At 37.7% G+C, this 57671-nt stretch carries 46 protein-coding genes (2 of these 46 running past the window's edge); 32 read left to right on the top strand and 14 right to left on the bottom strand.

The features are described from left to right. Together O4O04_RS12370 and O4O04_RS12365 are read left to right on the top strand one after the other, a co-directional pair. Positions 1 to 5012, top strand: the 3' portion of a protein-coding gene (locus O4O04_RS12370; RefSeq protein WP_272532034.1) for an RHS repeat-associated core domain-containing protein. Its footprint begins 2029 nt before the window's first position; 5012 of the gene's 7041 nt are visible here — the last part of the coding sequence; its start codon lies off the left edge, out of view; the stop codon is at positions 5010 to 5012. Continuing rightward, the gene (locus tag O4O04_RS12365; protein WP_272532033.1) at positions 5009 to 5530 is read left to right on the top strand and encodes a hypothetical protein; all 522 of its coding nucleotides are present in this window, start codon (positions 5009 to 5011) and stop codon (positions 5528 to 5530) included. Before O4O04_RS12370 ends, O4O04_RS12365 begins: the two co-directional genes overlap by 4 nt. 365 nt (positions 5531 to 5895) lie before the next feature. Here the strand turns inward: O4O04_RS12365 and O4O04_RS12360 are convergent, their stop codons facing one another. After that, positions 5896 to 6963: an integrase core domain-containing protein gene (locus O4O04_RS12360; RefSeq protein ID WP_272532032.1), complete on the bottom strand. Its 1068-nt coding sequence runs from the start codon at positions 6961 to 6963 to the stop codon at positions 5896 to 5898. A 143-nt stretch (positions 6964 to 7106) separates the two neighbouring features. Here O4O04_RS12360 and O4O04_RS12355 point away from each other — a divergent pair, with 143 nt between their 5' ends. From O4O04_RS12355 to O4O04_RS12300, 11 genes are all read left to right on the top strand, one after another. After that, positions 7107 to 8159: a DUF1016 N-terminal domain-containing protein gene (locus tag O4O04_RS12355; protein WP_272532031.1), complete on the top strand. Its 1053-nt coding sequence runs from the start codon at positions 7107 to 7109 to the stop codon at positions 8157 to 8159. A 306-nt stretch (positions 8160 to 8465) separates the two neighbouring features. Beyond that, on the top strand, positions 8466 to 12296 hold the full coding sequence (locus tag O4O04_RS12350) for an RHS repeat-associated core domain-containing protein (RefSeq protein ID WP_272532030.1): 3831 nt from the start codon (positions 8466 to 8468) through the stop codon (positions 12294 to 12296). A gap of 285 nt (positions 12297 to 12581) precedes the next feature. Beyond that, a complete protein-coding gene (locus tag O4O04_RS12345) occupies positions 12582 to 12932 on the top strand; it encodes a hypothetical protein (RefSeq protein WP_272532028.1) in 351 nt (116 codons plus the stop codon). A gap of 726 nt (positions 12933 to 13658) precedes the next feature. Next, a complete protein-coding gene (locus tag O4O04_RS12340) occupies positions 13659 to 15872 on the top strand; it encodes an RHS repeat-associated core domain-containing protein (RefSeq protein ID WP_272532027.1) in 2214 nt (737 codons plus the stop codon). Between the two features lie 62 nt (positions 15873 to 15934). Beyond that, positions 15935 to 17083, top strand: coding sequence for a Kelch repeat-containing protein (locus O4O04_RS12335; RefSeq protein ID WP_272532026.1), 1149 nt, complete (start codon positions 15935 to 15937; stop codon positions 17081 to 17083). An 850-nt stretch (positions 17084 to 17933) separates the two neighbouring features. Next, complete coding sequence (locus O4O04_RS12325) at positions 17934 to 19970, top strand: RHS repeat domain-containing protein (protein WP_272532025.1); 2037 nt, start codon at positions 17934 to 17936, stop codon at positions 19968 to 19970. Between the two features lie 23 nt (positions 19971 to 19993). Then, the gene (locus tag O4O04_RS12320) at positions 19994 to 20386 is read left to right on the top strand and encodes a hypothetical protein (protein WP_272532024.1); all 393 of its coding nucleotides are present in this window, start codon (positions 19994 to 19996) and stop codon (positions 20384 to 20386) included. 689 nt (positions 20387 to 21075) lie between these two features. Continuing rightward, positions 21076 to 21486, top strand: a complete 411-nt coding sequence (locus O4O04_RS12315) for a hypothetical protein (protein ID WP_272532023.1) — start codon at positions 21076 to 21078, stop codon at positions 21484 to 21486. 35 nt (positions 21487 to 21521) lie between these two features. Then, a complete protein-coding gene (locus tag O4O04_RS12310; protein ID WP_272532021.1) occupies positions 21522 to 22064 on the top strand; it encodes a hypothetical protein in 543 nt (180 codons plus the stop codon). Next, entirely contained in the window at positions 22061 to 22786 is a 726-nt protein-coding gene (locus tag O4O04_RS12305; RefSeq protein ID WP_272532019.1) for a polyphosphate kinase 2 family protein, read from the top strand. The genes O4O04_RS12310 and O4O04_RS12305 overlap by 4 nt, the downstream gene beginning before the upstream one ends. Continuing rightward, the gene (locus O4O04_RS12300; RefSeq protein WP_272532018.1) at positions 22783 to 23499 is read left to right on the top strand and encodes a UDP-galactose-lipid carrier transferase; all 717 of its coding nucleotides are present in this window, start codon (positions 22783 to 22785) and stop codon (positions 23497 to 23499) included. Before O4O04_RS12305 ends, O4O04_RS12300 begins: the two co-directional genes overlap by 4 nt. 643 nt (positions 23500 to 24142) lie before the next feature. On the opposite strand, the gene O4O04_RS12295 is transcribed toward O4O04_RS12300, so the two are convergent. Genes O4O04_RS12295 through O4O04_RS12285 form a run of 3 tightly spaced genes read right to left on the bottom strand, consistent with a single transcriptional unit; the run spans position 24143 to position 27435 of the window. Continuing rightward, complete coding sequence (locus O4O04_RS12295; protein WP_272532016.1) at positions 24143 to 24769, bottom strand: hypothetical protein; 627 nt, start codon at positions 24767 to 24769, stop codon at positions 24143 to 24145. 1 nt (position 24770) lies between these two features. Further along, positions 24771 to 26288 (bottom strand): bifunctional ADP-dependent NAD(P)H-hydrate dehydratase/NAD(P)H-hydrate epimerase, encoded by a 1518-nt coding sequence (locus O4O04_RS12290; RefSeq protein WP_272532014.1) that lies wholly within the window; start codon positions 26286 to 26288, stop codon positions 24771 to 24773. 31 nt (positions 26289 to 26319) lie between these two features. Beyond that, entirely contained in the window at positions 26320 to 27435 is a 1116-nt protein-coding gene (locus O4O04_RS12285; protein ID WP_272532012.1) for an LIC_12708 family protein, read from the bottom strand. A gap of 96 nt (positions 27436 to 27531) precedes the next feature. Here O4O04_RS12285 and rimP point away from each other — a divergent pair, with 96 nt between their 5' ends. The 13 genes from rimP to O4O04_RS12220 all read left to right on the top strand — a co-directional run bounded on the left by rimP (position 27532) and on the right by O4O04_RS12220 (position 41427). Next, positions 27532 to 28023, top strand: coding sequence for a ribosome maturation factor RimP (gene rimP / locus O4O04_RS12280; RefSeq protein ID WP_272532010.1), 492 nt, complete (start codon positions 27532 to 27534; stop codon positions 28021 to 28023). A gap of 4 nt (positions 28024 to 28027) precedes the next feature. Next, positions 28028 to 29398 carry a transcription termination factor NusA gene (gene nusA, locus O4O04_RS12275; RefSeq protein ID WP_272532009.1) on the top strand — a complete coding sequence of 457 codons (1371 nt, stop codon included), beginning with the start codon at positions 28028 to 28030 and terminating at the stop codon, positions 29396 to 29398. Between the two features lie 20 nt (positions 29399 to 29418). Then, on the top strand, positions 29419 to 32016 hold the full coding sequence (gene infB, locus O4O04_RS12270) for a translation initiation factor IF-2 (RefSeq protein ID WP_272532007.1): 2598 nt from the start codon (positions 29419 to 29421) through the stop codon (positions 32014 to 32016). 17 nt (positions 32017 to 32033) lie between these two features. After that, positions 32034 to 32471: a 30S ribosome-binding factor RbfA gene (gene rbfA, locus O4O04_RS12265; protein WP_272532005.1), complete on the top strand. Its 438-nt coding sequence runs from the start codon at positions 32034 to 32036 to the stop codon at positions 32469 to 32471. A gap of 106 nt (positions 32472 to 32577) precedes the next feature. Continuing rightward, positions 32578 to 33459 carry a tRNA pseudouridine(55) synthase TruB gene (gene truB / locus O4O04_RS12260; protein ID WP_272532003.1) on the top strand — a complete coding sequence of 294 codons (882 nt, stop codon included), beginning with the start codon at positions 32578 to 32580 and terminating at the stop codon, positions 33457 to 33459. Between the two features lie 61 nt (positions 33460 to 33520). Continuing rightward, the gene (rpsO, locus tag O4O04_RS12255; RefSeq protein ID WP_272532001.1) at positions 33521 to 33787 is read left to right on the top strand and encodes a 30S ribosomal protein S15; all 267 of its coding nucleotides are present in this window, start codon (positions 33521 to 33523) and stop codon (positions 33785 to 33787) included. Beyond that, positions 33784 to 35874, top strand: a complete 2091-nt coding sequence (gene pnp / locus O4O04_RS12250; protein ID WP_272532000.1) for a polyribonucleotide nucleotidyltransferase — start codon at positions 33784 to 33786, stop codon at positions 35872 to 35874. The genes rpsO and pnp overlap by 4 nt, the downstream gene beginning before the upstream one ends. Before the next feature lie 11 nt (positions 35875 to 35885). Beyond that, positions 35886 to 37235: a M16 family metallopeptidase gene (locus tag O4O04_RS12245; RefSeq protein ID WP_442915962.1), complete on the top strand. Its 1350-nt coding sequence runs from the start codon at positions 35886 to 35888 to the stop codon at positions 37233 to 37235. A gap of 280 nt (positions 37236 to 37515) precedes the next feature. Further along, a complete protein-coding gene (gene dut, locus O4O04_RS12240) occupies positions 37516 to 37977 on the top strand; it encodes a dUTP diphosphatase (protein WP_272531999.1) in 462 nt (153 codons plus the stop codon). A gap of 178 nt (positions 37978 to 38155) precedes the next feature. Beyond that, a complete protein-coding gene (gene flgG / locus O4O04_RS12235; RefSeq protein ID WP_272531998.1) occupies positions 38156 to 38953 on the top strand; it encodes a flagellar basal-body rod protein FlgG in 798 nt (265 codons plus the stop codon). A 43-nt stretch (positions 38954 to 38996) separates the two neighbouring features. Continuing rightward, a complete protein-coding gene (locus O4O04_RS12230) occupies positions 38997 to 39737 on the top strand; it encodes a flagellar basal body L-ring protein FlgH (protein WP_272531997.1) in 741 nt (246 codons plus the stop codon). Beyond that, the gene (locus O4O04_RS12225; RefSeq protein WP_272531995.1) at positions 39734 to 40972 is read left to right on the top strand and encodes a flagellar basal body P-ring protein FlgI; all 1239 of its coding nucleotides are present in this window, start codon (positions 39734 to 39736) and stop codon (positions 40970 to 40972) included. The genes O4O04_RS12230 and O4O04_RS12225 overlap by 4 nt, the downstream gene beginning before the upstream one ends. After that, complete coding sequence (locus O4O04_RS12220; RefSeq protein WP_272531993.1) at positions 40969 to 41427, top strand: rod-binding protein; 459 nt, start codon at positions 40969 to 40971, stop codon at positions 41425 to 41427. Before O4O04_RS12225 ends, O4O04_RS12220 begins: the two co-directional genes overlap by 4 nt. Here the strand turns inward: O4O04_RS12220 and O4O04_RS12215 are convergent. Genes O4O04_RS12215 through O4O04_RS12200 form a run of 4 tightly spaced genes read right to left on the bottom strand, consistent with a single transcriptional unit; the run spans position 41385 to position 44536 of the window. Next, positions 41385 to 42326: a class I SAM-dependent methyltransferase gene (locus O4O04_RS12215; protein ID WP_272531992.1), complete on the bottom strand. Its 942-nt coding sequence runs from the start codon at positions 42324 to 42326 to the stop codon at positions 41385 to 41387. The two genes, O4O04_RS12220 and O4O04_RS12215, sit on opposite strands and share 43 nt — an antisense overlap. Then, on the bottom strand, positions 42323 to 42967 hold the full coding sequence (locus tag O4O04_RS12210; protein ID WP_272531991.1) for a class I SAM-dependent methyltransferase: 645 nt from the start codon (positions 42965 to 42967) through the stop codon (positions 42323 to 42325). Before O4O04_RS12210 ends, O4O04_RS12215 begins: the two co-directional genes overlap by 4 nt. Further along, a complete protein-coding gene (locus tag O4O04_RS12205; RefSeq protein WP_272531990.1) occupies positions 42951 to 44162 on the bottom strand; it encodes an ATP-grasp domain-containing protein in 1212 nt (403 codons plus the stop codon). The genes O4O04_RS12210 and O4O04_RS12205 overlap by 17 nt, the downstream gene beginning before the upstream one ends. Positions 44163 to 44167: 5 nt before the next feature. Beyond that, on the bottom strand, positions 44168 to 44536 hold the full coding sequence (locus O4O04_RS12200) for an RNA recognition motif domain-containing protein (RefSeq protein ID WP_272531989.1): 369 nt from the start codon (positions 44534 to 44536) through the stop codon (positions 44168 to 44170). A 113-nt stretch (positions 44537 to 44649) separates the two neighbouring features. Here O4O04_RS12200 and O4O04_RS12195 point away from each other — a divergent pair, with 113 nt between their 5' ends. From O4O04_RS12195 to pepN, 3 genes are all read left to right on the top strand, one after another. Continuing rightward, a complete protein-coding gene (locus tag O4O04_RS12195; RefSeq protein WP_272531988.1) occupies positions 44650 to 45513 on the top strand; it encodes a flagellar hook-basal body protein in 864 nt (287 codons plus the stop codon). A 207-nt stretch (positions 45514 to 45720) separates the two neighbouring features. Continuing rightward, positions 45721 to 45993 (top strand): RNA recognition motif domain-containing protein, encoded by a 273-nt coding sequence (locus O4O04_RS12190; protein ID WP_272531987.1) that lies wholly within the window; start codon positions 45721 to 45723, stop codon positions 45991 to 45993. Further along, complete coding sequence (gene pepN / locus O4O04_RS12185; RefSeq protein ID WP_272531985.1) at positions 45990 to 48605, top strand: aminopeptidase N; 2616 nt, start codon at positions 45990 to 45992, stop codon at positions 48603 to 48605. Before O4O04_RS12190 ends, pepN begins: the two co-directional genes overlap by 4 nt. 70 nt (positions 48606 to 48675) lie before the next feature. On the opposite strand, the gene fliG is transcribed toward pepN, so the two are convergent. Then, a complete protein-coding gene (gene fliG, locus O4O04_RS12180) occupies positions 48676 to 49665 on the bottom strand; it encodes a flagellar motor switch protein FliG (RefSeq protein WP_272531984.1) in 990 nt (329 codons plus the stop codon). Between the two features lie 118 nt (positions 49666 to 49783). On the opposite strand from fliG, the gene O4O04_RS12175 reads away from it, so the two are divergent. After that, positions 49784 to 49993 carry a hypothetical protein gene (locus O4O04_RS12175; protein ID WP_272531983.1) on the top strand — a complete coding sequence of 70 codons (210 nt, stop codon included), beginning with the start codon at positions 49784 to 49786 and terminating at the stop codon, positions 49991 to 49993. A 113-nt stretch (positions 49994 to 50106) separates the two neighbouring features. Here O4O04_RS12175 and O4O04_RS12170 read toward each other — a convergent pair whose 3' ends face one another. Genes O4O04_RS12170 through pdhA form a run of 3 tightly spaced genes read right to left on the bottom strand, consistent with a single transcriptional unit; the run spans position 50107 to position 53390 of the window. Further along, the gene (locus O4O04_RS12170) at positions 50107 to 51465 is read right to left on the bottom strand and encodes a pyruvate dehydrogenase complex dihydrolipoamide acetyltransferase (protein ID WP_272531982.1); all 1359 of its coding nucleotides are present in this window, start codon (positions 51463 to 51465) and stop codon (positions 50107 to 50109) included. Positions 51466 to 51474: 9 nt separating this feature from the next. After that, positions 51475 to 52449, bottom strand: coding sequence for a pyruvate dehydrogenase complex E1 component subunit beta (locus O4O04_RS12165; RefSeq protein ID WP_272531981.1), 975 nt, complete (start codon positions 52447 to 52449; stop codon positions 51475 to 51477). After that, the gene (gene pdhA, locus O4O04_RS12160; RefSeq protein WP_272536090.1) at positions 52449 to 53390 is read right to left on the bottom strand and encodes a pyruvate dehydrogenase (acetyl-transferring) E1 component subunit alpha; all 942 of its coding nucleotides are present in this window, start codon (positions 53388 to 53390) and stop codon (positions 52449 to 52451) included. The genes O4O04_RS12165 and pdhA overlap by 1 nt, the downstream gene beginning before the upstream one ends. 155 nt (positions 53391 to 53545) lie before the next feature. Between pdhA and O4O04_RS12155 the strand changes: the two genes are divergently transcribed. Then, positions 53546 to 54829, top strand: a complete 1284-nt coding sequence (locus O4O04_RS12155; RefSeq protein ID WP_272531980.1) for a hypothetical protein — start codon at positions 53546 to 53548, stop codon at positions 54827 to 54829. A gap of 34 nt (positions 54830 to 54863) precedes the next feature. Here O4O04_RS12155 and O4O04_RS12150 read toward each other — a convergent pair whose 3' ends face one another. Further along, positions 54864 to 55787 carry an LEA/WHy family protein gene (locus O4O04_RS12150; protein WP_272531979.1) on the bottom strand — a complete coding sequence of 308 codons (924 nt, stop codon included), beginning with the start codon at positions 55785 to 55787 and terminating at the stop codon, positions 54864 to 54866. Between the two features lie 36 nt (positions 55788 to 55823). After that, complete coding sequence (locus O4O04_RS12145; RefSeq protein ID WP_272531978.1) at positions 55824 to 56588, bottom strand: exodeoxyribonuclease III; 765 nt, start codon at positions 56586 to 56588, stop codon at positions 55824 to 55826. Positions 56589 to 56658: 70 nt separating this feature from the next. On the opposite strand from O4O04_RS12145, the gene O4O04_RS12140 reads away from it, so the two are divergent. Next, positions 56659 to 57671, top strand: partial view of an adenylate/guanylate cyclase domain-containing protein gene (locus tag O4O04_RS12140; RefSeq protein ID WP_272531977.1) — the 5' portion only. It continues 1993 nt past the right edge of the window; 1013 of the gene's 3006 nt are visible here — the first part of the coding sequence; it begins with the start codon at positions 56659 to 56661; its stop codon lies beyond the right edge, outside the window.

The raw sequence follows: 57671 nt of genomic DNA, 5'->3' as shown, positions 1-57671 counted from the left end.
CACTTCTAGGTGGAGAATTCGATAGCTTTTTAACTAAAATTAAAGAAGAGAATGCCCTAGAACTTGAGCAGAAGAAAGCTGAGTTTGCTCCGCAAAAGAATCAGTTATTGGGAATAATTTCTAACCCATCGGCTTATTCTGGAGGCCAAATTGCTGAGACGAGAGGTCAGTTGCGGGAAGCAGATCGAGAAGACTATGATAAGTTTATTGCAGGTGAAAAAGAAATGGATTCTTCTTTTGAAGCAACTCTGATCGCGTCCTTCGATGAATTCTTTATTGGTCCAAAGATTGGAAATATTGTAACGGAACAAAGTGATCGGATTAAGGACGAAATCAAAAGACTTGCTGACCTAAATTTTAGTTTGAATTCCTTCGAGGTTGCAGTAACTTATTTTGATCCAAATGGCTTGGGCGTGCGACAAGAAAAATCGAATATTCTAGTCGCAGGACTTCCTGGAATGAATTGGCTTGTGGATGTAAATGGGGATGGATTGCCCGATCTAGTGAGTCTCACGAACCAACTAAGTAAAAAAAATCCGTATTCTATGGATGATAAATTCAATGATATTGAGAAAGTCATCGATGTAGAGTTAGTTGTTCGCTTAAACGAAGGAGGGCGATTCTCAAATTCTACCACTGCGACTTCAATAACATCTGGATTCTCAAAAAGTTCTGGAGGCTACCAACTCGGAGATGTGAATCTTGATGGTGAATTAGACTTTCTTGTTCCCACGGGCGAAAACGGAAAAAATTATGCAATCTATCTGGGTGATGGGAAAGGAGGTTTTACTCATTACAATCAAAAAACTATAAATCTACCTATAGAAGAAGAAGTAAAATCCTTTCGCATGGAAGACCGCAATGGTGATGGAGTCCCAGACATATATGTTCAATATGGAAGAAATTTCAAAACAAAAGTTGTACTTTCTCATGGTGATTTTCCTGAAGGTTTGATCACCAACATTTCCGACGGCAATGGCGGTTATACTCAGATCAACTATGCATGGAAAAAAGATATGCCAAGCGCTGTTGTGGAAGCTAATCGAAGTTATGAAAATGGGGTTCCCAATTACAGCCCGCAGGTTCTAGTCTCATCCATTACGTCTAAGTTGTCTGCAGATACGGCTCAATCTACCAAATCCTTCTCCTATTCCAATCAAAGATATAAAATGGGAGATGAGATTACTTCGGCAAATCTGGGATTTGAAACTGTAACAGAAACCCATTCAATCAACGGTATTACAGAAGCAATTGTAACAACCAGATATTCACAGAATCCGCAACTTGCTGGGAGCGTCTCTTGGCAAGAAGTAAGAGATGCAAATTCTGTGATCGTATCCAGAACGGATATGAGCTATGCTATCTACTATCCAACTGCAATTTCTAAGCTGGTTCTTCCCGTATCCACAACATCACTTAGTTATGTGAACGGCCAACTCAAAGATACAAAGACAACCACAACAACCTACAATCCAAGCTATGCATACAGTCCAGCTAGTGTTACAGAAAACTGGAACGGTCGACTCACGACGCAAGAAGCTTTCTATGCGAATGAACCAGGAATTGGAATCCTTGCCGAACCCATTGAAGAAATCACAAGCATCAACGGAGAAATGGTATCGCATGTAAAGAGAACGTACAATAACGGAAATGTGACAAGCGAATCAAAGCTTGTGGATGCAGGAAAATGGTATGCTCAGTATTTTACCTATGACTCAATTGGTAATGTCGTAACTCAAACCGATAGCTTAGGCAGAAGTCTCCAGTACACTTACGGCGGAACCAACGGCAACCTTCCGATCACAGCAACAAATGCAATCGGACAGACTACTAGCAAAGAATATGATCCAATCACAGATCTAGAAACCAAATCTACCGATGCAAATGGAAATATCACTACCATGGACTATGATAAATATGGTAGAACAACTGAAGTTCATTTCAATGGAAACAAAGTTCAGTCTATGTTCTATGAATATGCAGGTAGCCAGATGACGACCACCACCGTATCTCATAGCGTGAGCGGAGATAGCTGGACAAAGACAGTAGCTGACAAAGAAGGTAAGACAAAACGTACAGAAAGCCTCGTGACATCGGGAATTACTTCCACAGAAGAAACGAAATATGATGCTAAAGGACGAGCATTCCAGAAGAGCCATGCCTATCTGACAGGAGAATCACCAACCTGGACAACCACAGAATACTACCCAGTAAACGAAGACAATCAACAAAGACCGAAGCGTATAACAGCGAATACAGGTGAGATTACTGACATAACATATTCTCTAAACTCAACACAGATTACAATATCCAAAGACGGAGAAGTGATTCGTACAGAAACTGCTACATCAGATAACTTTGGACAACTCCAAACCAAAACGGTTCAAGGCAAAACCATCCAGTATACCTACAACACCATAGGACAACTTGTACAGGTAAAAGATCCAGGGAATGCAAACACGTCTATGACGTATGATCTTGGTGGACGCAAGAAGACACAATCAGACCAAAACTCAGGAACTGTGAGCTATACCTACAATCTAGCTGGAGAGATGATAACCCAGACCGATGCAAGAGGAGTGACCCAAAACTTTACTCTAGATGGCTTGGGTAGAATCACAAAAATAGAATCTTCTGGTGGAGGACTGCCGTCTGAGACAGCTACAATCTATACATACGATGCTCCAAACTCAATATCCAACTCTAATACAATTGGAAAACTCACTAAAATCTCCGACGCATCAGGACTCACAGAAATCGCCTACGATGCAAAAGGACAAGCCATCGTCGAGAAACGTTCTATAGACGATCTGACTTTATTCTTCCAAAGAAGTTACGATGAACTGGGACGGATGAAGACATTCACTTATCCGGAAGGAACGAAGATTGAGAATGTCTATCTACCTTCAGGACAGCTTACAACCATCCTTATCCACGCTCATGACGAAAGCTATGCAAACCAACCAGTGGTTCAGTATTATGGACCGATTGAAGAAGACGGAAAGCTCATAGTAAGAAGAAAAACTGGAAATAAGGTTGAAATGGACATCGCCTACGACAGACTCAGACAGAGACCAAATGCAATCACAACAAGACTGGGTGACGGACATATTGAACAGAGAGTCTCATACGAATATGACAAGAAAGGCAATATATCCAAGATATCTGATCTAATGAATGAAACGAGAAATCAAATATTCGAATATGACAGTATCAACCGAGTTACAAAAGCCATTGGCAAATATGGAGAAGAAACATATTCTTACAACACAAACGGAAATCTCACTAAGAGAGGAAAGTTTAGTCTCCAATACAACAATCCAAATCATGTTCATGCTGTGACACAAGCAAACGCAACTGAGACTGGTGCAGTAAACTACAGTTACGACTCAATGGGAAACCTAACCAATCGTAACGGAGACATCTACCGATATGACAGCAGATCTAAACTGAGCGAGATCACTACGGCTGGTGGAGACGTGTTCACATATTCATATGATCATACAGGACATAGAATCAAGAAGTATCTAAAGAATGCGGATACAACAACATATAGCTTTGGAAACTACTACGAAATCTTCCGTTCCCCTGGTGTTCCAGAAAAGCATACAATGTATATAACAGGAATAGAGGGAGATATTGTATCGCAATATACAAGACCTGATGCCAATCTACTGAATGCGGTTGCGATCAACGAAAGTATTACGAAGGAAAATGATCAAGATGTTGCTACCTTGTTTATCACTGGATACAACGAAATCAAAAGAGACTTATCACTCGTGTGGGACGGAATCCCAACAGTATCTATTATCCGAACAGGATATACTGTCCAAGTTCCAGTAAAACTATTTCTCTGGATGGGATTGCTACTTCTTGCAATCTACGCATCTATTCAAATCTCCACTGAGATTCAAGTCTCTGCTAGATTCGCATCAGCACTCGCCTTGATTCCCTTTCTATTCATCAATATCTACAGTTGCTCACCTGCCTTCTATGGTGGAGCATCTAGTGAGGAAGGAGTTCCGCCTTGGCTACTCGGACTTGGTATACCTGCTGATACACCTAGTGTAAACACAGAACCAGCTAGCTTAGGTGGCGGTGGATCTAGTGGAGTCGGAGGACAGAACACAGCTCGCATACCTGGCATGTTCTTCCTACATCCCGATCATCTTGGTAGCATAACCATGGTAACAGATGGGATGGGCAATGTTCTCGCAGGCGGTGAGATGGGTGGAAAGTCACATATCAGCTATAGACCGTATGGTGAGATATTGAGAACTGATTCATTTGGACCAGATGTGAGTAAATACAAATACACAGGACAAGAGGAAGATCGTGAATCAGGATTGATCTATTACAAAGCAAGATACTATGATCCTGCAATGGGAAGGTTTATACAAGCTGATTGTATGACTTTTCCTGGTAAGATTAATGGAATGAATAGAATGATGTATGTTGATGGAAATCCGATTAGTTATACTGATTCTACTGGGAAATCATCAGAAATTAGGGGTAGAGTAAGAAAAATGATTAAACATTTAGTTGGAGGTTTTAAAATTGTTGATTCATTAGCAAGAAGTCTAGGTAGAGGAATTGATCATCATGGAAAAAGCATGGGAAGAGGAATTGATTATGCAGCTAGAAAAGCCGGTCGTGGGATTGATGGAGGTGCGCGATGGCTAATTAGTGGAGGGGAATATTCCCGAAACAGGGGCAACGATATAAGATATTATGCAAACGCCGCAATTAAAAAGAACTATGGACAGTTCATTACCCCGCCACAAAAAAAGACTCAAGAACAAAAAAAGCAATTTATAAATGATCAAATAAAATTTTGGTTTATAGTCCTAGTAACAATTAGGGTATGTTCGCTTAGATGTGGTACAGATGTTAGTGTTCCAGAAGATATTCCTGAAAATGGCCCATGTAATCAGGTGGGGATTTGCACAGATTCGGATGGAAATAAATGTACATATGATATATACGTTGCTAATGGAGGAAATTGTCCATGATTAAAGAGATTAAACAAGAGAAATTAACGATCAAAGATATTAGTAAATACAGTATAGTATTTAGTTTAGCTATAATATTATTTTTCGTAAGTAACTGTAATAAGGATTATGAAGTAAGGGAAGTTAGAGATAGGACAGTTGTTGAAGCAAACAACTATATCTTATCAATTCTAAACTTATACCTACTTAGCTCACTAACATCAGGTTTTGGGTTTGGAAATTATGATTATAATGGTTCTGTGACTAGGACCTTAAATGTTGATGGTATCGAAGAGGAAGTTTGTATTGATATATATAAAATTAACAATTTAGAAGGTACGGATCCAGATAAAATTATTACAGGTTTCGAGAATGATCCTGTAGTTACAAAATGCAGTAAACAAAGATCACAAGATTTTCTATGTCTAACAGATTTGACAATTTACGCAAGTTTTTACTATTTTAAAAAATCTGTCAATGAGAATTCGAGTATTTTTCCATATTGTAAAGATACTTTGAAAGGAATTATGGTGCTATGATCGTGAGGTTTGATCTGAGGCTCGTAAAAACTAATTCATTGGATATATTGTCTGTTATGTTAGACATTTATTCGATTTGAATGGCTTAAAGTATTGGAATTCAAACTAAAATTGAAGAATATATAGAAAAAATCTCGATAATTGCAGAAGTGTGAGGCTCGTAAAAACTAATTCATTGGATATGTTGTCTGTTATGTTAGACAAATATCGGGTTTGCGAGGCTTAAAGAGTTGGATTTAATTTTAAAATAGGGGGATACTTAAGAAAAATACTCGAAAATCACAGATTTCTGAAATAGTTTTTGAGATTTAGATATAGTTCGATCCAGATACAATGAGAAAAAAGATTCAATCTAATTTAAAACCTTACGCAGCTTTTTCGTACGAATAGATATGATAGAGTCCATTCAATACTGGAGTAGCAACTAACTTAGAATCAGGAGGTTTATCTATTACAGAAGGAATTGGAGTTTCTTTGTTGATTGCGATATGAGTTCTATGATTGTTATAGAATATTATGAATTCATCTAGCTTAGTTTCCAGATGGAATTGATTCATTGGAATAAAGTAATCCAAGAATTCTTCTTTGCAGGTTTTTACAAATCTTTCGGCATAACCGTTTTGCCAAGGAGAGCGTATAGAAGTTCTCTTATGTTTGATTTTAGTCTTACCTAGAAATCGAGTGATGCGTTTACCAAACAAAGAATCATTATCGGAAATAACATATTTGATCGATAGATCTGATTTAACAGCTTTTCTAATGGATAGTTTTAAGATTCTTCGAACCCAATAAGTTGTTGGATGAGTATGAATTTCGTAATGTAAGATTCTTCTTGTTCCAAGATGCATACAGAATAGAACACGATAGATTTCTTGAAAATTAACTGAATAGACTGAAAAGAAATCTTTCACAACAATGCAATCAGCATGTAGATTATAGAAGTTCTTCCAAGAGAGCCTTTTCTTAGGATGAATTGGTCGGTTTGGAATGTATTTGGATATGGTTCTCTCGCAAATATCGAAACCTAACTTCAACATTAGCCCATGAAGCTTAGTTGCTCCCCAGATACAGTTCTCTTTGGCTAATCTTCGGATTGTTTTGATTGTATCCCAAGGAGTCATAGGTCTTCCAGATTTCTTTCTTGTACAGATCGAAGTCCAGAACTTCTTAAACCAATCTTTCCTCCAAGATAGAAGAGTCTCAGGTGTGACTAAGATTAGGGATTCTTTCCAGTTGGTTAAAAAAAGTGATAGAGCCAGTATTTGCAATCTCACGATGGGAGTTGTATGGAATTTCTTAAATCTTCTTTTGAATGAAGCGAGTTGAGATTTTAGAAGTAGGTTTTCTAAAATGAGTTGATTCTTGGAGTAGATCTGACTTAGGATAGTAACAAAGATTAGGAAAAATATGAAACAAGAGAATATTGAATCCATTGAAAAGAAATAACATCTGATAAATTTGAGTAAATAAAAATAATATAAAACAAATAAAATAGTGGATTAATATCGAATATGTATTATGATTAGAATAACAATGTGGGCACTGAATATAACAGGAATTTTATCATAGAATAACAATGCCTTCGACACTTGGAAAACAATACCAAACTCTAATTGCCGATATAGCAAATATTCATGAATCAGCATTGAGTGAAGGCAATGAGAACTGGAACAGTGCTGTGTTGGTTTCAAATTGGAGAATCGGTGAGAAGATAGTTAAAGTAGAACAGGGCAATCAGGATCGAGCGAAGTATGGCGAACAGATAATAAAGCAATTGTCTAAAGATCTAAATCGAAAGTATGGCAAAGGATTCTCTGTACGCAATCTTGCATATATGCGAAGTTTCTATCAAGTATACAAACTAAAAAATATACAACCTTTAATATCTTGGACTAACTATCGAATATTACTAGGAATAGATGATAAGAAGATTAGAGATCGATTTGAATCTAAAATTGTAAAAGAAAATCTGACAACCACTGAATTTCAGAAATTGGTAAAAGAGATCAACCAAGCCCAAGAAAATGGTAAATCCACCGATTTAGATCTAAATTCCACCAAAAACCAGCTAAAACGACCTAGTTTAGAGCTATTTAGATACCGTGTATCAGGGAATTTTAGTTTGAATTTTGCACGAGTCGTGCAAAATGTTGACCTTGGATTCAGAGTTAAATATGAGTTAGGTGAGAAATCTAATTTAGAGAAATATAAACCTGGATCAATTGTAACAGCATCAAAGACTAGCCATGGATTCCGATTTGAAAAAACGGATGCTGTTAGAGAATTATTTACATACAAAGCTTACCTTGATCGAGTGATTGATGGAGATAGTATCTTAGTTCACATCGATCTAGGCTTTTCTGTTTTTATTGAACAGAGATTACGTCTTCGTGGACTTGACTCTCCTGAGCTTACAGAGAGAGGTGGACAGAAATCTAAGAAATTCATTGAGTCAGAATTGAAAGATTGTAATTTTCTAATTATCAAAACTTCTGGAACAGATTTGTATGATCGATATTTAGCGGATGTATTTTATATTCCTAGTGAATGGAATGAGAAAAAAGTAATGGAGGAAGGAAACTACTTAAACAATCGATTATTACAGGAAGGTTTGGCGGTAAGAATATAATTTGTAACAATAAAAATATTCGTAAAATATATAAAATGTTTATTATTCCTAGACAGAATATTTGAATAGATAGAGAATAGAATTATTGAAGTTAGCGTAAATTAAAGAAAGTTTAAATTGTAACAATCTTTTCATTTGTTGGATTATTAGCCAACGGTGAAGACTGTAGCTGTTAGCCCCTGGTTTTAACCAGGGGTAAAACAGCAGAGAAGATTAATCCAGCGATAGGGACCCAGCACCAGCTTCACCGCCCTGGATGCTGGGCTTGTCGAAGCGGGGTCAATAAATTGAAGTTAAGGGAAGGTTATGATATTGAAAATAAATAACAATTTATTGACCGTAGCTGAGAGCCCGACCCAGCAGCATTTGTATTGTTTACTCGTAATTTATTTATTACACAAACATTTACAAATGGTGCTGGGATCGCCCAAAAAAAACACATCATCACTTAGTTATGTGAACGGCCAACTCAAAGATACAAAGACAACCACAACAACCTACAATTCAAGCTACGCATATAGCCCAGCAACAATCACAGAAAACTGGAACGGACGACTCACGACGCAAGAAGCTTTCTATGCAAGTGAACCAGGAATTGGAATCCTTGCCGAACCCATCGAAGAAATCACAAGCGTCAACGGAGAAATGGTATCGCATGTAAAGAGAACGTACAATAACGGAAATGTGACAAGCGAATCAAAACTTGTGGATGCAGGAAAATGGTATGCTCAGTATTTTACCTATGACTCAATTGGTAATGTCGTAACTCAAACCGATAGCCTTGGCAGAAGCTTGCAATATACCTACGGCGGAACCAACGGCAACCTTCCGATCACAGCCACAAACGCAATTGGACAGACTACTAGTAAAGAATATGATCCAATCACAGATCTAGAATTGTCCTCGGTGGATGCGAATGGAAATATCACTACTATGAACTATGATAAATATGGTAGAACAACTGAAGTTCATTTCAATGGAAACAAAGTTCAGTCTATGTTCTACGAAAATGCAGGTAGCCAGATGACGACCACCACCGTATCTCATAGCGTGAGCGGAGATAGCTGGACAAAGACAGTAGCTGACAAAGAAGGTAAGACAAAACGTACAGAAAGCCTCGTGACATCGGGAATTACATCCACAGAAGAAACGAAATATGACTCAAAAGGACGAGCATTCCAGAAGAGCCATGCCTATCTGACAGGAGAGACTCCAACCTGGACAACCACAGAATACTATGCATCCAACGAAGACAATCAACAAAGACCGAAGCGTATAACAGCGAATACAGGTGAGATTACTGAAATTGTTTATTCTCTAAACTCAACACAAATCACCATATCCAAAGACGGAGAAGTGATTCGAACAGAAACTGCTACATCAGATAACTTTGGACAACTAATTAGTAAAACTGTTCAAGGCAAAACCATCCAATATACCTACAACACCAAAGGACAACTTGTACAGGTAAAAGATCCAGGGAATGCAAACACGTCGATGACCTATGATCTTGGTGGACGCAAGAAGACACAATCAGACCAAAACTCGGGAACTGTGAGCTATACCTACAATCTAGCTGGAGAGATGACCACACAGACGGATGCAAGAGGCGTGACCCAAAACTTTACACTAGATGGCTTGGGTAGAATCACAAAAATAGAATCTTCTGGTGGAGGACTGCCGTCTGAGACAGCTACAATCTATACATACGATGCTCCAAACTCAATATCCAACTCTAATACAATTGGAAAACTCACTAAAATCTCCGACGCATCAGGACTCACAGAAATCGCCTACGATGCAAAAGGACAAGCCATTGTCGAGAAACGTTCTATAGACGATCTAACTCTATACTTCCAAAGAAGCTACGATGAACTCGGACGAATGAAAACATTTACCTATCCTGAAGGAACAAAGATTGAGAATGTCTATCTACCATCTGGACAGCTTACAACCATCCTTATCCACGCTCATGACGGAAGCTATGCAAACCAACCAGTGGTTCAATATTATGGACCGATTGAAGAAGACGGAAAACTCATAGTGAGAAGAAAAACTGGAAATAAGGTTGAAATGGACATCGCCTACGACAGACTCAGACAGAGACCGAATGCAATCACGACAAGACTAGGTGATGGACATATTGAACAGAGAGTCTCATACGAATATGACAACAAAGGCAATATATCCAAGATATCTGATCTAATGAATGAAACGAGAAATCAAATATTCGAATATGATTCAATCAACCGAGTAACCAAAGCAATCGGAAAATATGGTGAAGAAAACTACAGCTACAACCAGAACGGAAACCTCACTAAACGAGGAAAGTTTAGTCTCCAATACAACAATCCTAGTCATGTTCATGCTGTAACCCAAGCAAACTCAACTGAGACTGGTGCAGTCAACTACAGCTATGACTCGATCGGAAACCTAACGAATCGTAACGGAGACATCTACCGATATGACAGCAGATCAAAACTGAGTGAGATTACAACTGCTGGTGGAGATTTATTCACTTACAGCTACGATCATACAGGACATAGAATCAAGAAGTATCTAAAGAATGCTGATACAACAACATATAGCTTTGGAAACTACTACGAGATCTTCCGTTCGCCTGGTGTTCCAGAAAAGCATACAATGTATATAACCGGAATAGAGGGAGATATTGTATCGCAATATACAAGACCTGATGCGAATCTACTGAATGAGGTTGCGATCAACGATTCTCTTTCCGAACAAAATGAACAAGATATAGCCTTCATCATGATCACAGGCTACAGTGAAATCAAAAGAGACTTATCGTTAGTATGGGATGGTATTCCAAATGTATCTATTCTACGGACAGAATATACTGTCCAAGTTCCAGTAAAACTATTTCTCTGGATAAGTTTGCTACTCCTTGCAATCTACGCAAGTATTCAAATATCTAGTGAAGTGCAAGTCTCTGCAAGATTTGCATCTGCACTCGCATTGATTCCCTTTCTATTCATCAATATCTACAGTTGCTCACCTGCCTTCTATGGTGGAGCATCTAGTGAGGAAGGAGTTCCGCCTTGGCTACTCGGACTTGGTATACCTGCTGATACACCTAGTGTAAACACAGAACCAGCTAGCTTAGGTGGCGGTGGATCTAGTGGAGTCGGAGGACAGAACACAGCTCGCATACCTGGCATGTTCTTCCTACATCCCGATCATCTTGGTAGCATAACCATGGTAACAGATGGGATGGGCAATGTTCTCGCAGGCGGTGAGATGGGTGGAAAGTCACATATCAGCTACAGACCTTATGGTGAGATATTGAGAACTGATTCTTATGGGCCGGATGTATCTAAATACAAATACACAGGACAAGAGGAAGATCGTGAGAGTGGATTGATGTATTATAAAGCAAGATATTATGACCCAGCAATGGGAAGATTTATTCAGGCTGACAGCATGGCGTTCCCAGGGAAAATACAAGGTATGAATCGGATGATGTATGTTGAGGGGAATCCTGTGAGGTATGGCGATAAGAGTGGAAATAAGATTAGTAATAGCTGGGCTTATGCGGCTATTTCATATATTGTTGCGAAACAAGGTGGAGAATCAGATCAAAATGCTATGATGTGGGCAGCTGCTGCTTATGGAGTGGGTCGAGGCAAAGACAAAGCGCGAGGTGGATTCGGTCGAAATAATGATATTTCTAGGATGGGATCAAGGAATGATCATTTAGTACAGGACTACTCCAGAAAGTCAGCTAATAGTGCATCATGGAGATATAGTGCAACTGCGTATTTTGTGGCTAAGGCGGGCGGAGCTACTGATGAGGAAGCAGTTGCATGGGGTGTTGCCGGATTTCAAGTCGGTAGAGGTATTGACAAGAAAAAAGGCGGTTTTCTGAGAAACAATGATTTGTCTGTCGAATTAACTAATTCTGCCAAATATGTTCGGAAAAACTTTGACGATATTGATCTTGCAAGATCGCTTATGGGTTTAATCCCAGATGGGACCATTTATAATATCATCGTCTATGGATTGGACGATTTACTTGGACCAATTGCTTCTGGTATTGCTATAGTTATTATGCCCATCGCCACCTTAGCACAAATATGCTCAAATCCATCGGGAAATGTTCAATGTTTTTCAAGATAAATAATTCAATTATCACATTGCTGTTCTTATTTTGTTCGAAATGCAATACGTTTGAAATAAAAACTGAACATTATCCTGGAAATTTTATTTACTATAAAGGTGTAAGTCTTGAAACTACTGACAAAATTAATATGCAGCGTATAAAAATTGAAAAATGTTATCCTATATATTCAAGTCGAGTAGAGATATCTAGTGACTTAATGATTTATTTGGAAAAAGTTTATTCGAACACTATTTTTCATAATAATTTGATAGAATTTCGTCAATATAGTAGTAGGAATAGGAATGAAGATTGTATTATATTTCAAGGTGAAATTTCGTATGGGAAATAGAATATATTTATTTTTATTATATTTTTTTATGATGATTCTACCAATATATTCTCAAGATAGGTTCTCATTAAAAAAATTCAAACCAAAAAGCGTCAATTGTGAACCAAAGAATTTCAAAAATTGTAAAAGTTCGTTATTAGGTGGAAATTTTGATCTTGAAAATGAAATTGAAAAGTTAGGATTTAATGAAATGGTGTATATTAAATCTGTTTCAAGGGTTGAAACAATCTATTATTCATACAATTTTATTCCCTTTGGAGAATTTTGTATTATGATAGAATATTGTGATATTGAGAAAGATTAGTTAAGTGAGCTTTTGAGGCTCGCCCAGCACCCAGAACCATTTTAAAATTTATTTAATATTATAACGTCAACTAATCAAAAATGGTTGAGCCTCGTAATAACTAATTCATTGGATATATTGTCTGTTATGTTAGACATTTATTCGATTTGAATGACTTAAAGTATTGGAATTGAAACTAAAATTGAAGAATATATCGAAAAAATCTCGATAATTGCAGAAGTGTGTGCATTTTTCAATGATGTAGATATGGGTTCTCTATGATAATGTATAGAAAAAAGATTCAATCTAAATTAAAACCTTAAGCAGCTTTTTCGTACGAATAGATATGATAGAGTCCATTCAATACTGGAGTAGCAACTAACTTAGAATGAGGAGGTTTCTCTATCTCGGAAGGTATGGGAGTTTCTTTATTGATTGCGATATGAGTAAATAATAAAACTAAACATAATAATCCTAGACAGAATATTTGAATCGATCGAGAATTGAATTATTGAAGTTAACCTAAATTAAAGAAAGTTTAAATATTAACAATGTCTTCATTTGTTGGATTATTAGCCAACGGTGAAGAATGTAGCTGTTAGCCCCTGGTTTCAACCAGGGGTAAAACAGCAGAGAAGATTAATCCTGCGATAGGGATCGACCGAGCGCCCTCGTCGAGGGAGAGCCCGGTTCCTATCTATTTCGGAAAATAGTAGACGAATTGTTATACGAGGATAGTTTAAAGAAATGGATAGGAGATCGCCCAGAAGAAATAAGGTTGAAATGGACATCGCCTATGACAGACTCAGACAGAGACCGAATGCAATCACAACAAGACTGGGTGATGGACATATTGAACAGAGAGTCTCATACGAATATGACAACAAAGGCAATATATCTAAGATATCTGATCTAATGAACGAAACCAGAAATCAAGAATTTGAGTATGACGTTATCAACCGTGTAACAAAAGCCATAGGCAAATACGGCGAAGAGAACTACAGCTACAACCAGAACGGAAACCTCACTAAGAGAGGAAAGTTTAGTCTTCAATATAATAATCCAAGTCATGTTCATGCTGTGACACAAGCAAACTCAACTGAGACTGGTGCAGTCAACTACAGCTATGACTCAATCGGAAACCTAACGAATCGTAACGGTGATATATACCGATATGACAGCAGATCGAAACTGAGTGAGATCACAACTGCTGGTGGAGACGTGTTCACTTACAGTTACGATCATACAGGACATAGAATCAAGAAATATCTAAAGAATGCTGATACAACAACGTATAGTTTTGGAAACTACTACGAGATCCACAGATCACCTGGTGTTCCAGAAAAGCATACCATGTATATAACTGGAATAGAGGGAGATATTGTATCGCAATATACAAGACCTGATGCCAATCTACTCAATGGAGTTGCGATCAACGATTCTCTTTCCGCACAAAATGAACAAGATGTTGCCTTTATCATAATCACAGGCTACAACGAAATCAAAAGAGACCTAAGTCTTGTGTGGGAAGGAATCCCAAGCGTTCAGATTCTCCGCTCAGGATATACGGTTGTTGCGCCAGTAAAACTATTTCTCTGGATGGGATTGCTACTCCTTGCAATCTACGCAAGTATTCAAATATCTACAGAGATTCAAGTCTCTGCTAGATTCGCATCTGCACTCGCATTGATTCCCTTTCTCTTCATCAATATCTACAGTTGCTCACCTGCCTTCTATGGTGGAGCATCTAGTGAAGAAGGAGTTCCTCCTTGGCTACTCGGACTTGGTATACCTGCTGATACGCCTAGTGTAAACACTGAACCTGCTAACTTAGGTGGCGGTGGTGGAGGCAGTGCAAGCCAAGCAACTGCGAGAATCCCAGGAATGTTCTTTATGCATCCCGATCATCTCGGTAGCATAACAATGGTAACAGACGGAATGGGCAATGTTCTCGCAGGCGGTGAGATGGGTGGTAAATCTCATATCAGCTACAGACCTTATGGTGAGATACTTCGAACCGATTCTTATGGGCCGGATGTATCTAAATACAAATACACAGGTCAAGAGGAAGATCGTGAATCAGGATTGATGTATTACAAAGCAAGATACTACGATCCTGCTATAGGAAGGTTTATACAGAATGACAGTATTTTATTTACAGACAAAATTCAAGGTATGAATCGGATGATGTATGTGGAAGGGAATCCAACTAAATTTGGGGATTCTTCTGGAAATAGAATTAGTAATAGTTGGGCTTATGCGGCAGTAGCATACTTAGTTTCAAAGCAGGGTGGATCTAGTGACCAAGAAGCCATGACTTGGGCAGCAGCAGCTTATGGTGTCGGTCGAGGTAAGGACAAAGCACGCGGTGGCTTTCAACGAAATAATGATCTATCTAGAGGAATTGGAGGGCTTAAAGAAAGTGCCACAAGATCTCTAAATTATTATTTTCATAATAGTAATGGTCAAGGACAAAGAAGTTTAGCTAGGTTTTTCGCAGGAGCCGTTCTAACAGCTGCCGTGTTACTTTTTATTGATAATAAGTCTATTTCCGATGCAACATTTCTCTTAGCGGTTGCAGCTACTGCGCTCGGTTACTTACAAGATAATGCTAAGCGTAAAAGGGATCGATCAATTCTGCCAGGAAGTAGAAGAAAACATAATGCGATGTATAAAGATTTGCAAGTATATTCTTCTATTGTATCGTCCTATTACATGGCCCTATCAGGTTATCGACCTCCACCAAGTTTCTGTGATGCAAAAGATCCTACGATTTGCAATGATAATAAAGATAATATATATTTAACTAGCAATCCACAAGATCCTATAAGTAGCGGTGCAGGAGCAGACTGTGTTCTCTTAGTTTATACAGTTACCTGTTTTTCTGATAAACCGAGAGATCCGAATGGGACGGCGACTTGCATTACTCTTTTTGGATTTACAGTATGTGGGGCACCTTAGTGTTAGTGTCGAGCATCCTCATAAGTAAATAAATTTTTGAACAAGAAACAGGAGTAAAACAAATGCAAAATTGGCGATTTATAGTATTGATTTTTATTTTAGCAAACTGTAACATAATTAACCCTTCCGATGACGAGGATCCTTTCGATCTTCTATTTCAACTCAGTATTATCGAAATTTATTCAAGACCGGATAGTCGTGAAATTCAAATAGTAGACATTGCAAGCAGATCATACTATCCTATTTCCAAAAGATTAGATGTCGCATTAAGGGGAATGAAATCACTCAAGTTAAAAGATGGAAGTATACTGTCTGTTGGTGGACTGGGTGGTGGCTCAATTCAAAAATCTGTTTTACGAATAAATTCAGATTGGAATGATTTTGCATATTTAAATAATACTTCCGCTCCTCGAGTGAATCATACATTAACAGAAATCGAAAATGGAGATGTTGTAATCATTGGAGGTACTAAAAGAGAAGATGAAGTAGATATGAAAATTGTTGAGAAATTTATCTTTGCAACGAATGAAATTAGATCCATTGGATCGCTTTTATTTGAAAGGTCTCTGCATCAGTCATTCCTTCTGGACGAAAAAAATATACTAATCATTGGTGGCATAGACTCGAAATCTAGAAAACCAATTGCAGAAATAGAGTTATTTAATCTAGACAGTGGGGCTTCAAGTGTAGTAGGAAATATGTTATTTCCAAGATCTCTTGGGAATGCAGTGAGATTGAATGATCAAATATTCTTATTGGGAGGATCTAATGATGATGCGGGAGAAATTGAGATATTTAACAAAGTAGAACAAATATCTATCGGAACATGGGTTTCTGTCGAATTAGCCAGTTTACCACTAAACTTAGATACGCTTAATGGGCAATTGAATGGAAGTAAATTGGAAATGATTGGGGGATTTACGAACGGAAATGTTAGAAATAATCGTATTATTCGATACGATTTAATAACCGGAGAGTCTAGTGTATCGAATCCATTTCTAGCTTATACGAATCCGTCATGTATTTTTCAGTTTGACAATCGTAATTTTTATATATTTGGTGTAAATGGAAATAGGTTATCAAATACAATTCAAGAATATAATACCGAATCAGAATCGGATGTTGAATTTTTAGCTTTAAGAGAAGGACGTCAGTTTAGTAGTTGTGTTTCGCTAGGAAATGGAAAAATTGCAATCATCGGAGGTTGGTGAAATTATCTTATATGTTTTAGACCTATACTGAGCCTCGTCCAGCACCCAGCTCGATTTTAAATTTTATTTTAATTTTTTACATCATTTTATCAAAAATGGTGCTGGGTGACTGGATAATTAATTGGACATATTGTCTGTTATGTTAGATATTATTTTGATTTGAATGATATAAAGTTTTGCAATTTTAACAAAAACAGGAAGATTAATGTGAGCCTCGCATAAATTAATTCATTGGATACGTTGTCCAATATACTGGAAATATATTTATTTTAAATGACTTAAAGTAATGGAATTGAAACCAAAATAAGGTTGATTTATCGCATAAATATTCGAAAATTATGGATTTCTGAAATATTTTTTGAGATTTAAATTTAGTTCGATCCAGATACAATGAGACAAAAGATTCAATCTAAATTAAAACCTTAAGCAGCTTTTTGATAAGAATAGATATGATAGAGTCCATTCAATACTGGAGTAGCAACTAACTTAGAATCAGGAGGTTTTTCTATCTCGGAAGGTATTGGAGTTTCTTTATTGATTGCGATATGAGTAAATAATAAATTAAAGAATATTATTCCTAGACAGAATAGTTGAATAGATAGAGAATTGAATTATTGAAATTAACATAAATAAACGAAAGTGTAAATATTAACAATGTCTTCATTTGTTGGATTATTAGCCAACGGTGTAGAATGTAGCTGTTAGCCCCTGGTTTTAACCAGGGGTAAAACAGCAGAGAAGATTAATCCTGCGATAGGGATCGACCGAGCGCCCTCGTCGAGGGAGAGCCCGGTTCCTATCTATTTCGGAAAATAGTAGACGAATTGTTATACGAGGATAGTTTAAAGAAATGGATAGGAGATCGCCCAGAAGAAATAAGGTTGAAATGGACATCGCCTATGACAGACTCAGACAGAGACCGAATGCAATCACAACAAGACTGGGTGATGGACATATTGAACAGAGAGTCTCATACGAATATGACAAGAAAGGCAATATATCCAAGATATCTGATCTAATGAATGAAACGAGAAATCAAATATTCGAATATGACAGTATCAACCGAGTTACAAAAGCCATTGGCAAATATGGAGAAGAAACATATTCTTACAACACAAATGGAAACCTCACTAAGCGAGGAAAGTTTAGTCTTCAATACAACAATCCAAGTCATGTTCATGCTGTGACACAAGCAAACTCAACAGAGACTGGTGCAGTCAACTATAGCTACGACTCAATCGGAAACCTAACCAATCGTAACGGAGACATCTACCGATATGACAGCAGATCGAAACTGAGTGAGATCACAACTGCTGGTGGAGATGTATTCACATATTCATACGATCATACAGGGCATAGAATCAAGAAGTATCTAAAGAATGCTGATACAACAACATATAGCTTTGGCAACAACTACGAAATCCACCGATCACCTGGTGTTCCAGAAAAGCATACAATGTATATCACAGGAATAGAGGGAGATATCGTATCGCAATATACAAGACCCGATGCCAATCTACTAAACCAAGTTGCGATCAACGATTCTCTTTCCGCACAAAATGAACAAGATGTTGCCTTTATCATAATCACAGGCTACAACGAAATCAAAAGAGACCTAAGTCTTGTGTGGGAAGGAATCCCAAGCGTTCAGATTCTCCGCTCAGGATATACGGTTGTTGCACCAGTAAAACTATTTCTCTGGATAAGTTTGCTACTCCTTGCAATCTACGCAAGTATTCAAATATCTACTGAAGTGCAAGTCTCTTCAAGATTCGCATCCGCACTCGCCTTGATTCCCTTTCTATTCATCAATATCTACAGTTGCTCACCTGCCTTCTATGGTGGAGCATCTAGTGAGGAAGGAGTTCCGCCTTGGCTACTCGGACTTGGTATACCTGCTGATACACCTAGTGTAAACACAGAACCAGCTAGCTTAGGTGGCGGTGGATCTAGTGGAGTCGGAGGACAGAACACAGCTCGCATACCTGGCATGTTCTTCCTACATCCCGATCATCTTGGTAGCATAACCATGGTAACAGATGGGATGGGTAACGTCTTGGCTGGTGGTGAGATGGGTGGTAAATCTCATATCAGCTACAGACCGTACGGTGAGATATTGAGAACGGATTCCTATGGACCAGATGTATCTAAATACAAATACACAGGGCAAGAAGAAGACAGGGAATCAGGCTTGATGTATTATAAAGCAAGATATTATGACCCTGCTATGGGGAGATTTATACAGGCGGACAGTATGGCGTTTCCAGGGAAAGTTCAAGGTATGAACAGGATGATGTATGTTGAGGGGAATCCGTTGCGATATAATGATCCTAGTGGTAAAAATAAATATATTCACATGTTTAATAGGATCATCGGTCATGCGATGGGCAAAAAATTTGGAGCAAAAGGAATTAATAAAATTGGAAAAAATATATCTACTGGTATTAATCGAGCCGTTCTAAAAGGAAGTATGTGGGCTTCGGATAGACTATCAGTCCGTCGTCATGTTAAATATATTGCAAGAGAAGGATCTGAGAAAATTGGAGGAGATCGAAACGATCGGGTTAAAGAATATACTAGAAACTTTTTACAATCAAAATGGAAATCTCTGGAAGAAAAAGTTTTGTTAGGTCAGAAATTTACTGAAGAAGATTTCAAGATAGACTCAGAAGATTTTTTTGAAGGATTGATTATGTCGGAAATTGAATATCAGGGCAATTTAACAATTGGATCTAATATCGCTGGAGATATAATTACTAATATTAAGGATAATCCTTTAGATATATTTGATTATTATCATAGATTTAGAAAAATTGAAAAACAGCAAAAACAAATTAATAATTTCCAAATGCTATCCAGTTCAAATGAATCATCTACAGTAAATTAACAAATATGGTAAAATACTTGGTTATGATAATCCTATTGCATTGTTCCATTGATGGAAGCAAAGTAAAAGATTCACGAAACTTTCAAAAGGAAAAAGAAAATATTATTAATTTTAAGTTTATCGAATGTGGATTAACGGGTACTGATCAGGAAATAGAATTTCAAGATCGATTACTTATACTTGCACTATTTCCAGAGTCTTCTATTTATGAATTGGGATTTTTGAAGTCGCATATCACAAATAAGGATGCGGAATATTGTTATGAATCCCTTTACAGTGCTCCTTGTGGTTCCAGTAATAGAGAAAGTATAAATAATATTTATTCTGTAAATATACTTTATTGCAATCCTAAAAGTGCTTGCCTTGGTGATAAGCAAAATTTAGGGCAAGGAGAATTATGTATCTCTGGAGAATAAATTTGGTGTCTGACGGTCTACTTAAGTCTGAGGCTCGTCCAGCACCCAGCACCATTTTAAAATTTATTTTATATCATAACGTCAACTAATCAAAAATGGTTGAGGCTCGTAAAAACTAATTCATTGGATATATTGTCTGTTATACTAGATAATTATTCGATTTGAATGACTTAAAGTATTGGAATGAAAACTAAAATCGGGTGATTTATAGGAAAAATGTTCGAAAATTACGGATTTCTGAAATATTTATTAAGATTTAGATATGGTTCGATCCAGATACAATGAGAAAAAAGATTCAATCTAAATTAAAACCTTAAGCAGCTTTTTGATAAGAATAGATATGATAGAGTCCATTCAATACTGGAGTAGCAACTAACTTAGAATCAGGAGGTTTTTCTATCTCGGAAGGTATGGGAATTTCTTTGTTGATTGCGATATGAGTAAATAATAAATTAAAGAATATTATTCCTAGACAGAATATTTGAATGGATAGAGAATAGAATTATTGAAGTTAACGTAAATTAAAGAACGTTAAAATATTAACAATGTCATCATTTGTTGGATTATTAGCCAACGGTGAAGAGTGTAGCTGTTAGCCCCTGGTTTTAACCAGGGGTAAAACAGCAGAAGAGAATAGTTCTGCGATAGGGATGGAAGCGGGGTCAATAAATTGAAGTTAAAGGAAGGTTATGATATTGAATCCAAATAGCAATTTATTGACCGTAGCTGAGAGCCCGACCCAGCAACATTTGTATTGTTTACTCGTAATTTATTTGATACACAAACATTTACAAATGGTGCTGGGATCGCCCAAAAAAAACACAGAAAACGCCTACGATGCAAAAGGACAAGCCATCGTCGAGAAACGTTCTATAGACGATCTGACTCTATTCTTCCAAAGAAGTTACGATGAACTGGGACGAATGAAGACATTCACTTATCCAGAAGGAACAAAGATTGAGAATGTCTACTTACCCTCTGGACAAAGGACTACAATCTTGATTTATGTTCATGATGGAAACTACCCAAACCAACCGATCAGCCTCAATTTTGCACGAAGCGTGCAAAAAGATTTTCTTTTAGCAATGCAATGCATTTGACAGCCTTCTAGTTAAAATTCTAGAATGATGTCTAGATGATTTATATTCAACAATTTTTCATTATTATATTTATATGTTTTTTGGGATTGGCTTGTGCTAGGGAGCGACCAACGCAATCAGAATTTTCTTTAAAAGAAAGGAAAGTGTTCGGGAAACCAGGTGTTACAGATCGTACGGAAATTGAATGGATTCTGAGACTCCTGGCTGAGTCAATCATAGATGAGAACCTAGAACCCGTTCTGATTCATATAAATGAGGAAGAGGGCATCTGGGTTGATCTGAAAGCACATTGGACCAAAAAACAATTTCGTGAAGAATGGAACGAAAAGAACGGATACTTCCAAACTTATTTTTTTTCTACGGAATTGCTGCGGAAACAAAAAAGTAACACGACATCATTATCTGTAAAAGATATTCTACTCAAATCCGAGGGTTTTAGTCTCGACTTTTATTTTGAATCTAAAGAGGAGTGTGAAGTAGATATCATTTTCAATTCATCCAGTCCTTTAGAAGGGGACTTGTCCAATCCTGTATTTCGAAAGATTGGGAATCGATGGTATCTCTATAGATTATTATGACTATTCAAGAACATGAACTTGATGAAGATAGCTTACAAGAAAGGCTGTATATACTCCAGAACTCCGCAAGTGAGATGGGCATCTCCTGCTATGTAATTCTCGAAGGTTGGGCACAGACTGGCAAGGGTCGCATTATCAAGAAATTGATCTATCGCATGGACCCGAAAAAATACAAAGTGTACTCACCTGTCAATACTGAACTCTGGGATTCCAAATATCCGTTTTTATATAAGTATTGGTATCATTTTCCTCCAAAAGGATTTGCTTTTTTTCTTCTTAAGTCTTGGTACTATCGAGTATCTTATGCGATTCGCAAAGGTGATGTAAAAAAGCAAGATATTTCCAATAATCTAAAAACTATAATGAATCTGGAACGAACATTAGCTGAAGATGGAATCTTAATTATCAAATTCTTCCTGGATTTGGGTGAGAAAGATCTTTCTAAGAGATTGAAGAAAGCCAAGAAAGAAGGTAAAACTTGGGAGACAACTCTTGAAGATTTGGACCAAGCTGAGAATTACGAATCCTATAAGAAATTATTTATGAACTATATCCAACTTACAGATCAACCGTATGCACCTTGGATTTTGATTCCTTCCGATGATAATAGTGAAGCGAGACTGAGTGTGATGGTTCAGCTCATCAATCATTTAGAAAAAAAATTGGGCGTAGATTCCAATGAACTATTACAAAAATTGAGATCTGCTGGAGAAACGGAATGAATATGTCACCGAGTTTACACAAAGTAGATCTTAGCCTAACGATCCCAGAGTCTGACTATAAGAAAAAACTCAAAGATCTTCAAGAAAAAGCAAGACAGGTTACCCATGAATGTCAGACACGCGGCAAATCCATTGCAGTAGTATTTGAAGGATGGGATGCAGCGGGCAAAGGTGGAGCGATCCGCAGACTAACAGGTCTTATGGATCCTAGACTTTATGAAGTTCATAATATTTCGGCCCCCGACGCTTCTGAAAAATCCAGAAATTATCTATGGAGATTCTGGAGAAGGATACCTGAGCGCGGAGTGATCGGAATATTCGATCGATCTTGGTATGGTAGAGTAATGGTTGAGCGCGTCGAAGGTTTTGCCACAGAAGCAGAATGGAAGAGAGCCTACAGTGAGATTATCTGGTTTGAAGAATCCTTGGAACAAAATGATGTAAAAGTTATAAAATTCTTTATCCATATCGATAAAGATACTCAGAAAGAACGTTTTGATGCAAGAGCAAATGATCCTCTTAAGAGGTGGAAGCTCACTGATGAAGATTGGAGAAACCGCGATAAATGGGATCTATATGTTGATGCCGTTGAAGAAATGTTAGTCAAAACTCATACTGAATCCTCGCCATGGGTAGTTGTGAGTGGCAACGACAAGCTAACAGCAAGAATTCAAATCTTAGAAGAATTTGTTAAATTTGGCAAAAAAATCTAAATTTTATAAAATTATTTTTTATAAATAAATATGGATAATAAATTTATGAAAGCTGAATTTTTCAATTTTTCTTGAAAATCCCCTCGCCCGGGGCTTAAGCCCCGTCCTTTATCATTCATATCCACAAACAACATTTACCGTTCTCAACCCTCAATAAATTGCAACGAATTTATACGATTTCAATTTATTCAATCTGTGAGAATCCAACACAAATCGAAATATTCGATGATTTAAAATCCCTAAATTGAAGAGTTTTACCACTAAGTCCTCTAAGTGCTCGCAAAGGTTACAGAGGATGGTGTGGTGTTTGAAAGTTGGATCAAAGATGGCGAACATGCCTTGCATAAAATCAGATTGGTGAATCAGGATCTTCAACCTTGAGCGAAGTGCCTGCCTCCGCAGCGACTTTGGCCCATCACCAGCTCCAGCACCATTATCTTTGTTAAATGCATTATTAAATTTTCCTCTATTTTAATTGGAGAATGGTGCTGGATGATGGGAAAACATTCCAAGCTGGCAACTGGGCGAACATGCCTCGCATAAAATCAGATTGGTGAATCAGGATCTTCAACCTTGAGCGGAGCACTTGCATCCGTAAGCGACCTGTCGCGAAGCGAGTCGCGCGGAATGTAAGTGCGTAGCCTTAAAAAGGATTCAATTGAATGAGAAACTCAGCTTGGTTTCTTGCTTTCATATCATCTTTTGAATTTTTTCTGATTCGAAAATCTAAATAGAGATGTTGGTTTTGAAGAAATCCCAAACCAAATCTTTTCTTTTCATTGAATGCAACAGGGCTACAGCCTTTGATTTCATTTGGATTCGTTGGCTTGTGTAAAGGAATCTCCATTATCCATTGGGACTTAGATTGAACAGAATAGTTGTTAGTTGATTTATAATTTCCAGACTCACAGACTTCTCCATCAACCGTCCTCCATTCATAGATAAAATTCCAATCATCTTCAGGAATAGAAATCGGATTGTCAGTCTGATTATCCACCAATAGATACAAAAGCACAACCGATGAATTTGAAATCTGCGATGACGAAAGTGTAAGGTTGAGTCCGTGGAAATTTTCCACTTTTGCTTTGGAGCCAAGATTTAGGCTACCAGGATTTAAGTTCAGATAAATAAAATAGAAGACAAGCAAAAGCAAAAATATATCAATTAAAATGATAATTTGTTTCCAATTTTTTTTTCGAGAAGTTTTCTCTAAACTTTTGAGATGCTCTCGAAATTCTTCTGGTGAACGACTATGGTATCCTTTTGCCATCTTATCCTTTTTTTAAAAAATTGAGTATATCCCACGATGTCGGTGAGATCATATTCATATCTTTCGAGAGGTTCATCAAACTCAAACTATATAAAACAGCATCGCGGATTTCCAATCCTTTTGCAAGAGAAACAGCAAGAATCCCAGTCAAAATATCGCCCGTGCCCATAGTGGAAAGTTTTGGATTCGGATGATCCCAAATTAGAACTTCTGAATCGGGAGATACAAATAGGGACAGACTATCCTTAGCTAGAATGAAAGCATTGAGTTTTTTTGCTAAATTCTGAGTGATTGTCTTACGTTCTGTAAGATCGGAGATGGATGCTCCAGACATTCTTTGCAATTCACCAAAATGTGGTGTGAGAATCCAATTGCCTTCGAATTTTAAACCCGCTTCAATTTCTTTCTCAGTTGGTAGCATTCCAGCATCAAGAATCACCCATCGATGGGAATCTTTTTTGCACCATTCATCTGCCTCAATCAAGACCTTCTCTTTATACTTTGATTGAGGCGTTGTCCCAGGGCCAATCACCATCACTTTGGCTTTGGCAAGAAAGGGATCTTGGTACAATTCATCAGACCAAGGGCTAATCATCAAAGATGGATTGTCTAAGACAGAATTCAAAATATTGGATTTATCGAAAACGATTGCCTTTGCAATCCCACCACCAAGACCAACGAAGGCATTGATGGAAAGAAGAATTGCACCTATCATTCCCTCATCGCCACCAATTGCGACCAAAGATCCACTCGAATATTTATGCCCATGCAAAGACTTGGTATAAAAATCAAAGATCAGATTTCGTTCAATACTTCGAAAAATAAATTGTTGATTGTTGCCTAAATCAGTTTGTAAAAACTCATCGATTGGAAATCCAATCGTTAAGGTTTTTTTACATTCAATGGGAAATCCTAAATTTTCCCATTTAGCAACTCCAATTTCTGCAAGTGAATCAGCTGGAAAATAGATATCCTTCTGCGATTTATTGAGTTCAGCAAATGCAGGCCTGCCCGATACAACATCCATGGAAATTCCAAAGATTAAATTGGATGAATCTTTCCAATTTATGAGATTTAAGAAAAGTTCCTTTAGTTCTTGATCGATCGGAAGTCTCATCCCAGTTCCGAGCAAGCAATCAATGAGAATTGTTTTTTTGCTAATAGATTTTAGATCAGCCAGAAGGTTTTCAATGCTATGAATCGTTACATGCAAATTTTTCAATTTGTTTTTATAGATGAAAGCAGTCTCACTTGTTTTGTCTCCTAAGCAATAGATCGTAAAAGGGATGTTTTCTGTTTTTAAGAAATAGCCTAAAGCGTAACCATCGCCGCCATTATTTCCTCTCCCACATAAGATTGTTATATGGTTATTTGGATCTCTCAGAAGATCTGCATAAGTTTCGAGAAAAGTTTTGGCGGCAATTGCCATAAGAAATTCGGAAGAAAACCCCCAAACATCTTGGGTATATTTATCCAAAATGGAACTGTTTTCATAGCTTAGAACAGTCTCATATTTCATAAGAGATCCCTTTACTCAGCTCAGTGATGTATTAGCGCCATCGATGCAATTCAAGAAACCCAGCCCGAATTCTTATGGAATAGATATTGTCTCTACCATCCGTAAAAGTTTCTCTCCATTGGCCACGAGGTGAAGTAAATACCAATCTTTTGTTGTTGATATGATTGCCTTCTGGGTCATGCACTTGCAATCGAACTGAAGCCCCTGAATCTTCAGTTTCCCAAATGTAAAATTCATCATTTTCTCTGACGCTAAAGAGAATCTCTGCTGGATCTTGGATTTCTTTTATAGAAACTGTCTGTGTAGGTTTATCAAAGTCAATTTTGTAGATCCTACGAAATTTGAATCGGTTGTCTCCCTTAGAATAATAGCTAATCGATGCGAGTGCATATTCGCCTGCAGGTTGTGGATAGATTTTATCTAGGCTAATTACATACTCATTGGATATTCCAGATTTGAAAATATCCAAACTCCCTTCACGGATTTCTGATTTCAATTCTTCATCCTGATAATAACTCAATCTCATCTCTTCTGCAATTTTATGGTAAACAAATAATTTACCTGAGTCAGTTGCTTGAATGAATTCTATATATCGAAAAGGCTCAGTATTTTTTCCGGACGCACCAATTACAGATTTAATTTCTCCACGCGAATTCATCTTAATGATATAACTAGGAAGTGGAGACTGGCCGGACGTCTCAAATGAGCCACTGTATTTTTTGAACAGATTGTCCTGTTCTTTGGTTCCGTCCAATCCTTCTTTATTGCCAAATCGATTTTGGATATAGAGATTCTGATTGGAATCTAAGGTTATGAGTCCTAAAGTTCCAAAACGATATTTGGATAGATTCACTCCTGCAATCGGTGGAGTTTCCATACTTCCAATAATAGTTTCCAGTTCACCTTGCGAATCAAATCCTTTGATTATTGATCTTTTCGTATCAGTAAGATAAGCCGTTCCCGATTGAAAAGGTATTGTAAGTGGCAGGTTCGTTAGAACATTATTGACAACCTCAACTTGTAAATTACTGGTTTCAGAACCAATTTGGATCTTAGTGATAAGATCGGGCTTTAGAACATCTACTTTGAATTGAATGCAACCAAGGAAAAGAGAAAGAAATGAGCTAATCAGAATCGTAAATTTCATATTTACAGCATTGATCCTTTTTTTTGCTTTACAGCACAACCAAGTTTTCTTATATTGGAAAACTGATACCTGAAAAACATTCAGGTCGCACAATATTTGGCTATCAGCGAAGAACAGATCAGGGATATTCTGGGAGAAATTTTAGTTCATCCCCTTGCACTTTTTTCTTTTAAGATCAAGACGTCATCCTTATCTATGATTATGGAAGTGGTTTTGGATCATCTGGAGAATCAATATGGTTCTGTCAGTGTCCAGGATTGTGAGGAAGTTTCCAGAGAGTTGAATAAACGAATGGAAATTCTGGATCCAGAAGCGGACTATCAGCTTACTGTCCAATCGGCAGGAGCAGAGAGGACACTTCGTATTCCAGGCGACCTCCATCGCTTCCAAGGACTCCTTGCGAGTTTGGAGATTCTGAATGAGGAGTCCAAATCTACGTTGGGGGTATATAAGATTTTAGAAGTAAAGGATGACAAGATTCGGCTAGAACCATTTCATGGGAAGGGTAAGAAAAAGAAAGACTCTTCAGGAATATGGGAAACCGATATTGGAAAGGTAACGAAAGGAAAACTTTATCTACATATCTAGTATTATGGCAACAAAACAGGCTACAAAAGAAATCGGTTTAATAGAAGCAGTCCAGCAATTTTGCCAGGACAAAGCTTTGGACAAAGATGCTGTGATGTCAATCATCCAGGAATCTCTTGTCATCGCGTATAGGAAGAAATTAGGGTTGGAACCCGATGATGAGTCAGCAATTCACGTAGAATTGTCGAATGAGAAATCAGGTGACGTCTTTATAACTATAGAAAAGAAAATAGTGGAAACTCCAAAAGAGGATCATCCACTCGAGATATCATTGATTGACGCTCAAGCAATTGATCCTAACGCCCAGTTAGGTGGCATTGTTTTGGTTCGCGAAAAGCCAATGGATCTATCTCGAATCATTTCCAGTCAAGCTAAGCAGATGGTTTTCCAAAGGCTTAGAGATATGGAGAAAGAAATTCTCTTCGAAGAATACAAAGCCAAAGAAGGTGAGCTTACTCACGGATATTTCCAGAGATGGAAAAGAGATCTGATGCTGATCGATTTGGGTAAAATTGAAGGCATTATGCCTAAGCGCGAGCAGAACCCAGGTGAGAAATACCGACAAGGTGATAGAATGAAAGCTATCATCCAGAAGGTGGAATTGCGTCCGAAAGAACCAATTCCAGTCATTACATTATCTCGAGCTTCTGGGGACTTTGTTAAGAAATTATTTGAAATGGAAATTCCTGAGATCTACGACGGGATTGTCGAGATCAAAGATGTAGCAAGGATTCCTTCTATTCGTACAAAAGTGGTTGTTTACACTAACAAAACCGATATTGATCCAGTTGGAGCTTGTGTCGGAATGAAAGGTGTAAGGATTCAATCCATTGTTCGAGAATTGGGAAATGAACGAGTGGATATTGTGCAGTATTCTGATGATCCTGCAGCATTTATTTCCAACGCAATTTCTCCAGCCAAACCAATTGAAGTTCATGCGGATCGTAAAAGGGGAGATGCACTTGTCATCGTAGCCGAAGATTCCTTGTCACTTGCGATTGGAATCAACGGATCCAATGTAAAACTAGCATCCCAATTGAGCGGATTCAAGATTGATATAAAAACAGTCAGCCAATACAACCAAGAACTTGCTTCACCCGAGGCAAGAGAAAAGCTCGATCGTCTTTTTAATGCGCAAGCTCAAGCTGAGTCGGAAGAGACAACGGACGATGATGAAGATATGACTTCTCTTTCCGAGATACCAGGACTTACTCCTCGTATCATCGACCTAATGGAAGCCGGCGGAATCATGGATGTGGAGACTTTAATAGAGATCAGTCCAGAGGACTTGGCTTCCATTCCGGGAATTGGACCAACTACTGCAGAGCATATACTTCGGTTATTGCAAGAGTCAGTGGAGTGGGTTGAAGAGTAGTAGGAGTCATTTAGGATAGTATGGAAGATCATAAAACAATAAAAGAAACCTTAGCGAAGGGATCATCTGACCCGAAAAAGGGCAAGATTAAAATTAAGAAGAAGGAATCGGCACCTGGCTCATCCGAGAAAAATCCCACGACTTCTTCTCAACAGCAACCTCCCAAGGTTCAGAGACCTAAGACCGAAGCAACTTCGAGCAATGCGCCGAAGAAAGATCTTTCCGAGTTATACCAAGAAGAATCTAAGAAACAAACTTTTTCTTCCAATCCTATTCCTCAACCTTCTAAACCAAGGGTAATCAAGCAAGCCCCATCGAAAACGCAATCGGAACCCGATGATTTATCTGGCAGTTCTTCTGAACCTTCATCTGATCATCCAGCTCCGGTATCTGAAGATGGTGGAGACACACCAAAAGAAAAAGAACCAATTGAGAGAAAAGCTCAACCCATACAAGCATCTCCCTTTGCATCAAGAGGGGATCGCAATCCTATCATTTCCCGTCCAGTTAAGAAGCCAACTTCTTCAACAGGTGGCGGCGGATACCAAGGTGGTGGACAAGGCGGCAATCGGGGTGGTAACGCTGGAACGGGCAATCGTTTTGGTGGACCTCCGAATCGTGGTGGAGCAAGACCCATGGGTGGCGGTACAGGTCCTAAACCTGTTGGCGGTGGAGCAAGACCGATTCAAGTTACTGGCGGTGGGGATTTAATTCCTCCTCCAACGACTGGCGGACCTAATAAGAAGAAAAGCACAGGTTTCGAAAAAGACAAACGTGCAGAACAACTAGGTCGAGAAAATTCGAAATTTTTCAAACAAAACTTCCGCAAATCCAAAGGACCATCGAATTCAGCAAGTTCTGTTCCCAAAGAAATTTCTATTATGGAAAATATTCAAGTTGGAGAGCTTGCGAAAAAGCTGAACTTGAAGCCGGGTGATGTAATTGGAAAACTCATGAAAATGGGTATGATGGTTACTATCAATAACGTAATTGATGCGGAGACGGCTACAGTTCTTGCAGATGATTACGGATGCAAGGTAACCATTGTTTCGCTCTATGACGAAACAGTCATCGAAGACGAGACCGATGCACCAGAAGATATGACCAAGAGACCTCCTGTTGTTACAATCATGGGTCACGTGGATCATGGTAAGACGAAATTATTGGATACAATTCGCTCTTCACGTGTCGCAGAATCCGAGTCAGGTGGAATTACGCAACATATTGGAGCTTATCAAGTCAGACATGATAAGGGAACTGTAACCTTCTTGGATACTCCGGGTCACGAAGCGTTTACTTCGATGAGAGCACGCGGTGCAAAAATTACTGATATCGTAATCTTGGTTGTTGCAGCTGATGATAGCGTCAAGCCGCAGACTGTGGAAGCCATTGCCCATGCGAAAGAAGCTGAAGTTCCAATTATTGTTGCTATCAACAAGATTGATCTTCCAGCAGCTAACGTTGAAAAGGTTAAACAAGATTTGGCAAGCTTAGGTCTGCAACCAGAAGATTGGGGTGGCACAACCATTTGTTGTGAGATTTCAGCCAAAAATAATATTGGAATCGATCATTTATTGGATATGATTCTTTTGCAAGCAGACGTTATGGATCTTCGTGCGAACCAAACTCGTCGTGCAAAAGGAACCATCATTGAAGCTAGGCTCGATCCCGGTCGCGGTCCAGTTGCAACTCTTCTCATCCAGACAGGAACTCTCAAAATTGGAGATCCATTTGTTGCGGGAACCTACTCAGGTCGTGTTCGTGCAATGTTTGATGACATTGGTAAGAACGTTCAAGAAGCAGGCCCATCTGCTCCTGTATTGGTTACAGGATTGGAAGCAGTTCCAGAAGCTGGTGCTCCTTTTGACAGTGTAAAAGACGAGAAAGAAGCAAGAATTATTTCGCAATCTAGAAAAGAATACGAGAGAGTAGGTCAGGCTGGTAAACAAACTCGAGTTACGCTAGACACAATGAATGATATTATCAAGCAAGGTGATCTAAAAGAACTCAAAGTAATTATCAAAGCCGACGTTCGTGGATCTGCAGAAGCCGTTAAAGAAGCATTGGAAAAACTATCCACTGGCGATGTGAGATTGACTGTAATTCATGCGGGAACAGGTGCGATTGTTGATACGGACGTCATGCTTGCTTCTGCTTCGAATGCGATCTTAATCGGGTTTCATACAAGAGCGAATCCGAAAACTGTCTCCCTTGCAGAGAAAGAAAAAGTAGAAATCAAATACTACAGTATTATTTACGATGTTGTAAATGAGATCAAATCTTCTATGGAAGGTCTACTGGATCCAGATAAGATCGAGAAGATCATTGGAACAGTTGATATTCGAGAAATTTTCAAGATTACAAGAGTTGGAAATATTGCAGGTTGTATGGTTACTTCAGGCAAGATTACAAGAAATTCAAGCGTTCGAGTTGTTTCTAAAGAAAAAGGCGAAATCCTATTCGAAGGTAAACTCAAAACTCTGAAACGTATGAAAGACGAAGCAGCAGAAGTTGTTAGTGGTTTTGAATGTGGTATCTTACTTGATGGATTCAATGATTTTGAAGTCGGAGATACAATCGAAGTCTACGAAATCAATGAAATTGCTAAGAAACTCTAGAACGAGAAGCGTATCGATTGAACGAGATTCGTAAGAAGAAAATTGAGAAAGAAATTCAGAGAACGATCGCTACTCTGATCATAACGGAAAAAGTTAAAGATCCGAGAATTTCGATGGTAACGATACATAGGGTGGACATGGCTGATGACATGTCGCAAGCCCTCGTGTATTATACAGCGTATTGCAATAACAACGAAAGAAAGAAACTTGCCAATGGACTCACATCGGCAAGAGGATTTCTGCAAAGTGCGATCGGTAAGAAACTGGGTCTGCGTCATACTCCTAATTTGTATTTTATCTGGGATAAAAACTATATAAAAAGTATAGAAGTCAATCGATTGATTGATGAATCTGCCCCAAAACATTCATTAGAGCCTGGTTTCGATTCGACCGAATCAAATCTTGATGAAGAAGAGCACCTCGATGACGACGATATCGAAGACGATCAAGATTAAAACGAACATAACTTAGATGAAGAAACCAACCATCATGAACAAAATGACTAATAAGATTGATTTGAATTTTCTGATACTTAGAAATGATTCAGAAGATGCAATCTAGATGGATGGATTTTTTCTAGTTCATAAACTTCCTGGAATCACATCTTCTCAAGTTGTCCAAAGAATCCGCAAGAAACTAGACATAGATAAATTGGGGCATACTGGTACTTTGGACCAATTTGCAGAAGGGCTTTTGGTTCTGCCAGCTGGACGGGCAACTTGTTTTGCTCAGGACTTCCTTGAAATGGACAAAGTGTACATAGCAGATCTTTGTTTAGGTAAGGCAACTGACTCAGGGGACACCGAAGGAAAAGTGGTTTCAGAATTGAATCATGAGGAGATCTGTCGTGTCTGGGAAGAAGATTGGCAAAATGGTCAGACGCTTCTTAACCTCATTGAGAATCTTGTAGAATGGAAAGAGCAAGAAGCGCCAACGATTTCTGCTTTAAAGCAAGACGGCAAGAGGTTGTCTGATTTACACAGATCCGGTGTTGCAATCATTCCCAAAATTCGAAAAATCAGAATTTCTCAGGTAGGGATCATCGATTTTAGTTTAGAATCCATAAAATTTCAAATCAAAGTTAGCTCAGGCACGTATATTCGTAAAATTGTAATGGATATGGGAGAAAAGCTGAATTTTCCCATGTCGCTTAAAGGTTTGGTTCGAACAGACGTTGGAAAATTTAAGCTCGAAATGGCAAAAACTATCGAGGATTTGGAAATGAAAGATTTAAAATCCCCAAAAGAAATGATGGATTTGCCAGTCTTGGAGGTTCGCGATGAGAATCATAAGATTTGGGTCAAACAAGGACGAAAACCAGATCTGAATATTGCATCTGTAAGTTCACCCTCCAAATTTTTCTTGGAAGATTCAGATGGAAGCCTGATGGCATACTGCGAAAAGCTAGAAAACGACGATTGGAAATACTTAAGGGTTTTCTAATTAATTTTGTATTTTCAAATAGATAAAACATAGGAACTTGGTAAAAAAGTAGAATAAGCATATGATCACGAAAGACCAAAAACAGTCACTCATACAAACTTATGGGAAAAATGCACAAGATTCTGGCTCAACTGAAGCTCAGATCGCAATTTTAGAAACCCGAATCAAAGATTTGAACGAACACTTCAAAAAACATAAAAAAGACCATCATTCCAAAGTTGGATTGATCGCTCTTGTGAATAGAAGAAGAAGTCTGATCGAATATTTAAAGAAAAGTGATGTAGATCGCTACAAAACTCTCATTCAAAAGCTCGGGATTAGAAAATGATTTTCTCACATACGAAGGCCCTGGGAAGGGATTCGATTTCCTTGGAAACGGGGAACTGGGCGAAGCAAGCCCACGGAGCCGTTGTATACCGAGTTGGTAACCTAACACTACTTGCTACGGTCTGTGCATCAGCGGACGCAAAAGAAGGGCAAGATTTTTTCCCTTTAACTTGTGAATACAATGAAAAGATGTATTCTGTTGGAAGAATCCCTGGTGGATATTTCAAGAGAGAAGCAAAACCTTCTGAATTTGAAGTTTTAAATTCTAGATTGATCGATCGTCCTATTCGACCTATGTTTCCAGAAGGATACTTCTGTGAAGTTCAGTTGATTGTTCAAGTTCTATCCGCAGACAAAACAGTTGGAATTTCTGGTCATGCTATAACGGCTGCTAGTGCGGCACTCGCTGCATCAGACATTCCATTTCATGGACCTATTGCCGGTATCAAAGTTGGACGAGTGAATGGTCAATTTATTGCGAATCCAACCAATAGCGAAATTTTAGAATCAGACATGGATCTGATTGTTGCAGGCACCAAGACAAATATCGTGATGATTGAAGGTGAAGCAAACGAAATATCTAAAGACGATATGATGAAAGCTCTTGCTTTTGCTCAAGGTGTAATTTCTGAACTAGTGACGATGCAAGAAGAATTTGTTGCTCCGATGAATCTTGTTAAGCGTGAAGTTAAATTAAGAGTTGCTAACCAAGATGTGATGAACCAAGTGCGAGCTTATGCTTTTGAAAGACTTGGCAAAGCAAATAGAAATAGTGATAAAACTAAAAGATCCAACGAAATTAATGAGATCAACAAAGAGACCGTTGAACATTTCAAGACTCTGCTTGGAACTGATGAGCATACAAAAGATATCAAACATTATCTACATGAATTAGAATATGAAGTTGTTCGTGATCTAGTTTTGACTGAAGGACTTAGAGCTGATGGAAGAAAGACTGAAGAAATTCGTTCAATTTCTTGTGAAGTCAATGTTCTTCCTGGAGCTCACGGATCAGCAGTCTTTACTCGTGGTCAGACTCAGTCTCTGGGTGTTATGACCCTCGGAACTGCGATGGACAACCAAAGATATGAATCTTTGCAAGGCCAGAAAGAAAAGAATTTTATGCTGCATTATAATTTTCCAGCTTATTCAGTTGGAGAAGTAAAAAGATCAATGGGACCGGGAAGACGAGAAATTGGACATGGCAATCTTGCTGAGAGAGCCTTGAAGAAAGTTCTTCCTTCTCCTGATAGTTTTCCGTATGTGATCCGTTTGGTGTCGGAGATTTTGGAATCGAATGGTTCTAGTTCTATGGCAACTGTATGTAGCGGAACACTTGCGATGATGTCTGGAGGAGTTCCAATCAAAGCTCCTGTATCAGGAATTGCAATGGGATTATTCAGTGATGATAAAGGTCGCTTTGCGGTATTGAGTGATATTGCTGGAATCGAAGATCATTTCGGTGATATGGACTTCAAACTTGCAGGAACCAAGAACGGAATCACTTCTTTTCAGATGGATCTAAAAGTAACGGGTCTGGGTCTTGATGTTTTGGAGAAAGCAATCGCTCAAGCAGAGCGTGGTCGTGATCATATCATGGGTGAGATGCTCAAATCTGTAGACAAGGTTGCAGATTCCATAGCTCTTACAGCTCCAAGAATTGTTGTAAAACAAATTCCAAAAGATAGAATTGGGGAACTCATTGGTCCAGGTGGTAAAACCATTCGTATGATCATTGAGCAATCTGGATCCGAGATCAACGTGGACGACACTGGAAAAGTAACTATTGCAAGTCCAGACGGTGAAGCTTTGAAAAAAGCAGATGCTATGATCGATGGAATTTTCAAAGAAATTGAGATTGGTGCAATCTACACTGGTTTGATTAAGAAAATAACCGACTTCGGTGCCTTTGTAGAGATTGCTCCGGGTAAAGAAGGTTTGGTTCATATTTCAAAACTAGATCAGAATCGAGTTCAGAATGTTCGGGATGTTGTCTCAGAAGGCCAAATTATCAAAGTTAAAGTTTTAAACATTGATAAACAAGGTAAGATTGATCTTTCGAGAAAAGACGCACCTCAACCAACCTAAAGGAGAATCGTATCCAACCACAATCGAGATACAGTTCTAAAGAATTTCTGTCCAGAGTTGGTAAATCAACTCTGGCATCCTACCGAGAAAATTTACAGAAAAAAGTCTATCCGAATGGATTAACACTCCTTTTCCAACCAGTCGAGCATGTTGCTAGTGTTTCTTGTGGGCTCTTTCTTAAGAGGGGCTCTGTTCATGAAGAAGCAACTGAAGCAGGATATTTTCATTTTGTTGAACATATGCTGTTCAAGGGAACGACAAATCGCACTTCGAAGGAAATCGTGGAAGCCGTAGAAAGAGTAGGTGGAATGATAAATGCGCTTACTAGTCGAGAATACACAAATTACTATATTAGCTTAATTAGAGATGAATTGCCCCTTGCTATGGACATTTTGTCCGATATGATTTTCAATCCTCTATTCAATGAAGAAGATATCAACCTTGAGATGAAAGTGATCTTGGAAGAAATCAAAAGCTATGAAGACAACCCCGAAGATTTCCTCTACGATGCGTATTATCTATCAGTTTTTGACAATGCACCGATTGGAAGAAATATAGCTGGAACCAAAGAATCTGTTCAAACAGTTAACAGTGAAAGACTCAAAAGTTTTTATAAAAAACATTATACTCCAGAAAATCTAATTCTTTCTATATCGGGCAATGCTACCTTGGAAGAAGTGGAATCATTGGTTGAAGAATTTTTCCCAATAAATGAGACCAGAAAACCAGCATCTACCTTAGCGTTAGTTGATCCCAAGCCAAAAAAATTCATAAAAGTTTTCCATAAAAGAAAAATTGAACAAGTGAATTTGTATTTAGGTGCCGAAGGTTTTGCGAGAACAGATACGCAATCACCTGATTTGATCATGGCTTGTAATATCTTGGGTGGAGGGATGGCATCTCGACTTTTCCAAGAAGTGCGAGAAAAACATGGTTATTGTTATGGAATCCAGTGTTTTCCCTCTGGATATTTGAATACTGGAATCACATCTATTTTTTGTGCAACATCACCTGAAAATGTAATCAAAGCAACTGACTTAATTCTAAATGAAATAGATAGTATCTTGAAGAAAGGTTTTTCTGAAAACGAAATGGAGAATTCAAGAACCAATATCATTGGAAGCCTAGCAATGGGATACGAAATGACCGAATCTAGAATGAATAATATAGCGATTCAAGAAATTTATTTCGGGCGATTCTATTCACTTATGGATAGGATTGAACTTTTTACCAAGATCACTATAGAATCACTCAATGAAACTTTCCGGACTGCCTTCGGTCTAACAAGCTATCATCTATCAGCAATTGGAGACCTTAAGGCAAAGGAAGTGAAAGCTCTACCTCATAGTATAGCAAATTAAGCATTTCTATTTTTCTAGATTTCTGTTTTTTGTATTTTAAATTTTATTTATATTTTTAGATCTATTTTTTTTTATTTGTTTATTTGTTTATTTGTTTATCTTGTTTATCTTGTTTATCTTGTTTATCTTGTTTATCTTGTTTATCTTGTTTTGTTTTGTTTTGTTTTGTTTTGTTTTAACATGTTTATTTTGTATTAAATGAGTTGAGAAATTTATTAGATGAAATTTTCGAAACGAGCCAAATCATCAATTTTACGAATTTTACTGTAGGGGTTATTAAATGAAGACCAATGAATCCGATATTTCCGTTAAGATCAAAATTAATGATTCAAGTCTTTTACCTGCAAGACAGACTGTAGGTTCTGCTGGTTACGATTTGTCCGCATGCCTAAAAGATAAAACTTCAATTCTAATCCAACCACAAGAAGTGAGTTTGATACCAACTGGGATTTCCGTTGAGATTCCAATTGGATATGAGATGCAAGTTCGACCTAGATCGGGTCTGTCAAGTAAGAATAAACTCATTGTGATCAACTCACCCGGAACCATTGATTCGGATTATCGAGGTGAAATTTTTGTTCCCATCATGAATCTGGGAGATAAGGATTTTGAAGTGACACATGGAATGAGAATCGCTCAGATTTTGCTTGCACGAACTGAAACTATAGATTGGAAGATAGTAACAAGTTTGGATAACACGGATAGGTCTGCAGGCGGGTTTGGATCAAGTGGAACCCATTGATATTTCTTGGATATTCTGTTCCTCCTGCTTTGTAGAAATCCAAAAAATTTCAAGATAATGAGACATTTTGTCTAAATAAAGGCATTAACGTTTTTATAAAATCCACCGATCTTTACTTCAGAGCCTAAATATGTTGATTAGTAAATCGATATATAAATAGGTCAATGAGGCAAATATTATGATGAGATCCTTGTGGACAGCTGCGACGGGAATGATCGCTCAACAATTTCATATTGATACCATTTCCAACAACTTATCGAACGTCAATACTACGGGTTTTAAGAAAAATCGAATTGATTTCGAAGATCTCGTGTATCAACACCAAGTTCTTGCTGGAACTCCTGCAACATCGGTAAGTGAGATACCGACTGGTGTGAACGTTGGACATGGTGTTCGCACTGCAGCAACTCAGAAGCTATTTGAAATTGGTTCATTCCAAGCAACTGGAAATAAACTAGATATGGCGATTACATCCGAGATGGGTTTCTTCAAAATCCAAATGCCAGATGGAACCTTTGGATTCACCCGAGATGGCTCTTATAAAATCGATTCCCGCCAACAAGTTGTTACATCTAATGGGTATCTACTTGAGCCTCCGATAATTTTACCAGAAGGTGCCATTCTCAATACATTGCAGATTGCAGAAGAAGGCGAAGTTACAGTAAAAGTCGGTAATGAAATTAGACCAACGGTAATTGGACAGATTGAACTGTATCGATTTGTGAACCCAGCAGGTTTACAAGCAATTGGAAAGAATTTATTTAGAGAAACTGTAGCTAGTGGAGCTGAAATTCCTGGAATGCCTGGTGAAGAAGGATTTGGAAATGTTCTTCAAGGATTTCTTGAAATGAGTAACGTTAAAATTGTAGAAGAGATGGTGAACATGATTGTTGCGCAAAGAGCGTATGAATCTAATTCTAAGGCTATCCAAACATCAGATAACATGTTGTCTACTGCGATACAACTCAAAAGGTAATTAATAATACTTAGTAATTAGTGAATGCAGGCAAATACAGAAAATGAAAATTAAGATTACCAATCCAAGAATGACGATTGCAAGAGTTTGTAAATCTATTCTAAAATTTCTATCTGTTGTCGTATTTAGTGTGATTATGACTGATTTTCTTGTCTCTCAAGAATCTTCATCGTTTTCCTTGTGGAATGATCGCAATCCGTATTCCAATTCGCAAGAAATTAAGAATGGTGAGATCATACAGATACTGTTTGCTGAGCCAATAAAAGCTGAGTATCAGTCTGAATATAAATCATCGAATGATCACAAGATCATGAGCAATCCTGACAAAAAGATGATCGAGGAAATGAAAGGATATGAATCGGATCAGTCTATTGCACGCAATTCAAATACTAAATCCAAAACTTCGGGTCGAGTGATTGGTAAGATGGCTGTAAAGGTTACAGGTTTCGACACAGTTACAGATAATATTGAAATTGAAGGGCGTCGCGAATCTCGGTTTGATAACGACAGGCAAGTGTTGTCAGTTCGAGGGACCATATCTAGAAAAGATCTTGGAATGAATCGAACCATTGATTCGGCAAGAGTTGCAAATTTAGAAATAAATTATTCGGCTCATGGAACTCCAAGAAATTTACAGAATCCAGATGTTGGATTGAAACCAACTACAAATCCTGATGGAACAACTGGCTTTTCAGCAAATCTATCAGACACCGAAAAACAAGAATTACTTCTTAAATACATGAAGCGAATGTTAGGTGAGTCTGGAGAAGAAGGAAGTAGATGAAATCAATACTGAAATCTAATTCCAAAAACCAACTTCTAAGTGATTTATTACTTAAATCGATGAATATCTTTTCTTATTCCGCATTGAACTCTGCTATATTTGTAAGTTTATTCTTAATTTTACATACATCCTCTTTTGCAGTTGAAGTAAGACTGGGTGACCTTGCAAAAATCCAAGGAACAAGAGAAAATCAACTCACAGGCTTCGGAATCGTCGTAGGACTTGCTGGAACTGGAGATACAAGGTCTGCCTTTACAAGTGAAGTCCTTCATAATTACCTAAACAATCTAGGTGTGGATTCCAAGCTTCGTCCAAAAGACACAAGAAATGTTGCATCTGTACTCGTAATTGCGAATATTCCAAATTGGGCTAAGTCCGGAGATAGAATAGATGTAGTTGTCTCTTCGATTGGAGACGCAAGATCTCTTGAAGGCGGAGTTTTATTGCAGAGTCCTCTAAAAGCTGGCAATGGTCAGACGATTGCTGTTGCTTCAGGTGTTCTACAATTTGGTTCAGGTGAAGAGAGTGGACGCAAATCTTATGGAAAGAAAAATCAAAAAAACAATACAGCATTGGTTACCGGAGGTGCTATTGTTGAGAAAGATTTTTTAGTCCAAGCAAAGATTGATCCCGATAAAATCAATCCTGACGCAAGGAATCCTGATGATAAGGGTTCAACCGATAATTCTAGTGGTAACAATTCGGATATAGCGAATAAGAAACTTCAAGAAACATTTCGTGTTCAATTGATCTATCCAAGCTATTCTACTCTCAATTCAATCATGGAAAAATTAGCTGAAGCCTATCCCATGGATGAGATTCAACCAAAAGTTCTCTCTAAGCGAGAATTCGAAATCAATATTCCCAAAGACAAAGAACCAATTGCATTTCTTGCTGAATTGGAAGATATAAAAATTGAACCAGAATTACCTGCACGAGTTGTTATCGATGAGAGAATGGGAACTGTGATTATGGGTGGTAATCTTGCAATGGAAGAAGTTGCAGTTTCGAAGCAAGGTTTGAAATTGAAATTGGAAGCCAAAGGGAAGTCAAGATATTTCTGGACTGAGAATGAAGATCGTTCGGAATCTGTTTTTTATATTAAGAAAACAAATAATGTCCAAGGACTTGTAGAAGAGTTGAATAAACTAGGAGCTACTACCAAAGATGTGATCGCTATACTACAAGGTCTAAGAAAATCCGGAATTTTACATGCAGAGGTAATCATACAATGAATGATATTTTTCAAATCCAAGACTATTCCAATCGACTTCAAAGAGAAATTCCTGGAATGCGATCACTCAAAAACATAGAAGAGATGAAGAATAACGGGAAAAGTTTTGAAGATTATATCAAGGATGAAGTAAACCCTGCAATTCAAGGAAAAGTCAGTTCATCAGAAGTTAAACCGCAAGTTAATATTCAAGATGAGATCAATAAAGATCCTTATAGAAGAAAATTATTTGATGCATCAGTTGAATTTGAATCTATGTTTGTCAAGATGATGCTCAAGGAAATGAAATCATCCGTTAGTAAAACGAAAATGATTCATGGCGGATATGCAGAAGAAATTTTTGAAGATATGTTGACCGATGAACAAGCCAAGTCGATGTCCAAGAATAATTCTATTGGACTTGCGGAACAAATCTATTCATCATTATCGGTGTCGCTTCCGCCTTTAAAACAATAAATGACAAATCCACTAGTTAACGGATAGCCTGATTTTTTTAATTTGCTTTTGAAATGAAAGATTATAGTTTTGATCCACTTTGCATAATCTAAGAGATTCTGAAAATTTCCTCGAGATTTTTTTAGTTTAGATATTAAGCTTACATCAGATCCATAAAAAACTTTAAATCTATCAAATCCTCTAAGCTTTAAAATATTTTTAAGATTGTTTTCGCCGTAATAGTATAGATGTCCAGGAAGGTAGTAATGATAGCTAGCTCCAGAATTTTTAGCTTGCCATCCTTCGAAGTTTGCAGTTTGAAGAATCAATAGACCATCATTTTTGAGAACTCTAGATAATTCATCAAATACAAATTTTGGATTTTCTAAATGTTCAATTACTTCTGTAAGAACGATTGCATCAAATTGCTGATTCTGAAAATTAGTATCTTCTAATTTTCCATAGATTGTTGGAATTCCTTGGCTATTGGCATAGTCACAAGAATATTTCGATATTTCTAATCCAAATACTTCGAATCCAAATTTTTTCGCACGAGACAGGAATCCTCCGAAAGAAGAACCGATTTCCAGAATTTTTCCTGATTTTTTAAAACGACAAATTATTGCTAAGCGACTGTCCCACACGTAAGAATGAAATTTATAAGTCTTTCTTTCATCTTGATAAGAAAAAGTAGATAAGCCTGAATAATAATTCTCATCATACAATTCGTCCGGATTTAGTGGAATGGGTGATTGTTTCTGTATCAAACATTTTTTGCATTCATAGATGGGTAGATCAAAATTGGAAAAGGTAGACCGATATAAGAACTGAAAAGAACAGTCTCCTGTTAACGGACAATTTTTATCTGAGCCAAGATAATTCGAAACAGAATCTGGAATATTGCTTGAATTCGAATTCATTTACGAGCTTGAAAAAAATAGTGGGCGATCACTTTATCTAGTTCGCCAAGAGGTGTTCTCTCCATATAACCAATTTTAATTTCGGAAAAATCTTTCAGAAATCTATTCAAATCATCTTCACTAAAAAGACGAACATATCCACCTTTAAGATCTGTAAGTTCCATTTCATTATTAGAGTTTGGATTTAGGTGAGTATCCTGTGACGACCTGAGTGTTCCCATAAAGTATCCACCAGGCTTAAGTATGCGAATGATTTCAGAAATGATTTTTGTAATCATCTGATCTGTATTATAATGTAAAATTCCCCATCCGACAACCAGATCTAAGGAATCATTGTCAAAAGGATAGGGAGGTTCTGTGACAAGGATCGTTTTTATGTTTTGAAGATTGTTCTGGATTTGTTGGATTGCCTCTTCAGAGTAATCAGCTGCAATTGTTTCCCATCCAAATTGACTTAGCAATTTCGAATGTCTCCCAGAACCAGCACCTAAATCCAGAGCAAGTTGTTTACTCGATGATTTTGTATCGACGGGAATTCTTGATAGCATTCTCACTAAGTTTTCGTCTGGAAAGCTAAGTTGGGATTTATCTTTTTTATAATGATTGTCCCAAGCTACGATTGTTTTATTTGTATTCGACACCCAATCTTTCCAATGCTTGATTTATAAATTTATCCATAGGTTCATTGTTATTGGATTGCAAACCAATAACTTTTGGTCTGCATAGATTCCCCTGTTTAATGTTGATTTTCGTTTCAATTTCTTTTAGGTTTTCTTCGAATAGAAGTGTTTCGTTTTCCTGTGCAACAAAGGGATGGAAATTTTCTATAGTAGCTGATTCGTTAGGTGGCGTTGCGAAAATTATTGCAACTTTTTTGGAAGATTGGGTCAAGACTTCCTCAGAAGGTTTCGGTTTATTTCCAGTTAAGAGAAGATACATGGATTCGAAATAGTTATAATTGTAATATGCTGGAACCAAATAATCTGCTAGGAATTCGCCACCAACTTCTGGGGCACATTCCAAGAGAAAAACATCACCTTGTTCCGTGATTTTAAATTCTGCTAAGAATGGGGTATTATTGAGACCTGTATGATACACTATATTTTGAATGAAAATTCTAATTTCTGCAAGAAAATCCAAATGCAAAGACGGAGCACTGTGAGCGATCTCCAAGAAAGGAGCATAGGATGTTGACCACTTATCCGTGAAAGAAATCATTTGAAATTTTTGATTGTGGACAAATCCCAAAACAGTAACTTCTGATCCTTCAATGTAGCTCTCTAATAAATATTGATTTGGTTCGGGATATTTTTTCTCGATTCGTTCTTTCAGCTTATCACGGTTAATGAATAGCTCAATATCTTTTTTACCACTGCCTAAAACTGGCTTCAAGACAACTGGATATTCAATTTCTGACAATAATTTATTGAAAGAAGCTTTGGATTTCCATTCGTAAGATTTAGGAATAGACAATCCTTTAGATCGAAGGATATCCAAGTATGTCTTTTTATTTTCAAATGTTCGAATAACATTTGGATCGGTTCCAGGGAGTTTTAATTTATTTGCCAGATAAGCTGCAGTATAACAGGACTTGCCGTAAGATCTTGTCCCAACACCTATGATTGGTTCTGTTAGCGGAATTTGGGAAATCGAAGAATATACTTTTCTGTATTCATGCGACGACTCAATTATCTTTATTTGGGACAAATCAAAACCAGGTGCTTTATCGTTGATATCAACTGTGATCGACATTGCACCTTTGGATTGAATCGCCCCAAGAAGTGGCAATTGATTTTTGCCACCTCCGATAGATATAAAGTAACCTTTATGTTTCATTCAGGTTAACTGCCGCGGTTGCCACCTCGTCTCAGTACACCTGGATTCCCGACACTTGTTGATCTTCCATGAAACTTTCCTCCGCCGACATTGTTTGATGGTAGACCTACACCTTTTTTGCCACTGACTTTGGATTGAAGAGCTTCAAGATCTCCAACAGCCAATTCTTTTTCATCCATCTTTTTGCCATTCAAAGACTTGATTGCTTTGTTGCCATTATCGTCTGCCATTTCTAAAGTTCCATAACCCAATGACTTCTTTGTTATTTTATCTTTTTTTAATTGAAATGACGAAACTTCTCCAAATTCAGAAAAGATCTTTTGGATAGCAACCTCATCTAGATTTTGTGGAAAATTAGAGTAACTGATTTTCATATAGAACGAACCTCTCCTTAGATTGTCGGGTCTGGTGTTTTATAGTGCAAGTTTTTTTGATTATGTCTTAGGATTTTCAGGAAAATTTCGATACTTAATCTAGGTAGGGAATTATGATCAGAGGAATTTACACAGGTGCAAACGGAATGAATCTCCAGCAAGTTCGTATGGATGTGATTGCGAACAATCTCGCCAATGTGGACAAAACAGGATTCAAAAGAGATACTACTGTTTTTAAAACCTTTCCCGAACTCTTACTGCATAGATTCAATGACGATGGTATTGGCAAAACTCCTATGGGTTCCTTTGATACTGCACCACTTGTAGGAAAACTCGGACTTGGCGGCGAAGTGAACGAAGTGTACACTCGCTTTGAGCAAGGCGCTGTAAAAAAGACAGACAGTCCTTTTGATATGATGATACAAGATAAGCCCGGACTTGATAAGCCTGCATTCTTTTCCGTGATGACCAATCGTGGAGAAAGACTTTCTAGAAGTGGATCTTTTATTTTGGATAGGATGGGTTATTTAGTAAATCCCCAAGGTTTTCCGCTAATGGGAGAAAAAGGTCCAATCCAAATCAACCAAGGAAATTTCCTTGTAAAAGAAAATGGTGATGTTTATGTGAATGGTCGAATTGGAACTAAGCCAGAAGATGGTGTAAACTTTGATCAGAATCGTTTCGAAGAACCAGTTCTCATAGATCGAATCAAAATTCGCACTGTTGAAAACCCAAGACATTTAGACAAAGAAGGGGATTCTTTTTATGCAGACACACCTGAGTCGGGCGAACCTAGGCCTTTTCGTGTAGAAGATACTCCACAGATTTTACAAGGATACTTAGAAGCATCCAATGTTTCAGTTGTAACCGAAATGGTTGAGATGATTGAAGTCAATCGTGCCTATGAAGCGAATTCAAAAGCATTGCAGACTCACGATCAACTATTGGGAAGATTGATCAATGAGGTTGCTCGGTAAGTATTTTTAATCTTAAATAATAGTTTCACTTAGATGATTGTATGAAGCTTCCGGCTTCGTTTTAGGATTGGGAAAATTTGTTTTATCTAATTTTTTCTCTAAATCCGCTTCAAAATTTGTTATTTCTATAAAAAAGTTGACAGAAAAAAACTACTGTTCTATTCTTGGAAAGATTTTTTATCAACTTTAGGTTTTTTGGGTAATACGATGGTTTCGAAGATTTATGTAGGCAATTTAAACTTCCGTACAACGGAGGATTCACTTAAGACAGTTTTTTCCGCTTTTGGTCAGATCAATGATTTGAAGATGGTTCATGACAGAGATACAGGCAATTTCAAAGGTTTTGCATTCATTACTTTTGCATCTCCAGAATCTGCTAAACAAGCTATTACTGAGATGAATGGTAAAGATTTGGAAGGAAGAGCACTTCGTGTGAACTTGGCTGAAGAAAAGCCAAAGAATTTCCAACCTCGCTATTGATTCAATCAAGCACCAATTCTCGAAATAAAACAAAGCTTTCCGATTATGAGCCATCTCCTTGGCTCATACCTGATATTTTTCTAGACTTTGAATTAGATCCTCTACAAACGGTTGTATCTTCTGAGTTTGTTCTGGTAACAAATCCTGAGTATAGACCTAAGAGTTTAGATCCCCAAGAAGTCTTTTTGATGGGTGAGAAGTTGATTTTGGATTCCATAGAATGGGATGGTCAGATTCTAAATTCTTCCGAATACAAAACCACAGATAAAGGAATTCATATTTTCCGATCTGTGAATTCGCAAGCAAAAGTAAAAATCCGCAATCAGATTAGTCCGAAGTTGAATACGGAGCTTCTCGGACTGTACCAATCTTCTGGTATTTTTTGTACACAAAACGAACCGGAAGGATTTAGACATATCACATACTTCTTGGATCGACCGGACATTCTGTCCAGATACAAGGTGCGCATAAGAGCCAACAATTCTGAATACCCCTTCCTTCTATCAAATGGGAATCGCATAGAATCAGGTTTTACAACCAATAACCAAGCATACGTTATATGGGAAGATCCATTTCCTAAACCGTCTTATCTTTTTGCATTGGTCGCTGGAAATCTAGCAGTAACGAAAGATCAATTCAAAACTAGTTCGGGACGAGTCATTGATTTAGAAATCTATACGAACCTTGGCAATGAAGATAAAACTACTTTTGCTATGGAGTCTTTAAAGTTAGCGATGGCATGGGATGAAGAGAAATTTGGATTAGAATATGATCTAGATCTTTATATGATTGTAGCTGTTGATGATTTCAATATGGGAGCAATGGAGAATAAAGGATTGAATATTTTCAATTCTAAGTTGGTTCTCGCAAGTCCTGAGACCACAACGGATACTAGCTACGAAGACATTCTTTCCGTTATTGCCCATGAGTATTTTCACAATTGGTCTGGTAACAGAGTTACATTGCGTGATTGGTTCCAACTTACACTCAAAGAAGGACTAACTGTATTTCGTGACCAACTTTTCTCTCAAGATAAAATTGGAGCTGATGTTAAACGGATTGATGATGTAGATTTTCTTAGAAATTTCCAGTTCCCAGAAGATCAAGGATTGCTTTCTCATCCGATTCAACCTAAGGAATATCTTGATATAGATAATTTCTATACTAGAACCGTTTACGAAAAAGGCGCAGAAGTAATACGCATTGCATACAATATCATTGGTCAGGAAAATTTTCGTAAGGCTATGGATTTGTATTTCTCGAGATATGATGGTATGGCAGTTACAACAGAAGAATTTGTAACAAGTCTTGAAGAAGCTAGCGGATACGATCTAGGTGTTTTTCGAAATTGGTATCATAGAAAAGGCACACCACAGATTTCCATTCGGGAAGAATATTCGAGCGATACGGGTGAGTTTACAATTCATTGGCGTGACTTAGATGAAGTTAATCAACAACTTCCTTTGGTATTTCCTGTGAAGTATTCATTGTATTTGGATCATAAAAAAATTGAATCTGATATGTTCATATGGGAAGGATATTCAGGAAGCAAAACTTGGAAAAATCTTTTCAATAAACCAATTCTCTCCATTTTTCAGAATTTTACAGTTCCTGTTATTTTAGATTATCCAAGAGAATTAGATGAGATTCATTTTCTTTGGGCAAATGATGATGATGCATTTGTTCGATGGGATAGCGGAAACTATTTAAAATACTATGAATTGAATCGTTTAATTGGGATTTACCAAGAGAATTCTAATCAATCCATTGATTCTAGAATTTTAGATTCTTATAAAATAATTATTTCCAATATAAAAACAGGAAAATCAGATCTCAGATTTCTTGCCTATCTACTTGAGATTCCTGGGATCAACCAGATCACGAATTTGCAACCAGAATACAATATTGAAGGTTCGCAAGCAGTTATAGAAATCTATCATAATCAAATAAGTTCCCATTTCCAAAATGAATTTTTGGAAGTATATGAATTCCTAAAATCCAAACTGAATCAATCTAATCTGAGTCGATTGGAAGCAAGCGGCATAAGATTTCTCAAAAACCATTGCCTCAACTTTTTAGTGCATAGGGAAGATTTGATCTATGAGCAATTTCGAAAAGCAACCAATCTCACCGACGAACTCGCAAGTTTAAAATTGCTTACGAGAAAAATTACAACTTTCAGGCAGTCGGCAATTGAAGAATTTCGGGATAAATGGAAACAGAATCCGCTAGTTATGGATCATTGGTTACAAATACAAGCGTCTTCTGAGATTCCGAATGCATTGGACGAAGTCTCCAAGCTCAAGCAATCAGTGTATTTTGATTTGAAAAATCCCAACCGAGTTGCTTCTCTGCTTGGAAGTTTTTCGAAGAATAGATTACGCTTTCACAGTGAAGATGGGAAAGGTTATAAATTCTTGGTTGATTCCATACTTGAGCTTGATTCGATCAATTCACAATCTGCCGCAAGACTTACTAAAAGTTTTTCGGATATTGCTAAATTACCCATTACATATAGGGAAAGAGCGATTGATGAATTGAAGCGCCTACATTCTGAGAAAAAACTTTCCAATTTAGTTTTCGAGTTGGTAGATTCTTTTGTGGATGCTTAAATTTTATTACTAAGAAGCTGATATATCAAGATATTCTGACGAAATGATTTAACTAAATAGATTCTTCTATCTAAATATATTCTTCTTTCGTTTTTTTGAATATAATCAATCCATCATCTTCGAGCCTGCGAGCAAGATTCAAAATAGTGGAACGTGATTCATTGATTTCACGAAGGGTGACTTTGCCTCGCATATCCATAGAATCTATAATATCGTAAGCCTTGTTTTGAGACATTGCTGAGAAAAACAGATCTTTCATCTCATTCGATGAGCCACGAAGGGCAATCGAAATTGTTTCGTCATTTTGCAATCGGTTTATAAGAACTCGCATTTCTTTTTTGTCGAGTGCCATCAAGTCTTCGAAGGTATAGAGTTTATCTCGAACTTGGTCAGCAAGATCCGGAGAATTTTCTTCCAACTCTCTAAGGATAACATCTTCCAATCCTTTTTCCATATGGTTCAAAATGTTCGCAAGTGCCTCGGTTCCTCCAGATTCACTGTATTCATGCGAATCCCGGGCTTCGTATCTTTTTTTGATAATTCGTGCAATTTCTCGAATTGCATCTGGATGCGTTTTGGAAGTATTCGCTAGGCGATAGGCAATTTTTGCCTGAAGATCCGATGGAAAAATTTTGAGAACGTTTGCTGCTTTCTTAGGATCCAGAAAGGAAAGGGTTACGGCGATTGTCTGCGGAGCTTCAGTATGAAGAAGTCCGTAGAGAGTAGTTGGGTCAATATCGTTTAAATAAGCAAAATCAGAATCTATACTTTTGCTAGAAAGTTTACTTAAGATCACTTGAGCGCGATCTTTTCCAATAGTTCCCTCTAATAGCTCTTTGGCGACTTCTTCACCTGCTCTTGATTCTTGAGAAATATCGGATACGCTTGTATGGAATTCGGATAGTATTTCTTCTTTTTCTTTCTTGGATACGTATCGAATCTTGGACATTTCCAAAATGACTGCTTCCAATGATTTATCATCAAGGTGTTTTAGAATTTCAGCTGCATCTTCCTTACTGAGAGAGAGCAAAAGAAGTGCAGATTTACGCGCGCCGGTCATGAGACATAAAAAACGTAAAAAAAACCAAGGGTCAATGTTTTTTTTATCAAGATTAGAAAAAACTTGTACGAAACGTAATGTATCAAGACATTGCGAATAAAGCAGGAAAATTACCAGTATGCAAACAAAGAATAAATTCAAAGAAACCCTAGAAAGATACATTGGCTATAGGGGAATTGATATCGTCCTACATCTAAAAGATGGAAAAGTAATCGAACTAGATAAGAACCGCCTTATGGACGGAGAATTTGTCGTTGGTCATTTGGAAGCAGGTCAAGTAAGAATAGCAATCCAAGAAATTCAAAAAGCTGACTTTTTTGCAGCTTAACAGTTTTACAATTTAAATAACCTAATATTTGGATCTTAGAGCTGTCGCCATCAGATCCAAAAGTTTAGAGTTAAAAAAATAATCAAATTGAACCAGAGTCAGTTGAGAATCTATCAACTGGCAAAAAGTTCCGGTGCTTCAAGGAAAGTTTTTAGACTAACAAGAAATTTTGCTCCTTCAGCTCCATCAACAGCTCGATGGTCGCATGAAAGCGTCAATTGTAAAGTTTTTCCTGGAACAACTTCACCACTCCGCACGACCGCCTTCTCTTCAATAGCGCCGACTGCAAGAATCGCCGATTCCGGTTCATTGATTATTGCCGTAAAAAATTGAATTCCATACATACCTAAATTAGAAATTGTGAATGTACTTCCCGTATATTCTTCCGGCTTCAGTTTTCGATTTCTTGCTCGGTTTGCAAGTTCTCTTGTTTCAGAGGAAATTTGAGTTAGAGATAGAAAATTTGCGGACCGAATCACGGGTGTAATCAACCCTTCATCCAATGATACAGCGATTCCAATATCAATATTACCAAAGCGAACGATCTGATCGCCTTTCCAACTAGCATTTACATTCGGATGTTTATTTAGAGCAAGGGCAACAGCTTTAACGATCAAATCATTAAAACTTAGCTTGGGAGCCTTGCCTTCCGTTCCATCGTTTTGGTGCATTTTTTCTAGCGAACTATTCAATATTTCTCTGTAGCGTGTCAGCGGATCAGCATCAATTTCTATATTGAGATAGAAATGAGGCAGATTTTGTTTCGATGATGACAATCTCTGGGCGATTACTTTTCGCATGCCTGAGACAGGAATGGATACATCTTCCTTTATCTGTCCATGAGTTACTGTTTTATTGCCCTGATTGTTTTCCAAATAAGAATAAACATCCTTTTCAAGAATGCGTCCATCAGGACCCGTTCCACTAACATATTTTAAATCAACAGATTTTTGGATTGCGACTGCCTTAGCAAGTGGAGATGCTAAGATACGACCTGTATGCAAAGCTTCATTCTGTGCATTGCTGGATTTTTTTGCCAACTCCTGTTTCTCAGGCTTCTCAATTTGTTTATCATCTGATTTTTGTTCCGATTTAGATTCTGTTGGCTTTTCAGCTGAAGTCTTCTCAACTTTTGCTTGTGCAGGCTCAGCTTCTTTTTTCTTTTCTTGTGATCCCGAGTTAGTAGTAGGAATTTTTTTCTTTGCCTCAGCCAGAAGTTCTTTTATATCTTCGTCCTTTTGACCAATGATTGCAACCGGAAGTCCGACAGCTACTTTCGTTCCAGGTCCAGCAATGATTGCAAGCAATACCCCGGACTCATAAGACTCCATTTCCATAACGGCTTTGTCGGTTTCGACCTCTGCCATAACTTCTCCTGGACTCACAGAATCTCCTTCTTTCTTAATCCAATTCACAATCGTGCCTTCGGACATTGTGGGTGATAGTTGTGTCATTTCTGCAATCTTAGCCATTGGAACCTCCTACGCTAACATGGATCGAATCTTTTCTTTGATTCTTTCAGGGTTGGGTAAACTTTCTCTTTCGAGGTTTGCGGCATAGGACATCGGAACATCTCTCTGTGTTACTCGTTCAACTGGATGATCCAAATAATCAAATGCATCTTTCTGAATCAAATATGCAATTTGCGCTCCGAATCCAGCAACTGGCCATCCTTCTTCAACAATCAATGCCCTGTTGGTTTTTCGAACCGATTTCATGATTGCTTCTTCATCTAAAGGACGAAGTGTCCTCAAATCAAGGACTTCGATATTGATTCCTTCCTTAGTTAAATCTTCCACTGCTGGCATAACGAGGCTCAATGCTCGAGACCATGTAATGATTGTTAGGTCAGTGCCTTCTCTTTTGATATCGGCTTTGCCCAGAGGAATATAGAATTCTTCATCTGGCACTTCTCCCTTCATTCCATACAATACTTCACTTTCGATAAAAATGGTAGGATTGTTGTCTAGAATTGATGATTTCAATAGTCCACATGCATCCTTAGGAGTTGCGGGGGCAACCACCTTCATTCCTGGAACATGGGCATACCATGATTCGAAAGCTTGTGAATGCTGGGCAGCAAGTCTTCCTCCGACTCCACCTGCTCCTCGAAAAACTATCGGCATCGGAAATTGTCCACCGCTCATATAGAGCATTTTTGCCGCTGAGTTGATGATCTGATCAATTGCGACTAAGCTAAAATTCCAAGTCATAAATTCAATGATGGGTCTCAGACCGACCATTGCCGATCCAACTCCAATACCCGCAAAACCATTCTCAGAAATAGGAGTGTCAATCACACGAGCTTCGCCAAATTTATCCAACATTCCTTGGGATACTTTGTAGGCACCTTGGTAATGACCAACTTCTTCTCCCATCAAGTAGATGTTTTTGTCTTTTTCCATCTCCTCAACCATTGCTCGATTGAGTGCTTCTCTCATTGTAAGTAATGCCATTATTTATCCTCCGCCAATACATGATTGTACAACCAAGATAGAGGTGGCTCTTCGCTTTCTTCAGCAAACTTCACTGCTGCATCCACTCGCTCATTGATTTCCGTATCCATTTGATCGAGGTCTTCTTTTTTTAATCCTAAATCCAAAAGATCCAATTGAGCTCGAAGCAGCGGATCGCTTTGTTTGTATTTTTCGAGTTCTTCCTTAGTTCTATACTTAGCGGGATCCGACATGGAATGACCACGAAATCGATAGGTTGAGACTTCAATAAGAGTCGGTCCTTCACCCCGTCTTGCACGCTCAACTGCTACCTTGATATGGTCACGAATCTTGCAGACTTCATCTCCTTCAATTCGATCACGAGCCATATCATAGGCAACTGCTCGAATCGATACATCCTTTACGGAGAGAGCTCTGTACTCGGGGGTTCCCATCGCATAATGGTTGTTTTCACAGATGAAAACTGCAGGCAATTTCCAAATTGCAGCTAAGTTCAATCCTTCATGGAAGGAACCAATATTTGCTGCCCCTTCACCAAAAAAACACATTGTTACTGAATCTTCTTTTCTATATTTACTCGCAAAAGCAATTCCTGCCGCAAGGGAGATATGACCTCCAACAATTCCATGACCACCCATGAAGTGTTTTTCTTTGTCAAAAAAATGCATAGAACCCCCGTTACCTTTGGAGGTTCCGGTCTTCTTTCCAAATAGTTCTGCCATTAATTTATTGATATCCAGTCCGCGCGCTATGGCATGTCCGTGATCTCGGTAGGTAGATACGATATAATCTTGTGGCTTTAAAGTTGCGATCGATCCGACACCGACTGCCTCTTGACCAATGTATAGATGCAAAAATCCGCCAATTTTACCTGTGCTGTATGCTTTGGCAGCTGCTTCCTCAAATCTTCGAATGAGTAGCATCTGATAATAAAAATCCATGAGTTCTTTTTGATTCTTTGCCAAATCGTTCAGCCTCCGTACAATATAGTTTAGACTCTGGTAGCATATTCTATTCTTACCATGAAAGATTTCAAGACAGTTTCTTAAGGTTTTTTCTTGTCGAGAGTTACGAATCATCCGAAATTGGAAAAAATATGAAAATCACGCCAACCGGATTTGAATTCAATGACTTCAAATCCTTCAAAAGATTTGCTGTTGATCAGGGATTGATCGGTTCAATTTCACTGACGGATCCTATTTTAGATAAAAGTGGGAATGTCTTAATCAAAGAAAAGGTAAACATCAAAGACTCGATGATGAAAAAACTCGAAGATCTTGATGGTCAGTATATAGCTGATTTCAAGCTGAGCTTTTCTGGTGAGCTTATGAAAAAAATCAAAGAGCAAGTTGCTCGAGCTGTATATCGCAGATTTGAAGATAAGTCGAATGATTTTCTAAACTATATATATAAAGAATCCAATACTCATCTACCGAATTTTCGTGGTATTATCTTAAATGCTTTTTGTACTCGTAATCTAACACTAGTTTTCTTTAGAATTCTCTTAGAAAAGCCAATTTTTTTCAATCATTGTGCGGATCTTGGTCTTCTCAGTTTAGGTTCGGTCATTCAAAAGAAGACCGGTGTCAAGATGGTAAATCGATATTCATTTCTTGCAGGTATACTTGCTGATATTTCACTTATTGATACCGATTATTGGAAGAATCCGCTCAACGGTGACTGCACTGCCGTGTTGTCAAAATTCAGTACTAAAGTCTGTGAACAACTCAATCTTCCTTTCGAAGTGAGCGATGCGATCAATGGCCATCCCATTTTAGATTTAACTATGGAAAATGGTATCAATGCAGAAGGGATCGAATCGGACTCTATCCGAAACGGAAAATACTTTAACGAAATATTAACGACCAATGCAACGGGTGATTCCGTAACATCAGAGAATGAAGAAGGTGATGAAGGTGCAGGAGAAAAATCTGCCGAATTTGCAACCGAAGCGCTTCGGATCGGTCGCTATATTATGGAAAACCTTAAGTCGACGACGGATAAGAATCAGGTTTCTGAGAAGCTATTGGTTATGTTCACATACAATACGGAAAAAGGTTACTTCCGAAAAGATATCGCAGATCCGATGATATCTCAATTCAAAATGTTTGATACAGTGATTCAGCGAATTCGAATCATTTCGGATGTTGAAAACAAATGCAGATTTCCTAAATCGGCGTGGGCTTATCCCAAACCAAAAAGTGCTCAGATCCTTTGTAAAAATAGTAAATTTGAATGCCCATTGATTGTGAGTGGTTGGGATATAAATGTTATTGCAACGCAAGATCCATTTGGTTATATCGGAACCCATTTACCCGCAGGTGGATATCCTAAATGCGCTCTAGAAGAAGAACTTCAAGAGCGATTAGGTCGTGAATGAAAACTTAAGAATTAAAAAAAGAAAATTCAATAGTTTAACGCCAAGAAAGTTTACCCAATTTATCGTAATTGAATGGAATCGTAGCCTTATCTATACTCGGAAAAGATAGTCCACTAATTCCTGTTATCTTGTAGTTCGCAGATCTTTTAGTGTAGGCACTGTAAAGCGAAGTTCCCGCTTCAAACAAAGGAACCATTGTTTTGATTTTGACGATATTTGTATCACCAACTTGAACGATTTCCGTTGGACTTCCTGCAAGAAATTTCTGTCCTTCCAACTCCAAATCAAATTTTAATTGATTCATAAGTAATTTCGCAGCAGTTTTATTGGTGAATGCTAAATCAAAATTAGCCTCGAGTCCGGGTGAATTGTCTTTAGAATTGGTTCCTACGATTTTATCAAATATCCCCGTTGCAGCTTGAGTTGCAATTGTAGTTAGGTCAGGTTTCTTGAGTGAAAAGTTTCGTATCTCTACATCGGGCAGTACAGCTGGGATTTCTTTGGATTGATCAATTGGAAATTTTACAGAACTTGCACCTGCGATTTGGTAGTTTGCGGGAATTGGCAGTTCTAAATCTCCCTTCATTTGAAAATTCAATAGTTCTTTTTTGGGAAAATTCTTATAAAATTTAAGAAGATCCGAATATTTTAATTTTATATCCATTGGCACAGTTTTGGTTGCTTTGCCTTCAATCGCCCCTAGATCGGTATCAATATGAGTAAGCCGATTGCCTTCGATGAGAAGATCCACTCCAACAAGTGATTTTGGAAGGCTTACACCATAGGGGTTTTTGATCGATCCTACCATTTGCAGGGTAATTTCAGAGAGATTGATATTTTTGATATTCAAAGATTGAAATTGATACTGAGGCTTTGGAACCATACCTTGCATTTTTTCTAATGCAGAACAAGAACCAAGGAGGGCAAATAGGCTAATTGAAATTAATAATGTTTTCACAAACGAAGATTGAAAGAAGTAGAAACTCTTGTAAACTTAAATTTTCATTTCAAGTAAGATCGGTGCATGATCGGATGCTTCGAATTGAGTCAAAATATTGGCTTCTTGAATTTTAGATTTCAAATTATCCGTTACGAAAAAATAATCGATTCTCCAACCTTTATTATTTGACCGCGCATTGAATCTATAAGTCCACCATGAGTATTTTACAATTTCGGGATTTTTATATCGAAAGCTATCCACCCAACCAGAATCAAGAAAATCAGTAAGCCACTTTCTTTCTTCTGGAAGAAATCCACTATTTTTTGCATTTCCTTTTGGATTGTGAATATCTATTTCATGGTTTGCAATATTTACATCTCCACATAGTAGAATTTTTTTATATTTATTGCACAATTCTTTTGAATAATTCTGGAAATAGTCAAGAAATTCCATCTTGCGATCCTGTCTCTCCTGACCAGAAATTCCAGATGGAAAATATACATTCCAAATATAGAATTTGCCAAAATCGAGTCCTACAGATCTCCCTTCCTGGTCGAAGAAATCATGATCGATTCCAATTTTTATTGATTTGGGTTTGGATTTAGTGAATATGGCAACGCTGCTGTAGCCAGGCTTCATTGCGGTATGGTGATAACCTGTATAACCAAGTTCTTTCCAGATTTCTGGAGAGCATTGGTCTGGGGATGCTTTTGTTTCTTGAAGACAGAAAATATCGGGATTTTCTTCTTCTATAAAGGAGGCTAATCCTTTTTTTAAGGATGCTCGAATACCATTGCAGTTGAAAGAAAGGATTTTCATTGGAACTTTCCTGAGAAATATTGCATTTTAGGCTGTTATTCTAAGTGAAACTAGTCGAATTAAATAATAGATGAATTTAACCAATCTCTACATACCTTTAGGAACCTCTGGTTCATTGGTTTTCCTCGAACCTGAGGGTAAAAACATATCCCAAGATGATTCTATTCGTAGAAGAGTTCAGTTCGCAACATATTTTTTAGGCAAAAGAATAGAAGATGGATCAACTGTCTATCAATTCAAATCCTCCGATGCAATTCAAAGCGTTCCAAGTTTGTCATTTTATTTTCCAGATCCTTCTTCAGCTGATTTTTTAAATTCTGTAAAACAGATTGGTAGAGATTTGATTCAAGTCTTGTCTTCGGCTAATCTAGTTGTTTTCTATCCTCCTGAATATGAGGAAAGAGTTCGTGAGATTTTTGCACTTATTATCCTTGGCAATTACTCGCAGATCAACGAACGAGAGTTAGGTTTGCCGGATCAGATTTTTGGAAGACCATTTTCCGACTGGAAAAAAGAATTTCTAGAAATTGGATTCCAGGTTTTTAAAAGCCTAAGATCTCTATCTGGCAAAAATTCTATCACGACACATCCAATCTCAGCCTCCTCAGAAAAACTGAAGGAAGAAGGAACAGTAGCCTATGTTGCTCATTCCTTAGATAAACCAAAGCTCGAACCCAAGCAATCTGCGACTCAGTCAAACAATTCCCCCGAGTCAATCAGTGGAAGCTACACAACGGGGAGCATTAAGACTGGCAATCTAAAAGAAATAAAAACAGACCAGGATTCCGATCAAGCTAAAGAATCATCCAATGGGAATATTTCTGCTGTAAATACGAATGCGCAATCACCGAATACAAGCAATTCGAATATCCAAAATAAAGAAAATTCTCTGCCAACGATCGCTCCAAAAAATGAGCAAACACCCAAGCAACCAGAATCAAAAGATTCCTCAAAAGAACAAAATACTGTTGCGGTAAAATCTCAAAACAATTCGGATATTTCATCCAATTCATCTATTGCAAAAGACTCAAGCCCAGAATCTAAGATTGAACATGTGAAGGCTGAGTCTCCGAGTCAAATTCA

Origin of the sequence: Leptospira sp. GIMC2001, from assembly GCF_028462125.1 — a bacterium.
In the GTDB taxonomy this organism is placed as follows: Bacteria; Spirochaetota; Leptospiria; order Leptospirales; family Leptospiraceae.
Note: the sequence above shows the minus strand (reverse complement) of the source record. Positions and strands in the feature narration are given on the sequence as shown.

Bases quoted from the DNA above. Each gene is read 5' to 3' on its own strand.
- O4O04_RS12365 (WP_272532033.1), top strand. From the start codon at position 5,009: ATGATTAAAGAGATTAAACAAGAGAAATTAACGATCAAAGATATTAGT.
- O4O04_RS12360 (WP_272532032.1), bottom strand. From the start codon at position 6,963: ATGGATTCAATATTCTCTTGTTTCATATTTTTCCTAATCTTTGTTACT.
- O4O04_RS12355 (WP_272532031.1), top strand. From the start codon at position 7,107: ATGCCTTCGACACTTGGAAAACAATACCAAACTCTAATTGCCGATATA.
- O4O04_RS12350 (WP_272532030.1), top strand. From the start codon at position 8,466: ATGATATTGAAAATAAATAACAATTTATTGACCGTAGCTGAGAGCCCG.
- O4O04_RS12345 (WP_272532028.1), top strand. From the start codon at position 12,582: ATGAAGATTGTATTATATTTCAAGGTGAAATTTCGTATGGGAAATAGA.
- O4O04_RS12340 (WP_272532027.1), top strand. From the start codon at position 13,659: ATGGATAGGAGATCGCCCAGAAGAAATAAGGTTGAAATGGACATCGCC.
- O4O04_RS12335 (WP_272532026.1), top strand. From the start codon at position 15,935: ATGCAAAATTGGCGATTTATAGTATTGATTTTTATTTTAGCAAACTGT.
- O4O04_RS12325 (WP_272532025.1), top strand. From the start codon at position 17,934: ATGGATAGGAGATCGCCCAGAAGAAATAAGGTTGAAATGGACATCGCC.
- O4O04_RS12320 (WP_272532024.1), top strand. From the start codon at position 19,994: ATGATAATCCTATTGCATTGTTCCATTGATGGAAGCAAAGTAAAAGAT.
- O4O04_RS12315 (WP_272532023.1), top strand. From the start codon at position 21,076: ATGATATTGAATCCAAATAGCAATTTATTGACCGTAGCTGAGAGCCCG.
- O4O04_RS12310 (WP_272532021.1), top strand. From the start codon at position 21,522: ATGATTTATATTCAACAATTTTTCATTATTATATTTATATGTTTTTTG.
- O4O04_RS12305 (WP_272532019.1), top strand. From the start codon at position 22,061: ATGACTATTCAAGAACATGAACTTGATGAAGATAGCTTACAAGAAAGG.
- O4O04_RS12300 (WP_272532018.1), top strand. From the start codon at position 22,783: ATGAATATGTCACCGAGTTTACACAAAGTAGATCTTAGCCTAACGATC.
- O4O04_RS12295 (WP_272532016.1), bottom strand. From the start codon at position 24,769: ATGGCAAAAGGATACCATAGTCGTTCACCAGAAGAATTTCGAGAGCAT.
- O4O04_RS12290 (WP_272532014.1), bottom strand. From the start codon at position 26,288: ATGAAATATGAGACTGTTCTAAGCTATGAAAACAGTTCCATTTTGGAT.
- O4O04_RS12285 (WP_272532012.1), bottom strand. From the start codon at position 27,435: ATGAAATTTACGATTCTGATTAGCTCATTTCTTTCTCTTTTCCTTGGT.
- nusA (WP_272532009.1), top strand. From the start codon at position 28,028: ATGGCAACAAAACAGGCTACAAAAGAAATCGGTTTAATAGAAGCAGTC.
- infB (WP_272532007.1), top strand. From the start codon at position 29,419: ATGGAAGATCATAAAACAATAAAAGAAACCTTAGCGAAGGGATCATCT.
- truB (WP_272532003.1), top strand. From the start codon at position 32,578: ATGGATGGATTTTTTCTAGTTCATAAACTTCCTGGAATCACATCTTCT.
- rpsO (WP_272532001.1), top strand. From the start codon at position 33,521: ATGATCACGAAAGACCAAAAACAGTCACTCATACAAACTTATGGGAAA.
- pnp (WP_272532000.1), top strand. From the start codon at position 33,784: ATGATTTTCTCACATACGAAGGCCCTGGGAAGGGATTCGATTTCCTTG.
- dut (WP_272531999.1), top strand. From the start codon at position 37,516: ATGAAGACCAATGAATCCGATATTTCCGTTAAGATCAAAATTAATGAT.
- flgG (WP_272531998.1), top strand. From the start codon at position 38,156: ATGATGAGATCCTTGTGGACAGCTGCGACGGGAATGATCGCTCAACAA.
- O4O04_RS12230 (WP_272531997.1), top strand. From the start codon at position 38,997: ATGAAAATTAAGATTACCAATCCAAGAATGACGATTGCAAGAGTTTGT.
- O4O04_RS12225 (WP_272531995.1), top strand. From the start codon at position 39,734: ATGAAATCAATACTGAAATCTAATTCCAAAAACCAACTTCTAAGTGAT.
- O4O04_RS12220 (WP_272531993.1), top strand. From the start codon at position 40,969: ATGAATGATATTTTTCAAATCCAAGACTATTCCAATCGACTTCAAAGA.
- O4O04_RS12215 (WP_272531992.1), bottom strand. From the start codon at position 42,326: ATGAATTCGAATTCAAGCAATATTCCAGATTCTGTTTCGAATTATCTT.
- O4O04_RS12205 (WP_272531990.1), bottom strand. From the start codon at position 44,162: ATGAAACATAAAGGTTACTTTATATCTATCGGAGGTGGCAAAAATCAA.
- O4O04_RS12200 (WP_272531989.1), bottom strand. From the start codon at position 44,536: ATGAAAATCAGTTACTCTAATTTTCCACAAAATCTAGATGAGGTTGCT.
- O4O04_RS12195 (WP_272531988.1), top strand. From the start codon at position 44,650: ATGATCAGAGGAATTTACACAGGTGCAAACGGAATGAATCTCCAGCAA.
- O4O04_RS12190 (WP_272531987.1), top strand. From the start codon at position 45,721: ATGGTTTCGAAGATTTATGTAGGCAATTTAAACTTCCGTACAACGGAG.
- fliG (WP_272531984.1), bottom strand. From the start codon at position 49,665: ATGACCGGCGCGCGTAAATCTGCACTTCTTTTGCTCTCTCTCAGTAAG.
- O4O04_RS12175 (WP_272531983.1), top strand. From the start codon at position 49,784: ATGCAAACAAAGAATAAATTCAAAGAAACCCTAGAAAGATACATTGGC.
- O4O04_RS12170 (WP_272531982.1), bottom strand. From the start codon at position 51,465: ATGGCTAAGATTGCAGAAATGACACAACTATCACCCACAATGTCCGAA.
- O4O04_RS12165 (WP_272531981.1), bottom strand. From the start codon at position 52,449: ATGGCATTACTTACAATGAGAGAAGCACTCAATCGAGCAATGGTTGAG.
- pdhA (WP_272536090.1), bottom strand. From the start codon at position 53,390: ATGGATTTTTATTATCAGATGCTACTCATTCGAAGATTTGAGGAAGCA.
- O4O04_RS12155 (WP_272531980.1), top strand. From the start codon at position 53,546: ATGAAAATCACGCCAACCGGATTTGAATTCAATGACTTCAAATCCTTC.
- O4O04_RS12145 (WP_272531978.1), bottom strand. From the start codon at position 56,588: ATGAAAATCCTTTCTTTCAACTGCAATGGTATTCGAGCATCCTTAAAA.